This window comes from Burkholderia sp. BCC1640 (assembly GCF_902833125.1).
Classification (GTDB): domain Bacteria; phylum Pseudomonadota; class Gammaproteobacteria; order Burkholderiales; family Burkholderiaceae; genus Burkholderia; species Burkholderia diffusa.
The window spans coordinates 1-57,671 of the sequence record NZ_CADFEF010000037.1; the positions used below are offsets into that span (position 1 = coordinate 1).

Annotated in this window: 51 protein-coding genes (1 of these 51 running past the window's edge); 34 read left to right on the top strand and 17 right to left on the bottom strand. The window is 61.9% G+C overall.

Features of this window, described 5'->3' with window-relative positions; genetic code table 11:
* Nucleotides 1-177 precede the first annotated feature (177 nt).
* Nucleotides 178-402 carry a hypothetical protein gene (locus HWX25_RS28985; protein WP_175911885.1) on the top strand — a complete coding sequence of 75 codons (225 nt, stop codon included), beginning with the start codon at nt 178-180 and terminating at the stop codon, nt 400-402.
* A 671-nt stretch (nt 403-1,073) separates the two neighbouring features.
* Here the strand turns inward: HWX25_RS28985 and HWX25_RS28990 are convergent.
* From HWX25_RS28990 to HWX25_RS29045, 12 genes are all read right to left on the bottom strand, one after another.
* Nucleotides 1,074-1,628 (bottom strand): hypothetical protein, encoded by a 555-nt coding sequence (locus HWX25_RS28990; RefSeq protein ID WP_175911886.1) that lies wholly within the window; start codon nt 1,626-1,628, stop codon nt 1,074-1,076.
* On the bottom strand, nt 1,628-2,254 hold the full coding sequence (locus HWX25_RS28995; protein WP_175911888.1) for a uracil-DNA glycosylase: 627 nt from the start codon (nt 2,252-2,254) through the stop codon (nt 1,628-1,630). The genes HWX25_RS28990 and HWX25_RS28995 overlap by 1 nt, the downstream gene beginning before the upstream one ends.
* 5 nt (nt 2,255-2,259) lie before the next feature.
* Nucleotides 2,260-3,243: a DUF3644 domain-containing protein gene (locus tag HWX25_RS29000; RefSeq protein ID WP_175911889.1), complete on the bottom strand. Its 984-nt coding sequence runs from the start codon at nt 3,241-3,243 to the stop codon at nt 2,260-2,262.
* A gap of 68 nt (nt 3,244-3,311) precedes the next feature.
* Nucleotides 3,312-3,737, bottom strand: a complete 426-nt coding sequence (locus HWX25_RS29005) for a DUF3293 domain-containing protein (protein ID WP_244138807.1) — start codon at nt 3,735-3,737, stop codon at nt 3,312-3,314.
* 29 nt (nt 3,738-3,766) lie between these two features.
* A complete protein-coding gene (locus tag HWX25_RS29010; RefSeq protein WP_175911890.1) occupies nt 3,767-4,498 on the bottom strand; it encodes a SprT family zinc-dependent metalloprotease in 732 nt (243 codons plus the stop codon).
* Entirely contained in the window at nt 4,488-7,544 is a 3,057-nt protein-coding gene (locus HWX25_RS29015) for an HsdR family type I site-specific deoxyribonuclease (protein ID WP_175911891.1), read from the bottom strand. The genes HWX25_RS29010 and HWX25_RS29015 overlap by 11 nt, the downstream gene beginning before the upstream one ends.
* Nucleotides 7,541-8,821: a restriction endonuclease subunit S gene (locus HWX25_RS29020; protein WP_175911892.1), complete on the bottom strand. Its 1,281-nt coding sequence runs from the start codon at nt 8,819-8,821 to the stop codon at nt 7,541-7,543. The genes HWX25_RS29015 and HWX25_RS29020 overlap by 4 nt, the downstream gene beginning before the upstream one ends.
* The gene (locus HWX25_RS29025; RefSeq protein WP_244138808.1) at nt 8,812-11,262 is read right to left on the bottom strand and encodes a type I restriction-modification system subunit M; all 2,451 of its coding nucleotides are present in this window, start codon (nt 11,260-11,262) and stop codon (nt 8,812-8,814) included. Before HWX25_RS29025 ends, HWX25_RS29020 begins: the two co-directional genes overlap by 10 nt.
* Nucleotides 11,263-11,971: 709 nt before the next feature.
* Nucleotides 11,972-12,889 carry a hydrolase or metal-binding protein gene (locus tag HWX25_RS29030; protein WP_175911893.1) on the bottom strand — a complete coding sequence of 306 codons (918 nt, stop codon included), beginning with the start codon at nt 12,887-12,889 and terminating at the stop codon, nt 11,972-11,974.
* Between the two features lie 15 nt (nt 12,890-12,904).
* Nucleotides 12,905-13,903: a lambda-exonuclease family protein gene (locus HWX25_RS29035; RefSeq protein ID WP_175911894.1), complete on the bottom strand. Its 999-nt coding sequence runs from the start codon at nt 13,901-13,903 to the stop codon at nt 12,905-12,907.
* Between the two features lie 78 nt (nt 13,904-13,981).
* Nucleotides 13,982-14,947 (bottom strand): DUF932 domain-containing protein, encoded by a 966-nt coding sequence (locus tag HWX25_RS29040; protein ID WP_175911895.1) that lies wholly within the window; start codon nt 14,945-14,947, stop codon nt 13,982-13,984.
* Nucleotides 14,948-15,059: 112 nt separating this feature from the next.
* Nucleotides 15,060-15,206 carry a hypothetical protein gene (locus HWX25_RS29045; protein WP_155632064.1) on the bottom strand — a complete coding sequence of 49 codons (147 nt, stop codon included), beginning with the start codon at nt 15,204-15,206 and terminating at the stop codon, nt 15,060-15,062.
* 214 nt (nt 15,207-15,420) lie between these two features.
* On the opposite strand from HWX25_RS29045, the gene HWX25_RS29050 reads away from it, so the two are divergent.
* The gene (locus HWX25_RS29050) at nt 15,421-16,359 is read left to right on the top strand and encodes an AAA family ATPase (RefSeq protein WP_175911896.1); all 939 of its coding nucleotides are present in this window, start codon (nt 15,421-15,423) and stop codon (nt 16,357-16,359) included.
* The gene (locus tag HWX25_RS29055) at nt 16,352-16,792 is read left to right on the top strand and encodes a hypothetical protein (RefSeq protein ID WP_175911897.1); all 441 of its coding nucleotides are present in this window, start codon (nt 16,352-16,354) and stop codon (nt 16,790-16,792) included. The genes HWX25_RS29050 and HWX25_RS29055 overlap by 8 nt, the downstream gene beginning before the upstream one ends.
* Nucleotides 16,793-16,907: 115 nt before the next feature.
* Here HWX25_RS29055 and HWX25_RS29060 read toward each other — a convergent pair whose 3' ends face one another.
* Nucleotides 16,908-17,333, bottom strand: coding sequence for a transcriptional regulator (locus tag HWX25_RS29060; protein ID WP_175911899.1), 426 nt, complete (start codon nt 17,331-17,333; stop codon nt 16,908-16,910).
* A 1,168-nt stretch (nt 17,334-18,501) separates the two neighbouring features.
* Here HWX25_RS29060 and HWX25_RS29065 point away from each other — a divergent pair.
* Complete coding sequence (locus HWX25_RS29065) at nt 18,502-18,801, top strand: hypothetical protein (protein WP_175911901.1); 300 nt, start codon at nt 18,502-18,504, stop codon at nt 18,799-18,801.
* Nucleotides 18,802-19,014: 213 nt separating this feature from the next.
* Here the strand turns inward: HWX25_RS29065 and HWX25_RS29070 are convergent, their stop codons facing one another.
* A complete protein-coding gene (locus HWX25_RS29070; protein ID WP_175911903.1) occupies nt 19,015-20,622 on the bottom strand; it encodes a tyrosine-type recombinase/integrase in 1,608 nt (535 codons plus the stop codon).
* 285 nt (nt 20,623-20,907) lie between these two features.
* Between HWX25_RS29070 and dnaX the strand changes: the two genes are divergently transcribed.
* The 9 genes from dnaX to HWX25_RS29115 all read left to right on the top strand — a co-directional run bounded on the left by dnaX (nt 20,908) and on the right by HWX25_RS29115 (nt 30,240).
* Nucleotides 20,908-23,262 carry a DNA polymerase III subunit gamma/tau gene (gene dnaX, locus HWX25_RS29075; RefSeq protein ID WP_175911905.1) on the top strand — a complete coding sequence of 785 codons (2,355 nt, stop codon included), beginning with the start codon at nt 20,908-20,910 and terminating at the stop codon, nt 23,260-23,262.
* Between the two features lie 94 nt (nt 23,263-23,356).
* On the top strand, nt 23,357-23,683 hold the full coding sequence (locus tag HWX25_RS29080) for a YbaB/EbfC family nucleoid-associated protein (RefSeq protein WP_006755698.1): 327 nt from the start codon (nt 23,357-23,359) through the stop codon (nt 23,681-23,683).
* Nucleotides 23,684-23,714: 31 nt separating this feature from the next.
* Nucleotides 23,715-24,311 (top strand): recombination mediator RecR, encoded by a 597-nt coding sequence (gene recR, locus HWX25_RS29085; RefSeq protein ID WP_014896897.1) that lies wholly within the window; start codon nt 23,715-23,717, stop codon nt 24,309-24,311.
* 48 nt (nt 24,312-24,359) lie between these two features.
* Entirely contained in the window at nt 24,360-25,565 is a 1,206-nt protein-coding gene (locus tag HWX25_RS29090; RefSeq protein WP_175911906.1) for a CaiB/BaiF CoA-transferase family protein, read from the top strand.
* 223 nt (nt 25,566-25,788) lie between these two features.
* Nucleotides 25,789-26,550, top strand: coding sequence for a 5'/3'-nucleotidase SurE (gene surE / locus HWX25_RS29095; RefSeq protein WP_059817539.1), 762 nt, complete (start codon nt 25,789-25,791; stop codon nt 26,548-26,550).
* Nucleotides 26,547-27,476: a protein-L-isoaspartate(D-aspartate) O-methyltransferase gene (locus HWX25_RS29100; protein WP_175911908.1), complete on the top strand. Its 930-nt coding sequence runs from the start codon at nt 26,547-26,549 to the stop codon at nt 27,474-27,476. Before surE ends, HWX25_RS29100 begins: the two co-directional genes overlap by 4 nt.
* A gap of 5 nt (nt 27,477-27,481) precedes the next feature.
* Nucleotides 27,482-28,363, top strand: coding sequence for a peptidoglycan DD-metalloendopeptidase family protein (locus HWX25_RS29105; protein WP_175911910.1), 882 nt, complete (start codon nt 27,482-27,484; stop codon nt 28,361-28,363).
* An 11-nt stretch (nt 28,364-28,374) separates the two neighbouring features.
* Nucleotides 28,375-29,460, top strand: coding sequence for an RNA polymerase sigma factor RpoS (rpoS, locus tag HWX25_RS29110; RefSeq protein WP_059817533.1), 1,086 nt, complete (start codon nt 28,375-28,377; stop codon nt 29,458-29,460).
* Nucleotides 29,461-29,463: 3 nt separating this feature from the next.
* Entirely contained in the window at nt 29,464-30,240 is a 777-nt protein-coding gene (locus HWX25_RS29115; protein WP_175911912.1) for a 3'-5' exonuclease, read from the top strand.
* Nucleotides 30,241-30,267: 27 nt separating this feature from the next.
* On the opposite strand, the gene HWX25_RS29120 is transcribed toward HWX25_RS29115, so the two are convergent.
* Nucleotides 30,268-31,122, bottom strand: coding sequence for an endonuclease/exonuclease/phosphatase family protein (locus HWX25_RS29120; RefSeq protein WP_175911914.1), 855 nt, complete (start codon nt 31,120-31,122; stop codon nt 30,268-30,270).
* 209 nt (nt 31,123-31,331) lie between these two features.
* On the opposite strand from HWX25_RS29120, the gene rlmD reads away from it, so the two are divergent.
* Nucleotides 31,332-32,729, top strand: a complete 1,398-nt coding sequence (rlmD, locus tag HWX25_RS29125; RefSeq protein ID WP_082721843.1) for a 23S rRNA (uracil(1939)-C(5))-methyltransferase RlmD — start codon at nt 31,332-31,334, stop codon at nt 32,727-32,729.
* A 68-nt stretch (nt 32,730-32,797) separates the two neighbouring features.
* Here the strand turns inward: rlmD and HWX25_RS29130 are convergent, their stop codons facing one another.
* Nucleotides 32,798-33,496 carry a Bax inhibitor-1/YccA family protein gene (locus HWX25_RS29130; RefSeq protein WP_006761414.1) on the bottom strand — a complete coding sequence of 233 codons (699 nt, stop codon included), beginning with the start codon at nt 33,494-33,496 and terminating at the stop codon, nt 32,798-32,800.
* Nucleotides 33,497-33,746: 250 nt separating this feature from the next.
* On the opposite strand from HWX25_RS29130, the gene ndk reads away from it, so the two are divergent.
* The 17 genes from ndk to HWX25_RS29215 all read left to right on the top strand — a co-directional run bounded on the left by ndk (nt 33,747) and on the right by HWX25_RS29215 (nt 52,429).
* Nucleotides 33,747-34,172: a nucleoside-diphosphate kinase gene (gene ndk / locus HWX25_RS29135; protein WP_006478674.1), complete on the top strand. Its 426-nt coding sequence runs from the start codon at nt 33,747-33,749 to the stop codon at nt 34,170-34,172.
* Between the two features lie 55 nt (nt 34,173-34,227).
* On the top strand, nt 34,228-35,367 hold the full coding sequence (rlmN, locus tag HWX25_RS29140) for a 23S rRNA (adenine(2503)-C(2))-methyltransferase RlmN (RefSeq protein ID WP_175911916.1): 1,140 nt from the start codon (nt 34,228-34,230) through the stop codon (nt 35,365-35,367).
* A gap of 136 nt (nt 35,368-35,503) precedes the next feature.
* Nucleotides 35,504-36,529 (top strand): helix-turn-helix domain-containing protein, encoded by a 1,026-nt coding sequence (locus HWX25_RS29145; RefSeq protein WP_175911918.1) that lies wholly within the window; start codon nt 35,504-35,506, stop codon nt 36,527-36,529.
* Nucleotides 36,530-36,635: 106 nt separating this feature from the next.
* Entirely contained in the window at nt 36,636-37,940 is a 1,305-nt protein-coding gene (gene ispG / locus HWX25_RS29150) for a flavodoxin-dependent (E)-4-hydroxy-3-methylbut-2-enyl-diphosphate synthase (protein WP_027787235.1), read from the top strand.
* Nucleotides 37,941-37,961: 21 nt separating this feature from the next.
* Nucleotides 37,962-39,302 carry a histidine--tRNA ligase gene (gene hisS, locus HWX25_RS29155; protein WP_124903553.1) on the top strand — a complete coding sequence of 447 codons (1,341 nt, stop codon included), beginning with the start codon at nt 37,962-37,964 and terminating at the stop codon, nt 39,300-39,302.
* A gap of 55 nt (nt 39,303-39,357) precedes the next feature.
* Nucleotides 39,358-39,987: a tetratricopeptide repeat protein gene (locus HWX25_RS29160; protein ID WP_175911920.1), complete on the top strand. Its 630-nt coding sequence runs from the start codon at nt 39,358-39,360 to the stop codon at nt 39,985-39,987.
* 40 nt (nt 39,988-40,027) lie between these two features.
* On the top strand, nt 40,028-41,173 hold the full coding sequence (gene bamB, locus HWX25_RS29165) for an outer membrane protein assembly factor BamB (protein ID WP_059817524.1): 1,146 nt from the start codon (nt 40,028-40,030) through the stop codon (nt 41,171-41,173).
* 247 nt (nt 41,174-41,420) lie between these two features.
* On the top strand, nt 41,421-42,758 hold the full coding sequence (gene der / locus HWX25_RS29170) for a ribosome biogenesis GTPase Der (protein WP_044848985.1): 1,338 nt from the start codon (nt 41,421-41,423) through the stop codon (nt 42,756-42,758).
* Nucleotides 42,759-42,899: 141 nt separating this feature from the next.
* Nucleotides 42,900-43,139 carry an RNA chaperone Hfq gene (gene hfq, locus HWX25_RS29175; RefSeq protein WP_006399927.1) on the top strand — a complete coding sequence of 80 codons (240 nt, stop codon included), beginning with the start codon at nt 42,900-42,902 and terminating at the stop codon, nt 43,137-43,139.
* Nucleotides 43,140-43,211: 72 nt separating this feature from the next.
* Nucleotides 43,212-44,387, top strand: coding sequence for a GTPase HflX (hflX, locus tag HWX25_RS29180; RefSeq protein WP_174908897.1), 1,176 nt, complete (start codon nt 43,212-43,214; stop codon nt 44,385-44,387).
* A 47-nt stretch (nt 44,388-44,434) separates the two neighbouring features.
* Entirely contained in the window at nt 44,435-45,784 is a 1,350-nt protein-coding gene (gene hflK / locus HWX25_RS29185) for an FtsH protease activity modulator HflK (protein ID WP_175911923.1), read from the top strand.
* 15 nt (nt 45,785-45,799) lie between these two features.
* Entirely contained in the window at nt 45,800-46,699 is a 900-nt protein-coding gene (locus HWX25_RS29190; protein WP_175911925.1) for a protease modulator HflC, read from the top strand.
* A 36-nt stretch (nt 46,700-46,735) separates the two neighbouring features.
* A complete protein-coding gene (locus HWX25_RS29195) occupies nt 46,736-46,927 on the top strand; it encodes a DUF2065 domain-containing protein (protein WP_009687995.1) in 192 nt (63 codons plus the stop codon).
* A 101-nt stretch (nt 46,928-47,028) separates the two neighbouring features.
* On the top strand, nt 47,029-48,177 hold the full coding sequence (locus tag HWX25_RS29200; protein ID WP_059693226.1) for an ATP phosphoribosyltransferase regulatory subunit: 1,149 nt from the start codon (nt 47,029-47,031) through the stop codon (nt 48,175-48,177).
* Nucleotides 48,178-48,290: 113 nt separating this feature from the next.
* Nucleotides 48,291-49,637 carry an adenylosuccinate synthase gene (locus HWX25_RS29205; RefSeq protein ID WP_175911927.1) on the top strand — a complete coding sequence of 449 codons (1,347 nt, stop codon included), beginning with the start codon at nt 48,291-48,293 and terminating at the stop codon, nt 49,635-49,637.
* An 8-nt stretch (nt 49,638-49,645) separates the two neighbouring features.
* Nucleotides 49,646-50,242, top strand: a complete 597-nt coding sequence (locus tag HWX25_RS29210; RefSeq protein WP_059464415.1) for a phosphoribosyltransferase — start codon at nt 49,646-49,648, stop codon at nt 50,240-50,242.
* A 273-nt stretch (nt 50,243-50,515) separates the two neighbouring features.
* On the top strand, nt 50,516-52,429 hold the full coding sequence (locus tag HWX25_RS29215) for a potassium transporter Kup (RefSeq protein WP_059693222.1): 1,914 nt from the start codon (nt 50,516-50,518) through the stop codon (nt 52,427-52,429).
* Between the two features lie 113 nt (nt 52,430-52,542).
* On the opposite strand, the gene HWX25_RS29220 is transcribed toward HWX25_RS29215, so the two are convergent.
* Nucleotides 52,543-54,867: a Tex family protein gene (locus tag HWX25_RS29220; RefSeq protein ID WP_175911928.1), complete on the bottom strand. Its 2,325-nt coding sequence runs from the start codon at nt 54,865-54,867 to the stop codon at nt 52,543-52,545.
* A gap of 160 nt (nt 54,868-55,027) precedes the next feature.
* Here HWX25_RS29220 and HWX25_RS29225 point away from each other — a divergent pair, with 160 nt between their 5' ends.
* The 3 genes from HWX25_RS29225 to HWX25_RS29235 form a co-directional block, all read left to right on the top strand.
* The gene (locus tag HWX25_RS29225) at nt 55,028-55,780 is read left to right on the top strand and encodes a hypothetical protein (protein ID WP_175911930.1); all 753 of its coding nucleotides are present in this window, start codon (nt 55,028-55,030) and stop codon (nt 55,778-55,780) included.
* A 77-nt stretch (nt 55,781-55,857) separates the two neighbouring features.
* Complete coding sequence (locus tag HWX25_RS29230; RefSeq protein WP_006755091.1) at nt 55,858-56,073, top strand: YdcH family protein; 216 nt, start codon at nt 55,858-55,860, stop codon at nt 56,071-56,073.
* Between the two features lie 55 nt (nt 56,074-56,128).
* A protein-coding gene (locus HWX25_RS29235; RefSeq protein ID WP_059817509.1) for an ATP-dependent DNA helicase crosses the window boundary here: on the top strand, nt 56,129-57,671 show its 5' portion. Its footprint extends 701 nt past the window's final position; only the first 1,543 of its 2,244 coding nucleotides appear in the window; its start codon is at nt 56,129-56,131; its stop codon lies off the right edge, out of view.

Consider the following 57,671-nt stretch of genomic DNA (forward strand, 5'->3'; position numbering starts at 1 on the left):
TCATGGTCATCGGGATCATCCCCAAACACCCTGCCTGAAAAACTAGCAGGATAGGTTGATTGCCCGGCTCAGTTTTCAGTCGGCGCGATCCCTACAAGTGGCTCAATTTCCGGTCGGCGTAAACATACTGTTCCCAACCGTGCCGGATACTGCTGCGAGCCTGAGGGCGATGAGGGTATGTTCTACGTGCTGGCAGAGCCCTTTCGGAAGCAGGTTTGCGCAGGGTTGGACGCTAAGTTTGTTGTGGGCGTGTTGCGCAAGTACGGACTGCTCGAGCAGGATACTGTTGGGACCCGTCGGATACCGGGGCTGTCTGGTGGCCCCAAACGGGCCTACTGGATCAGCAGTCGAATCGTCGGCTTCGACCCGGAAGCGCAGGCGACGGGCACGCAGTCGACCTGATTAGATGGTGGCGTGACGGTCGTGACAGGGCCGTCATGGCCATTGCTCCTGCCAGAAGCCCAGACAGATGGCGTTGTGACGATGTGACGTTTGTGACGAGAAAAATTTTAATAATGCTAGCGAGAAACGACCCGATGATCAGCCGACGACGGCCCCAAGCGTAGTCCGTGGAACGGGTAGCGTCTTCATCAATGTCACAACCGTCACACCGTCACAATCCAAGCAGGGCAAGGGATGAGCGGAACCAATGACGTGGCGTAGATCGTCACGGCTGTTACATGGCCATTCACATGCTTCCGGTGATTGGCCAATCCTGCGATTACGCCATGCGGAACTTTCACAGCTCACTTGACCTGCCAGTCGGGTTCGAATACGACAGCGATCAATAAGTCGAATTCTTGCTTGTCCAGATCCCGGATCACGCCGAGTTGCATCAATGAGTTTGAGTGCGAAATCTTGCGGTCCTTTATCTGATACCTGACACCATCAACGTCCGTGGCATCGTATCCCTTCTCGGCACTCTTGTTTAGGTGTAGTCGGAGACGTTCGGTGACTAGCCATTCGGTGTAGTCACCGGTCGCGTTGTTCGATGAGAGCAATACGTCTCTGCGTCGAAGCTCGTCGAGGACGTCGCCATGTATCGCCAAAAGTCCATTATTTGGATCATTAGCCTATGGTCTAGGTGGCTCTGGTATCTGAATTCCTAATTTGATGTACAGATTGTTATTCAATAGAATTCGGATACCCTTATGTGCGATCTCAAGATCAACGTTCGTGTACCCGGTAGGAAATGCACTTGAGAGATGAGCTAGTCCTTTGTTGGCAAGTTCAAAAATAGACACCAGCGCTCGCTCCGCTTGGTCCTTAGGGCCATTATAGGTGTTTAATGCTATAGATGGCGGGACTTTCGTTAAAGCCACGCCATTAATTTCAAAGTGCTCGATGGCGATATCGTCTCGGCGACGATTTTTTGCCGCAACAAGCTTCCCTTTCTCGGAATTCAAGCCTAAAAATTCTAATAAAGATCTTGCGTGAATGAACCCAACTTCGATTAAGGGGTTTAAAAGTGCGTTCACGTTGCCTTGGAGGATTTGCTTCCCATCTACAAATACCTTCATCTCTTTTGGTGAACTGAGTTCGTTGTGTATATTGTAAGCCCACATCATACTGTCAATGGCCTGAAGTCGATAGGGAATCCATTTGTAGAGAATTTCGTTCTTGTTCATTAGCCGCCCTCATTATCGCCAGATTCGGCCGCTGCCGCCCACTGCTTCGGTATGAGATCCCACATCGCTCGGTTGGTGCTTCTGACCTTGGGCGACGGATGGGCTGATGTGAACACCTCGAACCGCAAAGATCGCATGAACTCCTCTGCCTTTCCTGCTTTGCGACCAACGAGAACGACGGTCCTTAGTCTAGGCAGCAGGCCAACGAGATTCTTCACCTCTTGCAATCCTTCCCTGCATTCCACAACGCTGACTTTAGTGGTACCGTTCCAGCCCGGCACAACGTTCCAGAGCACCGTCCGCCTTCTCTCGATGTTCGCTTCGACCATGAACTGAAACAGGGCTTCAGCCGTCGGGTCATCATTGTTGCGGGAGATAAATCCGGAGCCTTTTCGCTTACCCGTGCTCGACGTCATCGGTCCGGGCTTCTCGAGCAAAAAAAGCATATCCGCCTCAACTCCACCGTCGGCGGGGTCAAAGTCCTGGAATTCCCAAGTCGGATGCTTTGCCCGCAGCGACTCCACATACGCCGTCAGAGGTGTAATGTATGGTTGGTTGAGCATCGTACGGCGACGAGCAATCGCCTCAGGATGCTTGAACGATCTTGGAGTGTTGATGTAGTCCATCAAATCTACCGATAAAGGTGAGCGTTGCTATCGCAATGAACCTTCACTTGTTCAAGCCAAGCCTCATACCAGTACCATGCGGTCACCACCTGCACACCTAGGCCCTTTGCTGGATTCTTTGCGTCGGCACGTTTCCAGAGTTTTGTATGTTCATGCATGTTGAACGTTGGATAACCAGCTTCCTGCATCGCACTTACAATCTGCTTTGGTAGGTATTTGGGGCGCTCTGTCTCTTTTATAACCGCATATTGCGCATTGATCCCTTTGGCGAGTTCTGAGTCGGCTTTGATAAATTCAATTACCTGATCAGCCTGCCCCTTTCTGTTAGCGGTTTTTGTTACAAAAAGAACGCGATACGCAAAACGAGGGTCATTAAACTCTTCTTCAGATAGCTTAGCGTCGAATCCGGTGATAAACGCTAGAATATGAGCTGGCAATCCTTCAGTTTTTCCCAGTAGATCCACATGCTCCTTTGTCAAGGATGAAAATTGAAGACTGAATGCCAGATGCTTGTCGATCCCGTACTCGTCACCAAAAAGTTTTTTGATTAGATCGTTGTAGTTGAGGCAGCAAGCCTGAAAACGAGCGCTCAGAAATTCATCAAGCCGGCTCGTCATTTGATGTTCGATCTCGTGCCTAAGGCCTATCAGGAATCTTAAATTGTTTGAAGCATTCTTATCAACCGGTGAAGCTTTATCATTAAGACACCTCTCAAGCTCCCAGTATTTTATTGCCCCAGATGCGGTTCTATCGAACTTTCGACGGCCATTTTCAATTCTGTGGTGACGGTACTCGATTCTCTTTTTTCGGTAGTGGGCGTGTAAAAGATACGTCCAAGAGATAACCATCAAAACAATAAAGATCTCCGACTTGAACGTGATTGCCGGGTTGTTAAAGACCTGCACTGCCGCCAGGGCCGCCTCACGAGATTTCTTCAACAATTCATTTGAGACGGAACCGACAGATCGAACCCTCTTTATGGTTGCCATGTTTTATGTCGGAAGTAGGAAAGGAAATGTGACTCGGGCGTGCGCAGTGTGAACAGGCCGAAGACCTGTCACCGCAGCAACACCAACTCCGGCACTGCGTTTGCCCCAGACCATATGATGGCATTCTGCTCGTGCTGCATGCCAATCGCCTTCGCTTCCTCAAGCGAGATTCCTAGCACGAGAAAGCTCGGCTCAGCCCACTCGCTGGACGGGTGTCGACCGACACCAGGTAAAAAGCGTAGGCTCCGTGCTGTCAACTCGTCAGCCAGAGCCTTCTGGCGATTGGCGTTGGTCTCGTCATCGCATTTCCGGCTGTAAGGATTCCATGCGGTAACGAAAGCACTGGACTCGACGCCTGCTGCTTCGTGTAGTGCAGTAAGTGCATCGTTCTGCTGGCCCACAAGAAGCGTCATGGGCGTCTCGCCATCCACGCAGTAATGCGTTTCACGATAGGCTTGGATCGTGGCTGGATCGATGTTTGAAGTTGTGGTCACGGGCGCTCCCCGATTGTTCCCTGGTCTGTTCAATGGGTCCAGTCGTCATGTGCCAACGGCGCCCGATTCAATTCTTCACGATAGGTACGCCAGTGCGATAGGTGACGATCCATCAACGCCGTGAACCGGTCATTGTGGTGCCGCTCCACCAAGTGAACCATCTCGTGAACGAGCACGTATTCGAGGCACTGGGCTGGCTTCTTCGCTAGTTCAAGATTCAACCAAATGCGACCGGCACCGATGGTGCAACTGCCCCACTTGGTCTTCATCTTCTTGATGCCCCAATCGGCCACTTCGACGCCAAGCAGCGGCTGCCACTTCTCCAGCAGAGCGGGGACCATCGCCTTCAACTGTTCTCGGTACCAACGCTCGACTATTTTCAGACGTTGCTCGACGCCTGTTCCAGGCCTAACCTTGATCTCCATCGTGCGCATGTTACGCAAAACGACTGTCGAAGGACCGTCGTGATACACAACCCGGATTCGGTAACGGCGCCCCTGGAAAAAGTGACTTTCTCCGCTGACCATCTCTCGCTTCGATTGCCGAGGCTGCGCTTCAAACTTCTGCTGCTGCCGTCGGATCCAGCCCAGCTTTCCGATCACCGCCAGACGAACGGCATCGTCGCTCACCGAGAACGGAACGGCGACACGAACCCGGCCATGGGGCGGATACACCCCCAGATGCAGGTTCTTGATGTCCTTACGGACAACTTCGACCGACAGGCCGCTGACCTTGATTTGCCGATAAATCTCAGTATCCATGCTGACTCTTGACGAGGTCTAGAATTGCATCGACACGGGCATCGCCTTCTCCCAGAACGGACTTGATGGCGTTCCGGATTTTCCGGGTCTTCATCGTATTGCTGCGCCAGTCGTCCTGGCGTGCAACTAGAATCGCATGATCGACGTTCACCGCCAGATTTTCGTCTTTGTCAAGGTTGTCGTACAGGGCTTTCTGTTCGGCAGTTTTTAGCGAGGCAGGGTAAGTCGATCCAGACGTCGGGCTTTGTGCCTGCTTTGCCAGCTTGACGAGTTCGGCCAGGTATTCCTCGTACGCGAGTGCGTCAGTTTTCCGCTTCTCGATCAGGGCGTCCAGCAGTTCCGACATTTTCTCGTAGTACTTGGGATTTACGGGCTGTTCGTCAATGATCAGTTTCCGGACGTTGTTTTCGATGGTCTCCGCAACGGCATCCTTGTCCCCACGAATCCCCTTGGGCAGCGCATCTACCGCTCCCACGCCTCGCTCAACGATAAGCTGGATCAACGACATATCGTCGAACGCCGAAATGATCTCGCTGTCGTCGGCCCGGATGTACGTGTCGATCAGGTGCCGCATTGCAGGTTCGTACATCTTCAGGTCGATGTAGTCACCACTGGCAAGCTTGACCTCGTTGCGAACCTTCTCGAAATGGCTGGTTTCGTCCTTCAGGTTCTCAATTTCCGCAGCTGTGTAGCCTGCTTCCTCAAGGTCGCTAGCGATGGCGGCATAGGCCCGGATGAACGCTGCTGCAAACTTGTACAAAGCCAGACGCTTCGGTTCGTTCTCTTTCAACTGCCCAGCGTTACCGGAGTCCTTGGCGCAGAAATATCGAAGATATGCCGCTGTGTCTTTCGGGGTTTCGACGGGTTCGCAAAGCGCCTTAATAGCCTCACGGGCTTCTTCGAGGTCCTCACGAGCCTTGGTCAGTCGGTCCTCAAGCAGTCCAGCAACGTCGTCCTTGTCGTAGCCGTCGAGTGCGCCTGAGGTGTAGTCGTGAACTGCACTGCCGATGCTCTTGAACAGGTCCTTGTAGTCAATGATATAGCCATACTCTTTGTCGTCTCCGTCGAGTCGATTCACACGGCAGATTGCCTGGAACAAGCCGTGATCCCGCATCTGCTTGTCGATGTACAGGTACGTTGCGGAAGGTGCGTCAAAGCCGGTCAGCAGCTTGTCAACGACGATCAGCAGCTTCATCTGTCCCGGCTCGTCGATGAATTTTTTCTTGACATCCTTCTCAAATGCTTCCGGATCCTGACAGTTAAGCATCTTGTTGTAGATCTCATACTGGCTCAGTTTTTCGGTGAGACCTTCGGTGCTTTCGCCTTTGATGTCAGAAGTGGCTGGTCGATAGCTGGTGACGATCGCACACTTGCCTGCAAGGTCAGTCTTGCTGAACAGTTCGTAGTACTTGCACGCCTGATAGATGCTGCCCGATACGAGCATGGCGTTGCCGTAGCCGCTTATCAACCGGACCTTGGTTGCCATGTCGAGCAGAATATCGGCAACAATCTTTTCAAGCCGGGACTGGCTCGACAGAACCCGCTGCATGGTCCCCCATTTCTGCTTGAGCTGGGCCTTGGCAAGGTCCGTCAATTCTTTGGTCTTTGATTCGAACCACTGGTCGATCTTCTTCTGAGACGTGATGTGCTGGTCGACGTCACGTGCTTCATAGCGGAGATCGAGAACCACGCCATCTCGAACCGCTTCGTCAAATTTGTAGGTATGGATGTACCGTCCAAAGACTTCAAGGCTCGTGGCCTTGTCTGCCTTGAGAAGGGGCGTGCCCGTGAAGCCGATGAACATTGCATTCGGCAGAATGGCCTTCATCGCCTTGTGCAGCTCGCCGGATTGGGTACGGTGGCACTCGTCAACGAAAACGTAGACGTCGCCCTTGGCCCGGAAGTCGGGCGGGAGCGCTCGCTTCATCTCCTCGACGTACCCAGAAACGTCGCCGAATTCCTCGCTATCCTCCTTGCCGCCGAACTTGTGGATCAGCGAACAGAGCAGCCAGGGTGTCGTAGCGTTGAGCTTGGCAATCAGATCGGCGCCGCTTTTCGTGCGATAGATCTCCTCGTTGACGCCCTTGAAGACTTTCTCGATCTGTTCATCTAACTCGGTCCGGTCGGTGATGATGAGGACACGGGCATCCTTCACGTTCTCCCGAATCCACTTGGTAAGCCAGACCATCGTGAGGCTCTTGCCCGAGCCCTGCGTGTGCCAGATGATGCCGCCTTCCCGCCGCTTTACGTGGTCTTGCGCCGCTTTCACCCCGAAATACTGGTTCTGGCGGCAAAGCTTCTTCGTGCCTGCGTCGTAGACGATGAAATCGTGGATCAGTTCAAGGAAGCGGACCTTGCTACAGACCTGGGTAAGATGACGGTCGAGCAAGTTGTCGATCGGGCTTTCTTCCTTCCAGGTGAGGTAATACTTCTCCGGCGTCTCGATCGTTCCGTATCGCAGGCCTTCAGTGTCGTTTCCAGCCATGACGAACTGCATCGTCGAGAAGAAGTGCTGGATGAAGACCTTTTTCTGGTTGTCGAGGTTTTGCCGGATGCCTTCGGAGACTGAGACGGTCGAGCGCTTCAGTTCGAGCACACCGAGAGCGATGCCGTTCACGTACAGAACGATGTCTGGACGCTTCGTGTTGGCCTTCGCATCGGCGCCGCTGACGGTCACTTCCTCGGCAATGGCGAAATCATTGCTGAGAGGCTTCTTCCAGTTGATGAGCCAGACGGTCTGTACCTGTTCGCCGATTTCCGGCTTGACCTGGACCCCATAGCGAAGCAATTCGTACACGGCCTTGTTGCGGTCGTAGATGCTCTTGCTTTGGTCGCCGGCGGCCTTGTCAAGAAGGTGTATAGCTCGGGAGATGAGGGCGTCGTCGTAGCCCTGTTGTTTCAGGAAACCTTCGAGCAAGCCATGGTCAACATTCCGGTTGCCGACACGGTCGATCCAATTCCCCAGGTACTCATACCCCAGCGAGTCCCGGAACAACTTGACGACACGCTCTTGCGTCTTCTTCTCGATTTGGCCGACGGTGCTCATACGAGTCGAATTCTCCCGGTCAACAATTCTTGCATCATGCCTTGCTTGAGGGCACGGGTCTTTTCTCGTTTTTGTTCAAGTGCTGTAATGTCAGCGTCCATGTCCGAAAGGACGGCTGCGATGGCTTTTTGCTCATGAAGTTCAGGATTTACGACCGAGAGATTCTCAAAGGTCTTCTTGGAAACTATGGGTGTAGCCGTGATTCCTGCATTGGCAAGTAGATACTGTTTGGCCGTTGAGAACAGGTAGTACAGAAACGTCGAATCATGATTAGCATTGGGAATGATCGCATTGATTTGCTGATTACAACTCCCCTCGGTTTTCAGAATCGCAACTTTGCCTACACTGGCAATGCAAGTTACCAACACGGATCCAGGCGGAAGAATCCGTATTGCTTCTAGTCCATCTCTCGTTAGCAGTCGGTCCGACGTGTACATGTCGCGCTCGGTCGAAATGTCAGTCGGGGTAATCCACGGATAAGAGCCGTTCCAATACTCCCTCCGTGTAGTCGAGGGTGTGCCACCGGTAACAACCTCACCGAGTTCTTCAACTTTAGATATGTTCCAATCCCCCGGAATCACTCCCACCTCGGTCTGTCTGTACTCTGACTTCAATTCGCCAAACCCCGGCAAACGTTGCTGACCCGTGAGCAACTGCTGCATCGTGGCCTGCTTGATGTCACGCTTTTTGGCGATGAGCTGATCCAGCGATGAGATCAGTGCATCGACGTCCGAGAGGGCAATGGAAATTGCGATTTGCTCATCCTTCGGTGGAACGATGAAACGCAGCTGTAGAAGATCCCGGGTGTATATTGCCGCAACGCTAGTCGTGCCAGTTGCAAGCGCTCTGAGCGCAGAAACCGATCTTTTACTGTTGAATGCATAGTTGGCGTAGGCATTGGACGAAATTTCAGACTCTTTGAACTCTAGTCGCATCAAGTTCGAGTTGTAATATGCTACCGGGAGCTCGTTCCGCCAAATTGCAACCTTTCCCACCAGGTCCAGCGTGTTCCTGGTGTTAAAGAGAACATCTCCATAGAAAAGCCTATCGATTGGACCCGGGGTAACACCCCGGTCGATATACTCAACCTTTCCTATATCGATGTAACCTCTTGCTAGATTTCCCATCTTTATCAGTGGGTAACTCGATTCTCTGTCGGTGCTCGGGTAGTTACCGCCAAGCCGACCACGCTCCATTAGGGTACCGAGATGCTTGACGTGCCAATCTTCCGGGATCGCTCCCACCTCGGTCCGCTTGTACCCCGGCTTCAGTTCCATGCGAACCCCATCTTCTTCAGGTGTTCATCAACACGAGCAGCAAGGACTTCAACCTCAGCAGTAAGCTTTGGCAGCGGCGTTGCGTAACGGTCGGCCAGTTCCTTGATACGACCCGTCAATGCCTGAGACACACGATCAAGCTCGGTCTGGACGTCTGCGGCGAGTGTAGCTAGCCACTTATCGTCGACAACCAAGGTCTTGGTATCCACTGCGGTCAGCTTGCCGTACTGCGCCGCTACCTTGGCATCGAGAGCCTTCTGGGCGTCCTTTACCTTCTTGTTCGCCGCAGCTTCCTGCTCGATCAGTTCGAGGTATTCGTTCAGAATCTTGCGTTCGTCGGCTGCGTCAGCGTCTTTCTTGATTTCCGCCAAACGGGCCTTGACGCTTACCTTCGTGAGTTTGCCCTTCTCAGTCTTGGCTTCGGCCAGCAGGCCTTCGTCACCGCCGTGCTCTTCGTCGAGTTCTTCCATCTGGCGGGAGATAGCGTCACGCTCAGCTTCGAGCTGTTCGATGGCCTTCGTATCGTCGGCGAAGTATCGAGCCACGATAAGCGAAGACGGGATCAAGTCCGTGTTTGGCTTGCCGTCAGCCAGCGCAGTCCAGCCGTCATGAACCAGCATGTATACATCGTCCTGCATGGTGTCCGCCCAGTAGCTCATCAGATGCTGGTACACGTCGTAGGCATCGAGAAGCGGTACGGTCTTGAACGTGTCGAGCAGGCTTTCCGAGATTGTCTCGACCAATGCCTTCGGATGGCCTCCGATGGAGATGCCCGTGAGACGTGGAAAGCTCTCTGTCTTCCATTGTGCGAAGCACGAGTTGACCGTTTCCTTGAATGCAGAGAACTCGGAATGTCCAAAGATAGTTGCCTTGACATCGCCTGACGCAACCTTCAACTGACTGTATCCCGACCGTCCAGCGGGTTCGAATAGGACATTCCGAACGCCGGGCAGTACCGCCCAATAGCGACCGAGGTCGTCAATGTCGTGATCCGGAATGCCGCCGAGCAAGTGGGCGGCGATGTCCTGCAAGTCTTCCGGCTCGGTACTGTCGATGTAGCGAGGAATGTTCAGGTTGAAGTCGTTGTCGCCAATTTCCGAAACGGGCACAAGCCGAGAGAACTTTGGAATCTCAGCCTGCTTGTTGAAGGCGTCGACGATCTTGTGAATGTCTTGGGCACGTAGGCGGTTCTTGTTGCCATCCTTCACGAACCCCTTGCTGGAGTCGATCATGAAAACACCCTTGCGGGCGGCAGCGTGTTCCTTGTCGAGGACGATGATGCAGGCAGGAATGCCCGTACCATAGAACAGGTTCGCCGGAAGCCCGATGATGCCCTTGATGTAGCCCTGCTGCACGATACGCTTCCGGATGACGCCTTCCGCACCGCCACGGAACAAAACTCCGTGTGGAAGAATGATCGCCCCCTTCCCGGTGCTCTTCAACGATGTCAGGATGTGCAGCAGGAATGCGTAGTCGCCGTTCTTCTCAGGCGGAATGCCGAACTCAAACCGGCCAAATTCATCGTTCGCCGGGTCGAAGCCGTTACTCCACGCTTTCGTCGAAAAGGGCGGATTGGCGACCACAAAATCAAACGTCTTGAGCAGCCCGTTCGGATGCTTGAAGTGCGGGCTGGACAGCGAGTTGTCCTTCCAGACTTCGGCGGTTGGGCAATCGTGCAGGATCATGTTCATCTTCGCCAAAGCTGACGTGGCGTTGTCCATTTCCTGCCCGTAGATCGTCAGGTCTATGTGCGCCGTGCCTTTCGCTTCGTCGTGTGCCTTGATGAGCAGCGATCCCGATCCGCACGTCGGGTCATAGATTGTTTGATCGGCGCTTTTGGCGCTACCAATGCCGATCACCTTTGCCATGATCCGGGAGACTTCCGCTGGCGTATAGAACTGGCCTTTGGCCTTGCCCGATTCGGTAGCAAAGTGCCGCATCAGGTACTCATATGCGTCACCGAGTATGTCGTCGCCTTCGGCACGATTCGACCGAAAGTCGAGGTCGGCGTTGTCGAAGATGGACACGAGGTTGGAGAGGCGATCGACCATCTCCTTGCCTTTGCCGAGCTTTTCCGGGTCATTGAAGTCTGCGACATCGATGACACCCTTGAGATCGTTTGCCTCGGCAAGCTTGCTGATGATTTTGTTGAGCTTGTCGCCAATTTCCTTGTCGCCCTTCAGGGCGATCATGTCGGAAAAACTGCCACCAGTCGGGACGTCGAGCAGAGCGTCGGGCTGACCGGAGTACTTGTCGGAGACGTACTTGACAAACAGCAGAACCAGCACATAGTCCTTGTACTGGGAGGCGTCCATGCCGCCCCGAAGTTCGTCGCAGCCCTTCCAGAGGGAACTGTATAGCTCGGATTTCTTGATTGCCATAGATTCGTATTGACAGATGCGGCGAAAAATGTTGAGGCTGCAGCCAGTCAGGAACTGCATACCGGATTCGTTCGGGCAATTTTACAGGTGTCGTTGGCGATAGAGCGGCGATTCGTCAGACAGCACGGCGGGTGTGCTTCGGGCGGCAGAGATCTGGGCAGGGCGTGACAGGCGTGACGTCTGCATGACAAGTCGTTTCGGCTGGAAACCAGCTCCAGACAAGGGGTGTGGCAATGTGACGGATGTGACAGAGAAAAAAATACCAACGTAGGGCCGGCTCGGGATACGGCTGCCGTCGTGCCTCCGTTCAATTCTGAACCCGATTCAATGCTGGTTTCTGGGCACGTCACATCCGTCACAGCGTCACAATGCTCGCTGCAAAAGGGGCGCTTGTGTCACGGAGCGGAATGGGCGGTGTCACGGACGTCACAGGAAGGGGCGAGTGGAGCAGCAAGCTACGAGCTCAAGTGACCGCCGTCGCCCACGAATTTTAAAAACTGGTGGGCGATCGGATATAGGAAAGCCACACCGTTGCTTCGTTTCCGGCGTCGAGCATTTCCTAATATATAGTAGAGAGTGATTCTGGCGACCCGCCGACGCCTTGGCCGGGGGGCAATGGAAGCTAAAAAAAGCCCCCGCCGCCGAAGCAGGAGCAAACGAGCGCCTCAGCGCCCGAGAATGCAGCAAAGCAGCTTATGTCCAAGCCACAGCCAGACCAAGCCGACGCCGATCAGCAGAAACGGCGCAACGGTGAGGAACAGGATCGCATTCAGGAAGACCATTGCGCACCTCCCGCCACCTTCGCAGCCTTCCGTTCGAGATTGTCCTTCAGGCTGGCGGGAACGGAACCGTTGTCGGACTCTGCGCTGGCGTCGCCGTGATTGCCGACCTCAGGATAGAACTCCTCGACTACCGCAGGAACGTCCTCCCCTGATTCTTCGAAAGCGCCGTTTCCGAACCCAGCCCGAGCAGCGTCATCGAGCGCAGCCTGGTCGAAACCTGAAGCTTTGCGCTGACCGTCCAGTTCCCGAGCACGAGCGATCGCTTCTTCAAGCGTGAAGCCTGACTGCACAACGATGTCGACGTAGTAGATGGCCGAACGATAGCTTTGCGTCGTCGATTTCCCTCGCAGCTTCAATTCGAGCGGAATCGTCGCCAGCAGCCCACCCGAAACAGCATTGAAGTACTGGAGCCTCGCCGTCAAGCTTCGAATCGAGTTGAACGAAGTAGTTCTGAAGATGAAGGAACCCAGCTCGTCCTCATCGCCGATCACGACGTTCAACCGACCATATGGCTTGCAGCCGCCTTTGCTGTATTGGCAAGCATCGGGGGAGGGACACGGCAACATTTCGACGCCTTCGTTCGTGACTCGCTTGCAAGTCTCGCCGTTGCCAACGCAAATCGGACGCCCAGTCTCACGGTCAAACAAGCTGTATTCGGCACGCAGACTCAATTCTGGGTCATTGAAAAGTACACGAACGGGGATTGAGCGAAGTTTCCCGCCACCTCCAGCTTTGCGCAAGGCTTCGTCGAACGGGTGCAAAACCCACCCGTCACGATTCTGAATCTGCGTTGTGATCGTGAACTGGTCGTCTTTCTCTGGCAATCGCTTGCCGTTTTTCTCGACCACACGTCCAATCGAGATCCGCCCAACGACGGGCGGCGTTATTGCAAGACCTTTCAACATGGTTGCCTCCCTGGGCTAGACTGAGACGAGGAAACGGCGGGAACCGGGCTTGGTGATGGTGTACTGCGATGCAATTTCCGGGTGATGGGCCAAAAGTTCCTTCAGGTCGATGCCCGAACTGTCCTTGCTGCGTTTCCACGAAACCTCGCCCGTCTCGAAGATGGCCCGTGATGCCTCGCCCATTGACTGCTGGATGCGTTGCTTGAGCTGACATTCGACTTCTTCCCGAGTCTCGATTTCGGCACGGACGATCACGAGATTGGCAAACGTCGCTGATAGATTTCGGTCGTCGGAGAAGTCGACCGTGCTTCCGGCGTCTCTCGGAAACAGGCAACGCAGAGCACGATCAGCCGAGTCGGAGCCATCGGCAGGCGGTGGAGTGTCGCTTTCCACGAACTGCCAAAAGCGAGCTTCGAGTTCGATCAGCTTTTCGATGAGTTCGTCGTCTCGGTCGATGCGATGCACGTCGAGCTGCTGGCCGCACACGAGTACGGCGACGTGAGCAGCCGGCTTTCCGGTCACGGCGAGTTGGTGCTGGACTTGCAACTGGACGTATTCCGGAACACCGTCCCGCCAGAGCTTCGCCCCGTTAATGCCAGCGGTCTTGCATTCGAGAATCTGAACGTCGGCGCCGGTCACTTCCCGGTCAAGGTTGGCCAACATGAAGTTGACGCTCGGATGCCGAAGAACTGCGTTCACCTTCCGAACACGATTACCGGTTTGTTGGCTATAAGCTGCAGCGACGATGGGTTCGAGTAGCGCCCCCCAAAAGACTGGATGGGTGGTGTCCTTCGGATCGGGCTTTTCGAGGTCGACATCACGGCCAGTCTTTTCGAGCCACAACTCCAGTTGCGACTTGTAGGGGTTGAGGCCAACGGCAGCAGCAGCATCCGAACCGCCGATCCCGGATTTCCTCACCGTCAACCAGTCTTCACGGTCGAGGCCTTTGGTGTCGACGAGTCGAAGCGCTGGCTTGTTCTTCGTGGGCTTGTCAGCCCGTATCGCAATGCTCATGTTTCGCTCCTTCAATGAAAGAAGCCCGGCGAATCGAAGTTCAAACCGGGCTGCGGAACTGCTGGGGGAGTTGAGGAATCAGGCGACGAGATGCAACGCTTCATCCCAGGCCTTCTGCTTGATCGTTGCTCCCGCACCGAACCAGGCGGCGTCGAGTCTGTGGTCTTCGCTTCGGGCTCGGCGTTGATGGTCAACGAATTCCGTTACAGCATTGACAAGCCCCCAAGCGGTTCCCGAAGCCGAGGCGAGGTCGGAGCCTTTCCCACGACCAGAGAACAACTCCGCTGCAACCTTGACGGCTCGTTCGTTCGTCGCAGTTACGGGGCCGTCCTTGGCAGAGCCACCGGGATAGGCGAGAACTCGGCGGAAATACTCGTGGGCAGTCTCCTGCTTGACCTTCCGCTCGGCCAAGGCCTTCATGCGATAGATGAACTCGTCCCAGTGTGAAACTGCAATGCCCAACTGGCGTTTGACGGCTTGGCCGTCGAATTGGCTTCGATGCGGGACCTTGACTGCTCCTGCATTGTCGCCGAGCGCTATGGCCAACGTGTTATTGCAGACGACACGCACACTCGTGAACTGCGCCGTCGTTGCCAGCGTCCCGTCGCACGCCGTCGCAAGCAGGAGATAGCCGTTGATTTCATCCCGGCCTTTGAGCGATACCGACTGCCCCGTGCGAGCCAAGGCCCAGAGCTTCTTGCCGCCTTTCAAGACGCCAGCGGTTTCCAGCTCGAATCCGCCGACTTCGGTGAGATCCTTATAGAAGGACAAAACCTCGTTTGGCTGCACAACGTGATACCGATTCGAAACAACCGAGAGCGGCTCTTTCGTATCGCTCCGATACAAGACCTTCTGCTCGGGAAAGGCATGGATTGAGCCCAGCCCGCCGCTGCCAGCGACAAAACGGACCTCGGCCTCTTCTATGCTCCAGTCCATGCCGGCCAGCTTGGCCCAGACTTCAAGCGGTTGTTTCGGAGCGAGGTGGTTGCCGAGTCGATGCCACGGTACTTCACCGACATAGGCCATCGTTTGAACGAGATGCATGAGAACTCCTGTAAATGGACGAGCACATCCAGCCCGGACGAAGCCGGGCCGATCATGCGGTAAACGGTGGAAAGAGTCCCGCCAGAACAGCGAGACGAACGATCAGACGGGGTCAGCAGCAAGCGAAGTCCGGATCGTAGTCGGAACCATCACCCGGGCGGCGAAGGTTGCCCATCAGGCGTTCCTTCAGATAGGCGGCGACTGCGCTTACAGCTTCGATCAAGACAACGAGGAGGAAACTTACAACGGCGTTTTTCATGGAAACTCCTTGGTTTGTGGAGGCTGGTTGCCTCCTGTATGGCTCTTATACCAAGGGCGAGGGGTGAAATCTAAATTGAACGAGTCGTCGGCATTGACGGCGCATGGCGCTGTTGCATATGCTTATCAAGCGAGAAATTGGTTGCCTGTCTCGTCCCTTGATCTGCTGCGGGGGCTAGTGTCATAAACAATATTACAAGCATCGAGAGGATTCTATGGAAACGGTTGCAGTTATTAATTACAAAGGCGGCGTTGGAAAAACGACGGTCACCGCAAATTTGGCCGCCGAACTTGCTTGGCGAGGAAAGAATGTGTTGGTTCTTGACACCGATGCACAGGCCAGTCTGACATTCTCATTTGTTACCCCAGATTATTGGGACGCTGAGCTCGAAAAGACGCACACGATTAAGTCATGGTTCGATGCCATCAGCGAAGGAAAAGCGCCCCCTTCTTTGAGCGACTTCGTTTACACGCCGCCCCAGGTTAATGGCAGGGTCGGCCGAAATGGCGGGAGCTTGGACATTATCTGCTCCCATCTTGGGTTGCTTAATGTTGATTTGGAGTTGGCCACTCTGCTCGGTGGCGCAAATCTTGCGCAATCGAAGAGGAATTACCTAAAAGTTCACGGGCAACTGAGGCGTGCCATGAATCAGCTTGCCGACGAATCAAATTATGATATCGTTCTCCTTGATTGTCCGCCCAATTTTAATATAGTGACTAAGAATGCAATTGTCGCATCCGAGAAAATATTGATTCCCGCAAAGCCGGATTATCTGTCAACTCTTGGAATTGATTACCTTCATCGAAGCGTGAATGGGCTTGTTAAGGAGTTCAATGAATACTCCCGGCTTGAAAATGATGAGGAGTCGATCTCACCTGAAATTATGGGTGTTGTATTTACAATGATTCAGTATATGAATGAACAACCCATCGCTGCGCAGCGCCAATTCATGGCGACTGTAAAGCGGGAGGGAATTCCTGTATTCGAGAATTTTTTTAGGGAGAATAAATCTATTTTTGCTGATGCGCCACAGCAACTGATTCCGGTTGTGCTTAATCAATACAATTCTCAGACTCATAGTCAGGTTGTAAGTGAGATTGAGAATTTTGTTGACGAATTCGAGTCGACCCTGGAGGTTGCTGAAGATGAGTAAGGGAAAGTTTGTCGATATTTCCGCTCTAGATAAAATATTTCGGGCTATAAGGGCTCTGAGCGAAAGTGATCTTCAAAAGCTTGGGGATTCAAATTTCGATGTTCAAATAAAATTTTCCCGCAGGCGCATCGACGATGCTCCGCAGGTCTCGACATTTCCGCTGGAAATGGTTGCGGCGAAGCTTACTGCGTTTGACGATCGAAGAGAGGCTCAAATTTATTTGCGCTCTGTTGCGGAAACAAAAAAGGATCTTGAGCGGGTTGCGCGTCATTTTGAGATGGTCATTTCCAAACAGGATACCGTCGACGTTCTTGCAGATCGGATTATCGAAACTACGGTAGGCGCCCGTCTTAGATCTCGTGCTATCCAAGGTACTGCAGCTTCAGAGAGCATCGCCGATCAATCACCGGAAAAAAAGACTGAATCGAGTTAAGTAGGTTTAATCAAATGCCCATGGCGGGTACCTTGTCTCGACCAAAGGCCCGCCGTGATAAAGCGGTACTGCGCTGATATGGCCGCCTAAGTGACCGTAGGAACGGCGGCAACTCTTACTCCTTCCACACCTCGCCGTCGAGGCTGAACTGTTCTATCACCCCTTCAACAAGCTGACGCCGGTAGGCGGACAGGCTCCGGAGGCGTCGCAGCAATTCCAACTCTTCGACCGTTGGCTGGATCACTTCGGCAGTCGGCTTTGCGCTTTTCGCAGGCCGGCTACGCTTCATGTCCGTGACGCCGAAACGCAGCCACTGCTCGGATACGTCGAGCCAGTCCGCCAGCGTTTTAATCTTGTCGACGGTCGGGCGAGCGGAACCCGTCAGCCATTTCTGTGCTGCCTGAGGCGTGATCGGCTCGCCATGCTGGCGCAGATTGAACTGGGTAGCAAGTTCCGACGCCGTCTCGATACGTTTCGAGCTGCGCTTGAGGGCTTGCTTCAGTCGGGCGGCGAACGCCTTTTTCTCGTCCAGTGTCGGCATCCCGCAAGCATCGGATAATCGTCGCCTGTCGTGATAACCAAATGGTTGTACGTGAAAACTGAATAGTTTAGGCTTGTGCCTCGGGGTTCAACTATGCACAAGGAGCCAGTGGTGTCAAACAAGAACGGAATAATGAACAGTGGGGCGGCAGGTACTGCCGTCGGGGCCACTCTGAGGCAGCGTCGTACGAGGCAAAGCGCATGCACGAATGGACGGGTAAAATTGGCGGTGGTATCGCTGTTGCTTTCAATCTTTGCTTCGCCGACCATTGCACTTGCGGACAGAATACAGGGATTCGACCGCTTCAAATTTGGCATGACCCTTGAGGAAGTTAGGACCGTCGGACCCGGCTGTTGGGCAATGCAGCCGAATGGCCCAAACTCTGTTTCGGCACTTTGTAAAGGGATAAGCACTCCAGCGGGCGGACCAGAGTTTTTCTTTGATTCAACGTCGAAGCTTCTGAGTGGGATTCGGATCGATGTGGTTGGGCCAGCGACGGAGGGGGATGCCAGAGACCTAATTCGATCCCTGAGTCGGAAATACAAATCAACTTACCAAATCAGTGACGGTGACATTCCGTCTTTTTTCTCAAATCGTCAGGGTGATATCGCTGTACTTGGCGCTTGGGAGGATTATGGTGTGATTTCGTTTGCGTATCGATACGGAACGAGTCGACAGTACGTCGGAATTTATATGATGTACTATTCAGATGCAGCTGCTGACCGTATGCGCCAAAGGCTGGCTCCAATTATCGGTGCTCGAAGCGGAAGTGGGATTGATACATCCAAGTATTAAATTGAATCGGTGGGCACCGTAGCGTGCCCCTTGCCTCATCGTGACGGCTGTGACATAGCGGAAAGATGACCGTGACGGTGAAAACCTATACGACACGGCGGTTGTGACGATGTGACGGATGTGACGTGATGGGTTCGCAGGATCAGAGAACCGGCTCCGATACCGATAGGCGAGCCAGCAGTCTTGGCAGCACCGACAGACGGTTGAGCTATATATATTTGTTCGTCACAAACGTCACATTGTCACAACCCAGTAATGGCGGGATTTTTCGGCTTGCCTCAGCCGTCACGCAATCGTCACGCTGTCATAAATCGTCACCCCAGAGCCACACCCCCTCATCGCCCGCCTTGGCGATAGGCTCAGCAGTCGATAATTGAACAAAATTCAATCTTGCTGGGAATCTCGAACTAAAATATTTTTAGATAAGAACATATCAAGAAATTATCTTGATGTTGACAACAAAATCGAGGAAAAAATGTTCAATTCTGAAAACTATGTTCGTACTGCCGTTGACCGAATTGGTGGTCCAACTCGGGCAAGCAATCTCGTTGGTGCGAGCAATGCCACGATTCATGCCTGGATCAAGAATGGCCGCATTACAAATATCGACAAGGCTCGGATCATTGCAAAAGCGGCAGGAATGGAAGTCCAGATGCTGCGGGGGACGAGATGACCTTATCCCGAGTGCCACGACTCAAGGCACAGAATCGTATCCGGAAGGCGGTGGCCGAATACACCGAGGGCGAGGTGACGCTCGCAGGGCAGGAATATGACAGTGGAAACATGCATACGCTGAGCCAGCGGGAAATCAACGACGGAGTAATCGCTTTCCTTCTCCAATGCAATATTGCTGCTGGCTCAGCGGGGGACATTGATCTTTATGGGCTCATTGCGACGTATCTGAGGAATCCAGCGATCCGGCGCAAACTGAATCAGGTGGTCGGTGACAGGGGCGCTGTAGGATCTTTGGGTAATCAAGTCGGTTCAATGCGTCCAACATAGCCGGAAGGGTTGCCGCTGCCGTGTAAATTCGACGGCCACTTGAACCTTGAGCTGCGTGGCCTGTAATCGAATCAGCGGTGTTTTCGCTCACGTCCTTAGCTGCCAGTGAAGAACGCATCCAGTGGCGAAACTTGTGCGTGCCGGCCAGTCGTCCAAGGGGGAGACGGAGCTCTTTGCGCAATTTTGCGAACCACCGGGTATAGGTTTCCGCTGGGGTATGCACCCGCCCGTGTAGGCTTGGCATTGCGTGGCCAGTTTTGCCCATCGTCTCGGTTAGCCAGTCGGAGAACCACGGATCGCACCTCAGGTGATCGGCCAACGGAACGTATCGTTCGCTCTCGGCTGTCTTGACAGTGCCAGCTTCGGCGGTGATGTGTATCGCCAAAACGCCATTGATTGCGACGAAATCTTCGCATCGGAGTTGGGCGATCTCTCCGACACGAGCTCCGGTATGTAGCAGGAGCAGCAGGATCGCCCGAGCATCATTGGGCTCTACGGCAACCCACTGGTACGATTCGTCCATCTGTTCAGAAAACAACGAACAACCAAACAAGATAGCCAGTTCTCTGTCGTTCCACGGCGTGCGTTGCTTGGCTCCGAGGCTTGTGTCGAAAGTAAGGTCCATCGGATTTCGGTCCAGCAAGTCTTCTCGCACGGCAACATTCACCAAGGCAGTGATTGCTGCGGCGACATTGCCTGCAGTTTTGCGTCCAATGCCGCTATCTTCGTCTAGCAGGGATGCAACGAATTTGGAGCCAGTCGCTTTCGAGATCTGATCAAGCGGAACCATTCCTACTGCTGCTTCGAAGCGCCTGAGGGCCCGCTCAGTGACGCCTTTTGCATCATTTCCCGGTGCGTTCCAGCGGACCCAATGCGGGACGACGTCTCGAAGGGTCATCGTGACCTTTGCCGGAGCTTGGGCACGGCGGGGGGCAACTGGAGTCTTGGTCTGAATCGTTGCGTTGAGAGGTTCTATGGCTTCATTCGAGCCATCCTGCGGCCTTTCCTGCCATACGGCAACGACCGAACGGGCAATCTGGTTCATGCATGCCAAGCCTTCCTGAGAATTCCAGTCGGCCCGGATGCCCCAAGATTCTGCAATTCGTTCGGCATAGTCTCGGGCGATGTCCAAATTTCCACCCTTTAGCAAGGCCCAGTTGACAACTCGATTTCCAGCATCGGCTTGGGCGGCGAGCGACTGCGCCTCTTCGGCAAACCGCTTGGCGAGAGCGGGGAGTATCGGCACGAACGGAAGAGGGGCGGACGCCGCTCTCAACGCTGCAAACTGGTCCCGATACTCTGCGATGATTTTGTAAGATTTCGTAACTGCTTCGTCCCTGTTTCTCGTCTTGAGCGAGGCTCGATAAGCATCGGTCGGCAGCTTACCGTTAGGTAACCGAGGCCATAGGTGGCGGATGTCGTCCGGAAGGCCGACACGGATGTAAAAAATGGAACCACGCAGGCTGACTCCAGTAGGCAGGCGGGCGCTCATTGGCTATTCTCCATGAACTGGGGCAGTAGCGATTGACACACCAAATTGACACACTCCGGGGAGCAGCCTCGCCTTAATCGGCGCCAGCAACCTGGTCAGGTCGGGAACGAAGCAGCCACAATCGTTTTCCGCCAGTGCCGAGGGTCGGGCTCGTCACCTTTCCTCTCGCCCCGTTCGCCGGGCGTTTTTTATTTCTGCGTCATTCTCCGTTTTACCTGCGTGTTGCCCGTTTCCCGCACCGCTTCGCGTGTCGGCGCAACGCAGCGTTACTGATACAATTTCCCGATGACCTATCAAGTTCTCGCACGCAAGTGGCGTCCGAAGGATTTCGCTTCGCTCGTCGGCCAGGAGCACGTCGTCAGGGCGCTCACGCACGCGCTCGACGGCGGGCGTCTCCATCACGCCTATCTGTTTACCGGAACCCGCGGCGTCGGCAAGACGACGCTGTCGCGGATCTTCGCGAAGGCGCTCAACTGCGAAACCGGCGTCACGTCGCAGCCGTGCGGTGTGTGCCGCGCGTGCCGCGAGATCGACGAAGGCCGCTTCGTCGATTACGTCGAAATGGACGCGGCGAGCAACCGCGGTGTCGACGAAATGGCCGCGCTGCTCGAGCGCGCGGTGTACGCGCCCGTCGATGCGCGCTTCAAGGTCTACATGATCGACGAAGTGCACATGCTGACGAACCACGCGTTCAACGCGATGCTGAAGACGCTCGAGGAGCCGCCGCCGCACGTCAAGTTCATCCTCGCGACGACCGATCCGCAGAAAATTCCCGTCACCGTGCTGTCGCGCTGCCTGCAGTTCAACCTGAAGCAGATGCCGGCCGGGCACATCGTGTCGCATCTCGAACGGATCCTCGGCGAAGAGCGCATCTCGTTCGAGCAGCAGGCGCTGCGCCTGCTCGCGCGTGCCGCGCAGGGCAGCATGCGCGATGCGCTGTCGCTGACCGATCAGGCGATCGCCTATTCGGCGAACGAAGTGACCGAATCGGCCGTGTCGGGCATGCTCGGCGCACTCGACCAGACCTACATGGTGCGCCTGCTCGATGCGCTCGCGGCCGGCAACGGCCCGGAGATTCTCGCGATCGCCGACGAGATGTCGCTGCGCAGCCTGTCCTTTTCCACCGCGCTGCAGGATCTTGCGAGCCTGCTGCATCGGATCGCATGGGCGCAGTTCGCGCCGGGCTCGGTCCTCGACGAATGGCCGGAAGCGGCCGAACTGCGCCGCTTCGCGGAGACGCTGAGCCCCGAGCAGGTTCAACTGTTCTATCAGATCGCGACGGTCGGGCGCGCGGAGCTCGGCCTCGCGCCGGACGAATACGCCGGCTTCACGATGACGTTGCTGCGAATGCTCGCGTTCGAGCCGGCCGTCGGCGCCGGCAGTGCGCCGGGCGGTCAGCCGGCCGTGCCGCGTGCCGTATCCGCGCCCGCGGTATCCGCGCCCGTGTCGCGTGTGGCTGCTGCCGCGTCGGCGGCGCCCAAGCTGTCTTCGGTACCGGCAGCCGCCGCGGATGCGGCACGCCCGCAAGCGGCCGCTCCGGTCGCGCCTGCTGCGCGTCCGTCGCCGGCCCGGTCCGACGATGCCGTGACTTCGCCTGCCGTGAAGCCTGTTTCGACGCCGGCAGCGGCCGCGGCGCCGGTCTCGCCGCAGCCGGAAGCGAACGCGGCACCGCAAGCGGCGCCGACGAGCGATGCGTTGCCCGCTGTCCGCAACGAACCCGAATTGCCTGCTGCCGCCAAGCGCAACGACGAACCGGGGCCGGCCGCCGAACAGGCGCCGCGTGCTGTGCCGGCCGAGTCCACCGCGCGCCCGTCGGCCCGCGGGGGTGCGGCTGCCGCACTCGACGTGCTGCGCAATGCCGGCATGCGCGTGTCGTCCGAACGCTCGCGGACGGGCGGCGCGTCGAAACCGGCACCGGCCCAGCCGGCCCCGGAGAAACCGGCGGCATCGCGACCGGCCGTGCAGGTGCCGACGCCGCGCGCGGCGGCACGCGCGCCGCAGCCGGCCGACACGCGTCAGGCCCCGCCGCCGTGGGAAGACATTCCGCCGGACGAATACGTGCCGCTCAGCGCCGATGAGATGTTCGGCGGTGCGGCGGACGACGGCTTCGTGCCGGTGTTCGACAGCGGCCCCGATGACGTGCGCATTGCGCCGAAGCAGGCGGAGGCCCGTCCGTCCGCGCCGGTCGACACGCGCCCGCTGCCACCCGCGATCGCGCTCGATCCGGTCGGCTTCGACGGTGAATGGCCGGCGCTGGCCGCACGGCTGCCGCTGAAGGGCGTCGCATATCAGCTCGCGTTCAACAGCGAGCTGACGGCCGTCGACGCGACGACGTTGAAACTGTCCGTGCCGGTGCCGCAGTATGCGGACGCCGCCCAGGTGGCGAAGCTGAAGGCCGCCCTGGCCGACGCGCTCGGCAAGCCTGTCGAGGTCGCGGTCGAGGTCGGGCCCGCACGGCGCACCGCGGCGGCGCTGGATGCGGCTGCGCGTGCGGCACGCCAGCGCGAGGCCGAGCAGGACATCCATGGCGATCCGTTCGTCCAGCAGCTCGTGCGTGACTTCGGCGCGCGTATCGTCGAAGGCTCGGTGCGGCCGCTCGCCGATTCGGCGCCGGACGGCACGCCCCCGACGCTGCATTGAACGAATCGCACCGCGACAGGCACAATCACGCCCGCACACATTGACCGGCACGCGCCGCGTGCCGGTTTTCACACGATCAAGAAGGAGTATTCCCATGTTGAAAGGCAACCTCGCCGGACTGATGAAGCAAGCGCAGCAAATGCAGGAAAACATGAAGAAGATGCAGGAGCAGCTTGCGCAGATCGAAGTCGAAGGGCAGTCGGGTGCCGGCCTCGTCAAGGTGACGATGACCTGCCGCAACGAAGTGCGTCGCGTGGCGATCGACCCGAGCCTGCTCGCGGACGACAAGGACATGCTCGAGGATCTGGTCGCGGCCGCGTTCAACGATGCCGTGCGCAAGGCCGAGGCGACGTCGCAGGAAAAGATGAGCGGCATGACGTCGGGCCTGCCGCTGCCCCCGGGCTTCAAGCTGCCGTTCTGAGCGCAGCGTCCGTTCAGCTTTCAGCCGCCGTATGAAACAGCCGTCCGCCCTGTCCGCGCTCGTCGAAGCGTTGCGCGTATTGCCCGGCGTCGGGCCGAAATCCGCGCAGCGCATGGCGTACCACCTGATGCAGCACGATCGGGAGGGCGCGGAGCGGCTCGGCCGGTCGCTGCTGTTCGCGACCGAGCACCTGCAGCACTGCGAGAAGTGCAATACGTTCACGGAAGCGCAGATCTGCGAGGTGTGCAGCGACGAGGAGCGTGATCCGACGCTGCTGTGTGTCGTCGAGACGCCGGCCGATCAGATCATGCTCGAGCAGACGATGACGTATCGCGGGCTGTATTTCGTGCTGATGGGGCGGCTGAGCCCGCTCGACGGGATCGGCCCGAAGGAAATCCATTTCGACCGCCTCGTGCGGCGCGCGTCCGACGGGATCGTCAAGGAAGTCGTGCTCGCGACCAACTTCACGAACGAGGGCGAAGCCACCGCGCACTACCTCGGCCAGACGCTGAAGGCGCGCGGGCTCGCGGTCACGCGCCTCGCGCGCGGCGTGCCGGTGGGCGGCGAGCTCGAATACGTCGACGCGGGCACGATCGCCCGCGCGATGCTCGACCGCCGCACGATGTAAGCCGGGCGCCGCTGGCCGGCGGCGCCGTTCCTCATGTCAGGGAGACACATGAGCACCAGCCAGGGCCCCCTCGCGGGCGTCAAAGTGCTCGAATTCGGGACGCTGATCGCGGGGCCGTTCGCGTCGCGCCTCTTTGCTGAATTCGGCGCGGAAGTGATCAAGATCGAGGATCCGAACGGCGGCGACCCGCTGCGCAAGTGGCGCAAGCTGCATCCGGAGCAGGGCGGCACGTCGTTGTGGTGGTCGGTCCAGGCACGCAACAAGAAATCGGTCACCCTCAACCTGAAATCCGATGCCGGCAAGACGATCGCGCGGCAGCTCGCGCGCGAGGCCGACATCGTGATCGAAAACTTCCGCCCGGGCCTGCTCGAAAAGCTCGGGCTCGGCTACGACGTGCTGTCGACCGACAACCCCGGTCTCGTGATGGTGCGCCTGTCCGGCTACGGGCAGACGGGCCCGTACCGCGACCGGCCCGGTTTTGGCGCGATCGCCGAATCGATGGGCGGGTTGCGCCACATCACCGGCTATCCGGACCTGCCGCCGCCGCGCATCGGCATCTCGATCGGCGATTCGATCGCCGCGCTGCACGGCGTGATCGGCGCGCTGATGGCACTTCATCACCGCAAGGTGAACGGCGGCGCAGGGCAGGTGGTCGACGTTGCGCTGTATGAAGCGGTGTTCAACATGATGGAAAGCGTGGTGCCCGAGTACGGCGTTTACGGGATGGTGCGCGAGCGCACCGGTGCGTCGCTGCCGGGCATCGTGCCGTCGAACACCTACGCGTGCCGCGACGGCAGCATCGTGATCGGCGGCAACAGCGACCCGATCTTCAAGCGACTGATGAAGGCGATCGAACGCGACGATCTCGCCGACGATCCGGCGCTTGCACGGAACGACGGACGCGTGCCGCGCACGCAGGAGATCGACGATGCGATCGCCGCGTGGCTCGCGCCGCGCACGATCGACGAGGCGCTCGTCGTGCTCAACGCGGCCGACGTGCCGGCCGGGCGTATCTACAGCGCCGCCGACATGTTCACCGATCCGCAGTTCGTCGCGCGGCAGATGATCCAGCGTTTCAAGCTGGCCGACGGCACCGACATTCCGCTGCCGAACATCACGCCGAAGCTGTCCGACACGCCGGGCGAAACGCGCTGGCTCGGGCCCGAACTCGGCGAGCATACGGACGAGGTGCTGCGCGGGCTCGGCTACGACGCACAGGCGATCGCCGCGCTGCGCGAGGCCGGCGCGATCTGAGTGCCCCAAGGCCGGGCGATTCGCGTCGGGCCTCCGCGAGGGCAGCCTCTCCCGACGGGCACCCTTCGGGGCGGAAAACGCTAGGCGGCATAACGTTGTCTCGCGCCTGCGGAACGCCGCCGCGCAATGCGCCGCCGCACCGCGCACGCACCGTGGACGCGGGCCCGTCCGCAGCCGCCTGACTGTCGCTCTCGCGCCATCTTTCCTCGGTTACAATCGCCGGATGCGAATCCTACTCAGCAACGACGACGGCTATCTCGCCCCCGGTCTCGCCGCGCTCAGCGACGCGCTGCAGCCGCTTGCCGACCTCACGGTGATCGCGCCCGAGCAGAACTGCAGCGGCGCATCGAATTCCCTCACGCTGTCGCGACCGCTGTCGGTGCAGCGCGCGACGAATACGGGTTTCTTCTACGTGAACGGCACGCCGACCGATTCGGTGCACGTCGCGTTGACGGGGATGGCCGACGCGAGGCCCGACCTCGTCGTGTCCGGGATCAACAACGGCCAGAACATGGGCGAAGACACGCTCTATTCAGGGACAGTTGCGGCCGCCACCGAAGGCATCATGTTCGGCGTGCCGGCCATCGCGTTTTCGCTGGCCGAGAAGGGCTGGGCGCATCTGACGGACGCGGCGCGCGTCGCCGCGGAAATCGTCGAACACTATCTCGCGCATCCGCTGCCCGGTCAGCCGCTGCTGAACGTCAATATTCCGAATCTGCCGTACGACGAACTGAAAGGCTGGCAGGTCACGCGCCTCGGCAAGCGTCACCCGTCGCAGCCGGTGATTCGCCAGACCGACCCGCGCGGCGAGCCGGTCTACTGGATCGGTGCCGCAGGTGCGGCGCTGGACGCGAGCGAAGGCACCGATTTCCACGCCGTCGCAAACGGTTTCGTATCGATCACGCCGCTGCAGCTCGATCTCACGCATACGCAAATGCTGCCTGCGACGCGCGAATGGGTGCGCGCAGGAGGGCGGGCTTCATGAGCGGCGAGCGCGCGAAGCGGTTTCCGCTCGCGCTCGAAGATCTCAAGCGAGCGCCACGCAAATCGGAAGGCCGGGCCGGCGAACGCCATGCGGCGGGCGCGGTGCCGAAGGCCGTCGACAAGTCCGCCGCCGTGCTGAAGCCGGTGGCGGGGAAGACGGGCGTCGCCCGCCCGGTGCACGGCACGACCGCCGCGAAGCCGGCGACCGCGCCGAAACCGACCGTGCCGAAGCCCGCGATGCCCAAGCCGGCTGCGCCGAGCGTCGCGCCGGCCGGTGCGTTCGCGCTGACGTCGGAACGTGTGCGCGAGCGCATGGTCGAACGCCTGCGCGCGAACGGCGTGACCGATGCGCGCGTGCTGGATGCGATGGCCGCGGTACCGCGCCACATGTTCGTGGATCCGGGGCTCGCGACGCAGGCCTATGAGGATGCCGCGCTACCGATCGGCCACCAGCAAACGATTTCAAAGCCGTCGGTCGTCGCGCGCATGATCGAGCTCGCGATGGCCGGCCGCACGCTCGAGCGCGTCCTCGAGATCGGCACCGGTTGCGGCTACCAGGCCGCGGTGCTGAGTCACGTGGCGCGCGACGTGTATTCGATTGAACGCATCAAGCCGCTCTACGAGCGCGCGAAGCTGAACCTGCGGCCGCTGCGCGTGCCGAACATCCGTCTGCATTACGGCGACGGGCGTGTCGGCCTGCCGGCTGCGGGCCCGTTCGACGCGATCGTGATCGCGGCGGCGGGGCTCGACGTGCCGCAGGCGCTGCTCGAGCAACTCGCGATCGGCGGGCGGCTCGTCGCGCCGGTCGGCGCGCAGAGCGGGCAGCCCCAGGTGCTCACGCTCGTCGAGCGCGTCGCGCACGCGCAATGGCGGGAGTCGCGGCTTGATCGCGTTTTCTTTGTCCCTTTAAAATCCGGAGTGATTTGAAACCGATGAGTATGTTGCGCGCGATGCAAAACAACCGAACCAGGGAACCGCTCACGTTCGCCCAGCGCGCGATCTGTGTGGCTGCGTTCTCCACGCTACTGGCCGCCTGTGCGACGCGGCTCGACAACGCGCCCGTCGTCGACCGCTCCGGAACGCTCGGCACGACCGCCGCCGCGCAGCCGGCGGTGCCGCTCGGCCCGCCGCCGCCCGGCTTCTACCGTGTGAAACCGGGCGATACGCTGTACCGGATCGCACTCGAAAACGGGCAGAATTATCGCGACATCGCCACGTGGAACAACCTGGCGAACCCGAACCAGATCGAAGTCGACCAATTGCTGCGCGTCGCGCCGCCGGGCGGTGCCGCGGTTGCCGGCTCGCCGGCTGCTGCGCCGATCGCCGGCGCTGCCGTCGCGACCGCACCGCTCAGCAGCGGTCCCGCGACGCCGGCCGCGGGCTCGTCGTCCGCGAGCACGCCGCCGGCTGCCGCCGCATCGAGCGATACGGCCGCAGCGCCCAGCGGCCCCGTGACGTTTGCATGGCCCGTGCGCGGCCCGGTGCTGAACGGTTTCGACGACGCGAAGAACAAGGGCGTCAATATCGGCGGCACGTCCGGCGAGGCCGTGAAGGCGGCGGCCGACGGCCGCGTCGTCTACTCGGGCAACGGCCTGCGTGGTTACGGCAACCTCATTATCATCAAGCACGATGCAACTTACCTCACAGCGTATGCACACAATCGCGCTTTGATGGTAAAAGAGGGGGACGCGGTGACGAAGGGGCAAAAGATCGCCGAGATGGGTAACAGCGATGCCGACCGCGTGATGCTGCATTTCGAGGTTCGCCGGCAGGGTAAACCTGTCGATCCGCTGAAGTATTTGCCGCCTCAATAACCGAGACGACCATGCCGAAATCGAAGCGCCACGAGCCGCAAGCCGAGTCTGAGAAGATCAGTCGTGCCACGCAAGCATCGGCGGAGCGAGCTGGCGCTTCGACGGACGACGAAGACGACGTCGCGGAAAACGAACGTGATCTCGAGGCGCGCGACGCCGAAGCGGACGGCGACGACGAGCGCGAGGGCCGTGCGGAAGCCGCGCCCGACGTCGACGATTTCCGCGCATTGCTGCAGGCCGAACTCACGGCCGACACGATCCAGCATTACCTGAATCGCATCAGCGTGAAGCCGCTCCTGACCGTCGAGGAGGAGCAGCGCTATTCGCGTCTTGCGAAGGCTGGCGAATTCGAGGCGCGGCAGGTGATGATCGAGCGCAACCTGCGTCTCGTTGTCAGCATCGCGAAGGGTTACCTGAACCGCGGCGTGCCGTTGCTCGACCTGATCGAGGAAGGCAACCTCGGCCTGATGCACGCGATCGAGAAATTCGACCCGACGCGCGGCTTTCGTTTCTCGACCTACGCGACGTGGTGGATCCGCCAGAGCATCGAACGGGCGATCATGAACCAGGCTCGCACCGTTCGCCTGCCCGTGCACGTGATCCGCGAACTGAACCAGGTGCTGCGTGCGAAACGCCACCTCGAAAAGAATTCGATGTCGACGGGCGAGGCGGCTGAGCGCCGCGAAGCCAGCATCGACGACATCGCCTATCTCACCGGCAAGACCGCCGAGGAAGTCACCGACATCCTCGCGCTCAACGAGCACACCGCGTCGCTCGACGCACCGCTCGATCTCGATCCCGCGAGCAGCCTGCTCGACCTGCTGCCCGACGACCAGAGCCAGTCGCCCGACGCCGAGGTGCAGCACCGCGAACTCGAGACGCTCACGCGCGCGTGGCTGTCGCGGCTGTCCGACAAGCATCGGCACGTGATCGAGCGCCGCTTCGGCCTGAACCACATCGAACCGGCCACGCTCGAGGAGCTGGCCGACGAGATGGGGCTCACGCGCGAGCGCGTGCGGCAGATCCAGCAGGAAGCGCTGGTGCGCCTCAAGCGGTTCTTTGCCTCCAACGGCGTGCGCAAGGACGCCGTTCTGTAACCGATGACTCCGATTCTCGTTTTTGACATCGAGACCATTCCCGATGTCGACGGCATTCGCCGTCTGGAAGACCTGCCCGCGACGCTCGACGATGCCGCGGTGGCCGAACATGCATTCGCCGCGCGTCGCGAGAAGACCGGCAGCGATTTCCTGCCGCATCACCTGCAGCGCATCGCGGCGATTTCCTGCGTGTTCCGCGACAACAACGGTTTTCGCGTGCGCTCGCTGGGCACGCCCCAGGACAACGAGGCGACGCTGGTCCAGTCGTTCTACCGCGTGATCGAGAAATACACGCCGCAGCTCGTGTCGTGGAACGGCGGCGGCTTCGATCTGCCGGTGCTCCATTACCGTGCGCTCGTGCACGGGATCCCCGCGACGCGCTACTGGGATCTGGGCGAGGATGACCGCGACTTCAAGTGGAACAACTACATCTCGCGCTATCACTCGCGACACACCGATCTGATGGACGTGCTCGCGATGTATCAGGCGCGCGCGAACGCGCCGCTCGACGCGCTCGCGAAGCTGTGCGGTTTTCCGGGCAAGCTCGGGATGGACGGCAGCCAAGTGTGGCCCGCGTTCCAGGACGGCCGGATCGAGGAAATCCGCAACTATTGCGAAACCGACGTCGTCAATACTTACCTGCTGTATTGCCGGTTCCAGCTGATGCGCGGCGGCCTGACGCCGAGCGAATATGCTGACGAGATCCTGCTCGTGAAGAACGCGCTGGCACAGGAGCCCGCGTCGCATTGGACCGAATACCTAGCCGGTTTCGACGTGTGATGCGGGCGGCTCGCGCCGCGGCAGCGATCAATCGAGTTCGAGCACGACCGGTTGATGATCCGACGCGCGCAGGTCACCGTTGATCTCGCAGCGCGTGACGCGTGGCAGCAGCGTATCGGTCACGAACACGAAATCACATGCGAGCGGTCCTTCCGACCATTGTGCCGTGTCATAGACGCCGGCAGTCGGTGGCGGCGTGCAGCCCGGGTGGCGGGCAATCCACGCATCGACGAACGGCGGCGCGTCGGCGATCGGCGCCAGCATGCGCCGGTACGCATCGCTGTCGAACGCGCTGTTGAAATCGCCGCAGATGATCGCGTCGCGCGGCTGGCCGGTCGCGCTGAACGGCCCCGTCGCATTTTCTGCCGGCGCGGGCCGGTCCGCGTGGCCGCAGGCCTCGCGATGCCTATCACGCAACGCATCGACCTGCGTGAGTCGCTGGCGTGCCGAATAGAATTCGAGGTGCGTCGTGACGACCCGCAGCGGGCCCGACCGGGTCACCAGCTCGACGTCCAGCGCGACACGCGGCATTGACGGCGCGCCCGCGTCGGCCGGCCACGGCAGCAGGTGGCGCAGCACGCGCCGGACGGGTAGCCGGGACGCGATCGCATTGCCGAACTGGCGGCGCGGCGCGCCGGGTTCGAGCGCCGGCAAGTCGGCGCCGATCGCGTCGACGATCGTATAGCCGGGCAGCAACGCCGCCAGCTCGGCGAACTGGTCGGGGCCTGGCCGGCCGGGCAGGGCGCCGAAGCCGCGCGTCACTTCCTGCAGACAGAACACGTCGAAGTCGACGAGCCCGCGGGCGGCGGCGATGGTGCGGGGGAGGTCGACGACGCCGTCCGCGTCCCGACCCCATTGAACGTTCCAGTCGATCAGTCGCATGGTCGAGTCTCCTGAGTCTTCCGCGCGCAGAACCTGTGCCGCTCGTGGCCTGGGGCGAGACGCGGCGCATGCGGGCCGCCGGCAGACCGTTCCTGCATGACGCGGCGCGGTAGACGCATCCATCTCGACGCTTGCGCCACGAAAGCAGGCGATGCGGGCTTTCGTCGTCTACAATCTCGCCTTCTTCAACGTTTTGTCAGGAAAAGCTGGTGTCCGAAGCCGTCCCCACTTCTGCGCGCAAATCGAAAAATGCGCCCGTCGCGCCCGGGCCTGCCCCGGTTCTCGAGATCGAATCGCTCGACATGGAAGCGCGCGGTGTCGGCCGCACGACGACCGAAGACGGCTCGCCGGGCAAGGTCATCTTCGTCGAGGGCGCGTTGCCCGGCGAGCGCGTGACCTATTCGAGCTATCGTCGCAAGCCGAGCTACGAGCAGGCGACCGTTGTCGATATTCTGCGCCCGAGCGTGCTGCGCACGCAGCCGAAGTGCAAATTCTTCGGCACCTGCGGCGGCTGCTCGATGCAGCACCTCGACATGCGTGCGCAGGTGGCGATCAAGCAGCGCGTGCTCGAGGACAACCTGTGGCACCTGTCGAAGCTGCGCGCCGAGACGGTGTTCGCGCCGATCCACGGTCCGTCGTGGGGCTACCGCTACCGTGCGCGCCTGACCGTGCGCAACGTCGCGAAGAAGGGCGGCGTGCTGGTCGGATTCCATGAAAAGAAGAGCAGCTATGTCGCCGACATGACGAGTTGCGAAGTGTTGCCGCCGCACGTGTCGGCGATGCTCGTGCCGCTGCGTCGGCTGGTGGAGGGACTGTCGATCCGTGACCGGATGCCGCAGATCGAGCTCGCGGTCGGTTCGCAAGTCACGGCGCTGGTGCTGCGCGTGCTGGAGCCGATCAATGCGGATGACGAAGCGCTGCTGCGCGCGTTCGCGGATGAGCACAAGGTGCAGTTCTGGCTTCAGCCGAAGGGCCCGGACACGGTCACGCCGTTCTATCCGCTCGACGTGCCGCTCGACTACACGCTGCCGGAGTTCGGTATCCGCATGCCGTTCAAGCCGACCGACTTCACGCAGGTCAACCATCAGATCAACCGCGTGCTGGTGGGCCGCGCACTGCGCCTGCTTGCGCCGTCGCGCGACGATCGCGTGCTCGACCTGTTCTGCGGGATCGGCAACTTCACGCTGCCGCTGGCGCGGCTGTCGCGCGAGGTGATGGGCATCGAAGGCAGCGAGACGCTGACGACGCGTGCGCTGGCGAATGCGCGCGAGAACGGTGTCGACGGCCACACGACGTTCGCGTGCCGGAACCTGTTCGAGGTCACGGGCGACGACCTCCGTGCGCTCGGCGCGTTCGACAAGTTCCTGATCGATCCGCCGCGCGAAGGCGCTCTCGCGGTGTCGAAGGCGCTGGCCGAAATCGCGCAGAGCGGCGAAGGCCCGCTGCCGAAGCGCATCGTCTACGTGTCTTGCAACCCGTCGACGCTCGCGCGCGACGCGGGCCTGCTCGTGCACGAGGCCGGCTATCGGCTGAAGGGTGCCGGGGTCGTGAACATGTTCCCGAATACGTCGCACGTCGAATCGATCGCGCTGTTCGAGCGCGATTGAGCGGGCGGGCGGCGGACGTAAAAAAACCGGCCTCGAGGGCCGGTTTTTTTTATGGTGTACAGCGACCGTCAGTTGCGGTTACCGCCGAAGATGCCCAGCAGCGCGAGCAGGTTCGTGAACACGTTGTACAGATCGAGGTAGATCGCAAGCGTAGCCGAGATGTAGTTCGTCTCGCCACCGTTCACGACGCGCTGGACGTCGAACAGCATGTAGGCCGAGAAGATCGCGATCGCGAGCACGGACACGGTGAGCATCAGCGCCGGCAGTTGCAGGAAGATGTTCGCGACCGAGGCAAGCAGGATCACGATCACGCCCATGAACAGCCACTTGCCGAGCCCCGAGAAGTCACGCTTGCTGACCGTGGCGATCGTCGCCATCGCGGCGAAGATGATGCCGGTGCCGCCGAACGCGAGCATGATCAGCGACGGGCCGTTCGAGAAGCCGAGGATGAAGCTCAGCAGGCGCGACAGCATCAGGCCCATGAAGAACGTGAAGCCGAGCAGCACGAACACGCCGGCCGCGCTGTTTTTCGTCCGCTCGATCGCGAACATGAAGCCGAACGCGATCGCGAAGAACGCGAGCAGGCTCATCATCGGGCTCGTGGCCGCGAACAGCGAGAAGCCCGTCGCGACGCCGACCCATGCGCCCAGCACCGTCGGCACCATCGACAGCGCGAGCAGCCAGTACGTGTTCCGCAGCACGCGATTGCGAACCTCCGCGGTGCTGACGGAGCCGCCGCGGCCGAAATTGTACGGATAGTCGTTCATGGTTTCTCCTAACATTGAACGCGTGGGCGTCCCGGGCCGGTTCGGCGCACGCGGTGTGCGGCGCAGCAAACCGGAGCAGCTATGGCTAAGATACGTTCCGCGCCGCGAGGTTTCAATGGCCGGGCGGCGCAAAAACATATGGATTCTGAACCTTTCACTCGTGTAAGGGTTCAATCGCAATGATACACGGGATCGTGCTACAATAGCGGATTCATTTGAACCTGTAACTTCTTAATTTCTTGGAGTTTTTATGGCAATCGAGCGCACCCTGTCGATCATCAAGCCGGATGCGGTGGCAAAGAACGTGATCGGCCAGATCTACAGCCGTTTCGAAGGCGCCGGCCTGAAGATCGTCGCATCGCGCATGGCACACCTGTCGCGTGCGGACGCAGAGAAGTTCTACGCAGTTCACGCAGCACGTCCGTTCTTCAAGGATCTCGTCGATTTCATGATCTCGGGCCCGGTGATGATCCAGGTTCTGGAAGGTGAAGGCGCGATCCTGAAGAACCGCGACCTGATGGGCGCGACGGATCCGAAGAAGGCGGAAAAGGGCACGATCCGCGCCGACTTCGCCGACAGCATCGACGCGAACGCCGTGCACGGCTCGGACGCTGCCGAAACGGCTGCGGTCGAAATCGCGTTCTTCTTCCCGGAAATGAACGTCTACTCGCGCTAAGCCCTGGCTGGCAATAAGTAGGCAGGATTCAGCGCACGCGGCAAGGCAGCACATCATGACGAGCGAAACTTCCGTCAATCTTCTCGACTTCGATGCCGAGGGTCTTGTCGCGTACTGCGGCAGCCTCGGCGAGAAGCCGTTCCGCGCCAAGCAGTTGCAGCGCTGGATCCATCAGTACAACGCCGGCGATTTCGACGGCATGACCGACCTCGCGAAGTCCCTGAGAGAAAAGCTCAAGGGCCGCGCGTCGATCGTGATGCCCGATATCGTCAGCGATCACGTTTCCACCGACGGCACGCGCAAGTGGCTGATCGACGTCGGAAACGGCAATGCGGTCGAAACCGTTTTCATCCCGGAAGAGGCGCGCGGCACGCTGTGTGTGTCGTCGCAGGCCGGGTGTGCGGTCAACTGCCGCTTCTGCTCGACGGGCAAGCAGGGTTTCTCCCGCAATCTGTCGACAGCCGAAATCATCGGCCAGCTCCGGATGGCTGAATTTGCACTGCGTGCGTCGCTTGGTCGCGCGCCCGGTCCGAACGGCAAGGCCGAACGGGTCGTCACCAACGTGGTGATGATGGGCATGGGCGAGCCGCTGCTGAACTACAGCGCGGTCGTGCCCGCGATGCGGCTGATGCTCGACGACAACGCTTACGGCCTGTCGCGCCGCCGCGTCACGTTGTCGACGTCCGGCGTGGTGCCGATGATGGACCGCCTCGGCGCCGAACTGCCGGTCGCGCTCGCCGTTTCGCTGCACGCGCCGAACGACGCGCTGCGCGACGAGCTGGTGCCGCTCAACAAGAAGCATCCGCTTCGCGAGCTGATGGCCGCGTGCCAGCGTTATCTGAAAGTTGCGCCACGCGACTTCATTACTTTCGAATACTGCATGCTCGACGGCGTCAACGACACCGAAGCGCATGCGCGCGAACTGCTGGCCGTCACGCGCGACGTGCCCTGCAAGTTCAATCTGATCCCGTTCAATCCGTTTCCGGAATCGGGCCTCATCCGCTCGAAGCCGGAGCAGATCAAGCGTTTCGCACAGGTCCTCATCGACGCGGGTGTCGTCACGACCGTGCGCAAGACGCGCGGCGACGACATTGACGCCGCGTGCGGCCAGCTGGCCGGCGCCGTGAAGGATCGCACGCGACTGGCGGAGCGAACGGGCGCAGCAGCAAAAATCATCGAAGTTCGGGCGGTTTGACGGGGATGCCCGAACCTTTTGGCGGTACAACACGCGAATAGCGATCGGTCGCGGCGCCTCGGCGCCGCGCATGATATGGACGGTTGCGGGGGCCGGCGGCGCCCGCCAGTGAAGAAGAATCGACGCGAGGACAAGGATGAGTGAGCCGCAGCCGACAAACGGCGCAGAGACGAATGCCGCGAAGCCGGCGCAGGCAGGGCTTGAAACGCTGGCAGCCGTCGGCAGCCGGCTGGCGCAGCTCCGGGAAGCCAAGGGTTGGACGGTCGACGACGTGTCGGCGCGGCTCAAGGTCGCCCCGCAGAAGCTGCGTGCGCTCGAGGCAGGCGACATCAGCCATTTGCCCGGCGTGACGTTCGCGCTCGGCGTCGTGCGCAGCTACGCGAAAATGCTTGGCGTCGATCCCGAGCCGTTTGCACAGGCATTGCGCCGCGAGCGGGGCGTGCCGGAGGTCGATCTGTCGATGCCTGCGTCGTCGGGGACGGATCTGCCGCGTGGTCGCGTGTCGATTCCGCTCGGCGGCTCTTCGCGCCATCATCCGTGGCTGTGGGGAACGGCGATCGTTGTCGTCGCGGTGATCGCGGTGCTCATGTGGCACACTGGCGGCGATTCGTCGAGCTGGCTCGCGCGCTTCAAGGGCGGCGGCGACACCGAACATGCGTCGGCGGCGAGCGCGCCGGCGGCGTCTTCCGCCGAAGAGGCAGCCGCGGGCGGCGCGTCGACGGCAGTCGGCAACGACGTCCCGGCCCAGGTTGCAGCATCCGCCGCGGCACCGCAGGTCGTTGCGTCGGCTGCTCCGGTTGCTTCAGCACCGGCGCCGACGGCCGTCGTGCCTGCGTCGCAACCGATCGTCGCGACGGCAGCGGCGAGCAGCGCGGCCGTGCCGGTGCAGCCCGCGAGCGTCGTGGTGGCGGCAGGCCAGTCGATGGTCGAACTGAAGGTCAAGCAGGATTGCTGGTTCAGCGTGCGTGACAAGAGCGGCAAGGAGCTGTTCTCGGCGCTGGTGCGGGCCGGCGAGACGAAGCAGGTTGCCGGCGACGGGCCGTTCAAGGTGACGATCGGCAACAAGGCAGGTCTTGATACGGTCGCGTTCGACGGAAAACCTGTCGATCCGGCGAAATATTCGGCAGCGCGGGGTAACGTGGCGCGGTTCACGCTGCCCTGACGTCAAGCGCCGTGACGCAGGTCTGTCCTGGACAGGCCGCGAGGGCACGGCGCTTTTTCAATTCATGCGCCGCCTCGCGGCGCATTCCGCGTAAATGGATCTATCGATGCAATCCGAAGCTCAATCCCCACGCAGCAGTCAGATTTGTTCAACCGAGCCGGTGTTCGGCGGGCATCAGCCGCGTCGCGTGTCGCATGCGGTGGATGTTCGTTGGGGCGGGCAGCTCGTGACGATCGGCGGCGATGCGCCGGTGCGCGTGCAGTCGATGACGAATACCGACACGGCCGACGCAATCGGCACGGCGATCCAGATCAAGGAGCTTGCGAACGCGGGCTCCGAACTGGTGCGCATCACGGTCAATACGCCGGAGGCCGCGGCCGCCGTGCCGGCGATTCGCGAACAGCTCGACCGGATGGGCGTGACCGTCCCGCTCGTCGGGGATTTCCACTACAACGGCCACCTGCTGCTGCGCGACTATCCGGGCTGCGCGGAGTCGCTGTCGAAGTACCGGATCAACCCGGGTAACGTCGGTCAGGGCGCGAAGCGCGACACGCAGTTCGCGCAGATGATCGAAGCCGCGGCGAAGTACGACAAGCCGGTGCGGATCGGCGTGAACTGGGGCAGCCTCGACCAGGATCTGCTCGCGCGCATGATGGACGAGAACGGTGCGCGTTCGCAGCCATGGGATGCGCAGAGCGTGATGTACGAAGCGCTGATCCAGTCGGCGATCGGCTCGGCCGAGCGCGCGGTCGAGCTGGGTCTCGGCCGCGACCGCATCGTGCTGTCGTGCAAGGTCAGCGGCGTGCAGGACCTGATCGCCGTGTACCGTGAGCTCGGCCGCCGCTGCGGCTTCGCGCTGCACCTCGGTCTGACCGAAGCCGGCATGGGCTCGAAGGGCATCGTCGCTTCGACGGCCGCGCTCGGCGTGCTGCTGCAGGAAGGGATCGGCGACACGATCCGCATTTCGCTGACGCCGGAGCCGGGCGCGTCGCGCACGGGCGAAGTGATCGTCGGCCAGGAAATCCTGCAGACGATGGGCCTGCGCTCGTTCGCGCCGATGGTGATCGCGTGCCCGGGCTGCGGCCGCACGACGAGCACGCTGTTCCAGGAACTCGCGATGCAGATCCAGACCTATCTGCGCGAGCAGATGCCGGTCTGGCGCAAGGAATATCCGGGTGTCGAGAAGATGAACGTCGCGGTGATGGGCTGCATCGTCAACGGCCCGGGCGAGTCGAAGCACGCGAACATCGGCATCAGCCTGCCGGGTTCGGGCGAAAACCCGGCCGCGCCCGTCTTCATCGACGGCGAGAAGGTCAAGACGCTGCGCGGTGAGCGGATCGCCGAGGAATTCCAGCAGATCGTCAGCGACTATGTCGCACGCAATTACGGCCGCACCGAGGCCCTGAACTAAATTCGTCCACACACACGAACGATGACTGAACAGAAACGCAAGATCGAGAAGCTCACCGGCGTCAAGGGCATGAACGACATCCTCCCGCAGGATGCCGGCCTCTGGGAGTTCTTCGAAGCTACCGTGAAATCGCTGCTGCGCGCGTACGGCTATCAGAACATCCGCACGCCGATCGTCGAACATACGCAGCTCTTCACGCGCGGCATCGGCGAAGTCACGGACATCGTCGAGAAGGAGATGTACAGCTTCACCGACGCGCTGAACGGCGAGAACCTGACGATGCGCCCGGAAAACACCGCGGCCGTCGTGCGCGCGTCGATCGAGCACAACATGCTGTATGACGGCCCGAAGCGCCTGTGGTACATCGGCCCGATGTTCCGTCACGAGCGTCCGCAGCGCGGCCGCTACCGCCAGTTCCACCAGGTCGGCGTCGAGGCGCTCGGCTTCGCTGGCCCGGATGCAGATGCCGAGATCATCATGATGTGCCAGCGCCTGTGGGACGACCTCGGCCTGACCGGCATCAAGCTCGAGATCAATTCGCTCGGCCTCGCCGAAGAGCGTGCCGCGCACCGCGTCGAACTGATCAAGTATCTCGAGCAGTTCGCCGATGTCCTGGACGAGGACGCGAAGCGTCGCCTGTATACGAACCCGTTGCGCGTGCTCGACACGAAGAACCCCGCGCTGCAGGAAATCGCGCAGAACGCGCCGAAGCTGATCGACTTCCTGGGCGACGAGTCGCGTGCCCACTTCGAAGGGCTGCAGCGCCTGCTGCTCGCGAACAACATCCCGTTCAAGATCAACCCGCGTCTCGTGCGCGGCCTCGACTACTACAATCTGACCGTGTTCGAGTGGGTGACCGACAAGCTCGGCGCGCAGGGCACGGTCGCGGCCGGCGGCCGCTACGATCCGCTGATCGAGCAGCTCGGCGGCAAGCCGACCGCCGCGTGCGGCTGGGCGATGGGCATCGAGCGCATTCTCGAGCTGCTGAAGGAAGAGGATCTCGCGCCCGAGCAGGAGGGTGTCGACGTGTACATGGTGCACCAGGGCGAGACGGCGCGCGAACAGGCGTTCATCGCGGCCGAGCGTCTGCGCGATACGGGCCTCGACGTGATTTTCCACTGCAGCGCCGATGGCGGCCCGGCAAGCTTCAAGTCGCAGATGAAGCGGGCCGATGCGAGCGGTGCCGCGTTCGCGGTGATCTTCGGCGAAGAAGAGGTCGCGAACGGCACGGTCGGCGTGAAAGCGTTGCGCGGTGCGGGCGAGGACGGGGAAAAGAACGTTCAGCAGACCGTACCGGTCGAAAGCTTGACCGAATTCCTAATCAATGCGATGGTTGCATCCGCCGAAGACGGCGACGACTGATCGCGCTGGCATTCGCTCGACAAGAAAAGCCTGAAAAGGAAGGAATCGCTCGCCGATGAGTTATCACGACGAACAAGAATCGATTGAAAGTCTCAAGGCGTGGTGGGCCCGCTGGGGCAACCTCACCACGTGGATCGTGCTCGCGGCGCTGGTCGTCGCGGCCGGTTTCAACGGCTGGAATTACTGGCAGCGCCGTCAGGCCGCCGAGGCTTCCGGGTTGTACGAGCAGGTGCAGAAGGCCGCCGCCGCGAATGACAAGGCGACGATGGCCCGCGCGGCCGCCGACATGGAAAGCAAGTTCGGCAGCACGCCGTATGCGCAGATGACCGCACTGTCGGCGGCGAAGACGTTGTACGCATCCGGCGACGCCGCCGGCGCGAAGGCGCAGCTGCAATGGGCCGTCGATCACGCCAAGGACGACGAGTACAAGCAGATCGCGAAACTGCGTCTCGCATCGCTGCTGCTCGACGAGAAGGCGTACGATGCGGGCCTCGCGCTGCTGTCCGGCACGCCGGTCGATGCATTCAAGGGCCTCGTGGCCGATCGCCGTGGCGATCTGCTTGCGGCGCAAGGCAAGACCGACGATGCGCGCGCCGCATACAAGCTCGCGCTCGCCGGCCTGTCGCAGGACGACCAGTCCGCGCGTCAGCTCGTGCAGTTCAAGCTCGATGCGCTCGGCGGCTGATCCCGGCCCCCTCAACCTCTTAACTCTGCTTCGCTAACCGATGAATTTGCTGAAACGTTACGCTGTGCCCGTAGCCTGCGCGGCGGCTGTCCTGGCATTGGCGGCCTGCTCGTCGTCGAAGGACGCGCGCCGCGTGCCGACGCCGCTCACCGAGTTCAAGCCCGTCATGGACGTGCAACAGGTCTGGAAGGCGAGCGTCGGCAAGGGCGGGCGCTATCTGTTCTCGCCGGTGGCCGTTGGCGACGCCGTCTACGCGGCGGGCGAGAACGGTTCGGTCGAGAAGATCGACGCGAAGACGGGCCAGACGCTGTGGCGCGCGAAGGTCGGTTCGGACCTGTCGGCCGGGGTCGGCAGTGATGGCAACCTGACCGCGGTTGGTGCGTTGAAGGGCGGCGTGTTCGTGCTGGGCCCCGACGGCAAGCAGCTGTGGAAGACGAGCGTGCAGGGCGAGATCTTCTCGCCGCCGCTGGTCGGCAACGGTCTCGTGATCGTGCGCACGATCGACGGCCAAGTGATCGCGTTCAACGCGCAGACGGGCGAACAGAAGTGGAACTACCGCAACCGCGCGGTGCCGCTGAACCTGCGCGTGTCGGCCGGCATGACGTTCGCGGGCGATGCGGCCGTGCTGGCGGGCTTCCCCGGCGGCGGTCTCGTCGCGATCAACCTGCAGACGGGCGAGCCGTTCTGGCAGACGCCCGTGTCGTTCCCGAAGGGTGTGACCGAAGTGGAGCGCATCAACGACGTCAGCGGTCCGCCGACGCTCGTGGGTGCCGAAGCGTGCGCGGTCACGTTCCAGGGCCAGCTCGGCTGCTTCGACGCGAACTCGGGCCGTCCGCTGTGGGAAAAGGCGTTCTCGAGCCGCAGCGGTCTCGCGCAGGATGATTCGGTCGTCGCCGGCGGCGACGACTGGTCGGTCGTGACGGCTTACGACGCGGCGAGCGGCAATCAGCTCTGGCGTAACGACAAGCTGAAGAGCCGCGACGTCGGCGTGCCCTACCTGCTTGGTCATGCGGTCGTGGTGGGCGACTACCAGGGCTTCGTGCACTTCCTGTCGCGCGAGGACGGCAGTTTCATCGCCCGAATGAAGACCGACGGCAGCGCGATTACCGCGGCGCCGGTCCTGGCGGGCAATACGCTCGTCGTGCAGACGAAGGACGGCGGCCTGTACGGGTTCCGTCCGCGCTGACGCGCACGTAACAGGCGCGAACGCGGCGCGGCGGGCTCGTCCCGCGCGCCGCGGTCGCGCGACATGAAGGCGGCCGGTGTCCCCGGCCGCTCGGTATTTGAAAGGCAGTTCGAAACGAAAGACGACGGCGCGCAACGCGCGCCCGGCGCGCGCATCCGGCGCGGCGCGAATTCGTGATATTTTCATTCAGCGCAGCCGCCCGCAGCAGCGGGCCTCCCGCTGCTGCGCATCACCGTAGAAAACACAGATGAAACCGGTCATTGCCCTCGTTGGGCGCCCCAATGTGGGGAAATCCACGCTGTTCAACCGGCTCACGCGTTCGCGCGATGCGCTGGTCGCCGACTTGCCGGGCCTGACGCGCGATCGCCATTATGGCGAAGGGCGGGTCGGCGCACGGCCGTATCTGGTCGTCGATACCGGCGGCTTCGAGCCCGTCGCGAAGGACGGCATCCTGCACGAGATGGCACGTCAGACGCGGCAGGCCGTCGAGGAAGCCGACGTCGTCGTGTTCATCGTCGACGGCCGTAACGGCCTCGCGCCGCAGGACAAGTCGATCGCCGACTACCTGCGCAAGACCGGCCGGCCGATCTTCCTGGTCGTCAACAAGGCCGAGGGGATGAAGTACACGGCGGTCGCGACGGACTTCTACGAGCTCGGGCTCGGCGATCCGCGCGCGATCTCGGCCGCGCACGGCGACGGCGTGACCGACATGATCAACGAGGCGCTGGAAGTCGCATACGCGGGCCAGCCCGAGGAAGCGGACGAGGACGATCCGTCGCGCGGCATCAAGATCGCGATCGTCGGCCGGCCGAACGTCGGCAAGTCGACGCTCGTGAACGCGCTGATCGGCGAGGACCGCGTGATCGCGTTCGACATGCCGGGCACGACGCGCGATTCGATCTACGTCGACTTCGAACGCAACGGCAAGAAATATACGTTGATCGACACAGCGGGCCTGCGACGCCGCGGCAAGGTGTTCGAGGCGATCGAGAAATTCTCGGTCGTGAAGACGCTGCAATCGATCTCGGACGCGAACGTCGTCATTCTTCTGCTGGATGCGCAGCAGGACATTTCCGACCAGGACGCGCACATCGCCGGCTTCGTCGTCGAACAAGGCCGCGCGCTCGTGATCGGCGTCAACAAGTGGGACGGTCTCGACGATCACGCACGCGATCGCGCGAAAGCGGATTTGACCCGCAAGCTGAAATTCCTCGACTTCGCGAAATCGCACTACATTTCGGCCGCGAAGAAGACCGGCATCGGCGCGCTGATGCGCTCGGTCGACGACGCGTACGCGGCGGCGATGGCGAAACTGCCGACGCCGAAGCTCACGCGCGCGCTGATCGAGGCGGTCGAGTTCCAGCAGCCGCGGCGTCGCGGTCCGGTGCGTCCGAAGCTGCGCTACGCGCACCAGGGCGGCCAGAATCCGCCGCTGATCGTCATCCACGGCAACGCGCTCGACGCCGTGACGGAAACCTACAAGCGTTACCTCGAAAACCGATTCCGCGAAACTTTCTCACTGACCGGGACTCCATTGCGCATAGAGTTCCGTTCGTCGAACAACCCGTACGCGGACAAGGGCTGAAGCATGTCCTGGAAGGGATAGGCCGCATGGCCTACGCCCGGGCGGGGCATGCAAAATCGGCTATAGTGTAGCGATTGGCGCCGGATCTCTTTTTCTTCGTCGCCAATCCAGATCAACCTGCAAAAAAAGATGGAGTACGCCATGAGCAACAAAGGGCAATTGTTACAAGACCCGTTTTTGAACGCACTGCGCAAAGAGCACGTTCCCGTTTCGATCTATCTCGTCAACGGCATCAAGCTGCAAGGGAACATTGAATCGTTCGACCAGTACGTCGTGTTGCTCCGTAATACGGTGACCCAGATGGTCTACAAGCACGCCATCTCGACGGTCGTGCCGGCGCGCCCGGTGAATTTCCACCCGGACGCGGAAGCCTCGTCCTAACCCATCGCAGCGGCCGGCGTCCGGTCGCCGCGAGCGACCGATGCCAGCCGCCTTATCTTGACACCCGATAATTTGATCAACGCAGCGCTCGTCGGCATCGACTTCGGCAAGACCGATTTCGAAGCCAGTCTCGAAGAACTCAGTCTTCTCGCTTCCAGTGCGGGGGCCCGTCCCGCCGTCACCCTCACGGGTCGTCGCGCCAGTCCCGATGCCAAGATGTTCATCGGCAGCGGCAAAGCCGAAGAATTGCGGCTTGCCTGCGACGCGCACAACGTCGAAATCGTCATCTTCAACCACGCACTGGCACCGGCCCAGCAACGCAATCTGGAGCAGGCGCTTAACAGGCGGGTGGTCGATCGCACGAGCCTCATCCTCGATATCTTCGCGCAGCGTGCCCGCAGTCATGAAGGCAAGCTGCAGGTCGAGCTCGCGCAGCTGCAATACCTGTCGACCCGCCTGATTCGCGCGTGGACTCACCTGGAGCGGCAAAAGGGCGGTATTGGCCTGCGCGGCCCCGGGGAAACCCAGCTCGAAACCGACCGCCGGTTGATCGGCGAGCGCATCAAGATGCTGAAGTCGCGGCTCGACCGGTTGCGCAGGCAGCACAGCACGCAGCGTCGTCAGCGCGCGCGCAGCGGCACGATGTCGGTGTCGCTCGTCGGCTATACGAACGCGGGCAAGTCGACGCTGTTCAATGCGCTGACGAAAGCGCAGGCCTATGCGGCCGACCAGCTGTTCGCCACGCTCGATACGACGTCGCGGCGCGTGTACCTCGGCGACGAGGCGGGTCAAATTGTCGTATCGGATACGGTCGGGTTCATTCGCGAACTGCCTCACCAATTGGTTGCCGCGTTTCGCGCGACCCTCGAGGAAACGATCCATGCGGATCTGCTGCTGCACGTCGTCGACGCGTCGAGCGCGGTGCGGCTCGAACAGATCGAGCAGGTGAACGGCGTGCTGCACGAGATCGGTGCGGACACGATCCGACAGGTGCTGGTGTTCAACAAGATCGACGCCGTGCCCGAACTGGCGGCCCGCGGCGACGCGGTCGAGCGGGACGAGTATGGTAATATTTCGCGCGTCTTTTTGAGCGCACGCACCGGTCAGGGTCTTGATGCGTTGCGTGCCGCCATCGCCGAGATCGCCTCCGCGGAACACCTTTCCGGCGCGACGTTACCCAACGGCGCGCTCGACGGCGCACCCGCTGAACCACACGAAGACCACACGATTTCCGAACACGGGCGCTAACCGGTCCCGGCCGGTTCGCCGGCGTCTAATCTGGTGAACAAACTCTGGTGAACGAATACAACGAGCGGAGTACCTGGCGGCGGATGCGCGCCTTGCTGTCGATCAACGATCCCCGCTGGGGGCGCGGCGACGGCAAGGGCAACGACGGATCCCGTCCGCGTGCGAATGAATCGAAGCGTCCGCCCGGTGGCGACGGTGACGGTCCGCCCGATCTCGACGAGATGTGGCGCAACTTCAACCGGCGTCTGAGCGGCCTGTTCGGCGGCAAGGGCGGCAACGGCTTCCGGCCCGACAATGGCCGGGCCGCGCGCGTCGGCGTCGGCATCGTGATCGGCGTGCTGGTCGCAGTCTACGCGGGCAGCGGGCTGTTTGTCGTGCAGGACGGCCAGACGGGCGTCGTGCTGCAGTTCGGCAAGCTGTCCGGCACGGTTGGCCAGGGCGTGCACTGGCGCGCACCGTATCCGTTCGCGTCGCACGAGATCGTCGACACGTCGCAGGTCCGTTCGATCGAGATCGGCCGCAACAACGTCGTGCGTCTCGCGAACGTGAAGGAAGCGGCGATGCTGACGCGCGACGCCGACATCGTCGACGTGCGTTTCATCGTCCAGTATCGGATTCGTTCGGCAACCGACTACCTGTTCCGCAGCGTCGATCCGGAGCGCAGTGTGTCGCAGGCCGCCCAGGCCGCGGTGCGCGCGATCGTCGGCACGCGCAGCGCGGCCGACATGCTGAACCAGGATCGCGATGCACTGCGCGAGCAATTGTCCGCCGCGATCCAGCGCGATCTCGATCGCTACCAGTCGGGCCTCGAGATCACGGCCGTCACGATGCAGAGCGTCGCGGCGCCCGAGCAGACGCAGGCCGCGTACGCCGAAGTCGCGAAGGCGCGCGAAGATCGCGAGGCCGCGAAGCGTGCTGCGCAGGCCTATGCGAACGACCTGCTGCCGAAGGCGCAGGGCAATGCCGCGAAACTCGCCGACGAAGCGAAGGCGTATGCCGATCGCGTGGTCACGGAGGCAGAGGGCGACGCCGACCGGTTCAAGCAGGTCTATGCACAGTATTCGAAGGCGCCCGCGGTGATCCGCGAGCGGATGTACCTCGAGACGATGCAGGAAATCTATTCGAACGCGACGAAAGTGTTCGTCGGCAACAAGGGTGGCAACAGCGTCGTGTATCTGCCGCTCGACAAGCTTGTCGAGCAGGGGCGACAAGATGCCGCGAATGCCGCGACGCCTGCCGGTGCATCCGCGCCCGTCGCAGCGTCGGCCCCGGCCGCCGCTGTGTCGAGCGCACCCGCGAGCGCGGCTTCGGGCGCAGCAGCGCCCGCACCGGGCAGCGACGTGCTGCGGTCGCGCGAAGCGTTCCGCAGCCGCTCGCGTGAAGACGATACGAAGTAACGGAGAGCGCAGAACATGAACCGAATCATTGCGCTCGTCGTCGCAATCGTGATCGCCGCCTTCGCGGCGTCGTCGACCGTTCTGACCGTCGACCCGCGCCACACTGCCGTGCTGTCGGGCCGCGACGGCGCGCAACCCGAACTCGCGGGCCCCGGCATCCATTTCAAGCTGCCGCCGCCGCTGCAAACGGCGACGCTGATCGACACGCGCCTGCAATCGCTCGAGTCGTCGGATCCGCTGCAACTGGCGACCGAAGACAAGCACGACCTGCTCGTCGCGTATGCGGTCAAGTACCGGATCAGCGATCCGATGAAGTATTTCACGGCGACGGGCGGCGATCCGGCGGCCGCCACCGAGCGTCTGGCCGGCGCGCTGAAGAGCGCACTCGGCGACGCGTTCGGCAAGCGCGCGCTCGACGACGCGCTCGGCGGCCAGCGCGACATCGCCAATGCGGCGCGCGAGGCGGTGCGCGCGAAGGCGTCGGGCTTCGGCGTCGACGTGGTCGACGTGCAGTTGACGCGCGTCGACTTGCCGGCTGCGCAGACGGATGCCGTCTATCAGCGGATGATTGCCGCGCTGCGCGACCAGGCCGCACGGGTGCGCGCGGATGGCGCCGCCGATGTCGAGCAGATCAAGGCCGACGCGGAACGCGAACAGCAGGCGGTGCTCGCAAATGCGTACAAGTCTGCGCAGACGATCAAGGGCGAGGGCGACGCGAAGGCCGCGTCGATCGCCGCCGATGCGTTCGGCCGCGATCCGCAGTTCTACCAGTTCTACGCGAGCCTGCAGGCTTACCGGAATACCTTCAAGCGCAACGACATCATCGTCGTCGACCCCGACAGCGAGTTTTTCCGTTTCATGCGCAGCCCGACGGGCGGTGCCGCACCGGCGGCACCCGCTCCCCGCAAACACTGACCTTGGGGCGCCGCGTCGAGCGGCGCCGTCGCTCGCATGGATTTGGCTGGCTCGTTGTTGCTCGCGGTAGCACTGATGCTGATCATCGAGGGGGCGTTCCCCTTCGTGTTTCCCGTCGCCTGGCGCGACACGTTTCGTAGAATAGCGGAGCGGCCGCCGCATCATATCCGGATCGGCGGGCTCATCGTGATGGCGCTCGGGCTCGTCCTGCTGCTGCTGGCCACCTGATCCGGGCGGCGCACCCGCCGTTCGTTCCGCCCGATTTCCGATTTCCGATTCATCTCGCGGCGCGCGTGTCGCGCCCTGTTTCCTGTCGTAGGACCGTAACGATGTCGACCTGGTTACTTCCCGAGAATATCGCCGACGTACTGCCGTCGGAAGCGCGCAAGATCGAGGAGCTGCGCCGCAGGCTGCTCGATCGCTTCCGTTCGTACGGCTACGAAATGGTGATGCCGCCGCTGCTCGAATATCTCGAGTCGCTGCTGACGAGCGGCGGCGCCGACCTGCGCTTGCGTACTTTCAAGCTGGTCGATCAGCTGTCGGGCCGCACGCTCGGCCTGCGCGCGGACATCACGCCGCAGGTTGCGCGTATCGACGCGCACCTGCTGAACCGCCAGGGCGTGACGCGTCTCTGTTATGCGGGCCACGTGATGCATACGCGTCCGCGCGGCCTGCATGCGACGCGCGAGCAGATCCAGATCGGCGCCGAAATCTACGGACATGCCGGACTGGAAGCCGATCTCGAGATCCAGCAGCTGATGCTCGACGCGCTGCACCTCGCGGGGCTGTCGCGGATCCGTCTGGATCTGTGCCACGCGGGCGTGCTCGCGGCGCTGCTCGCACGCGACGCGCAGGCCGCCGAGCGCGGCGAGGCGCTGTACGACGCGCTGTCGGGCAAGGACGTGCCGCTGCTTAACGAACTCACCGACGATCTCGGCGCCGATACGCGCGCGGCGCTGCGGACGCTGCCGCATCTGTACGGCGACGCGAGCGTGCTCGACGAGGCACGTGCACGCCTGCCGGTGCTGCCCGAGATCACGCGCGCGCTCGACGATCTCGCGCAGCTCGCGGCGCAGGCGAAGGGTGTCGAGGTGGCGATCGATCTCGCCGACCTGCGTGGCTACGCGTACCACAGCGGCGCGATGTTCACGGCGTACATCGACGGCGTGCCGAACGCGATCGCGCGCGGCGGCCGTTACGACCACGTGGGCCAGGCCTACGGTCGCGCCCGCCCGGCGACGGGCTTCTCGCTCGACCTGCGCGAGCTTGCGCGGATTTCGCCGATCGAGGCGCGCGGTACCGCGATTCTCGCGCCGTGGGCACAGGACGACGCGCTGAGCGCGGCCGTTGCGGCGCTGCGCGATGCGGGCGAGGTCGTGATCCAGGCGTTGCCGGGGCACGACCACGTGCTCGACGAGTTCGCCTGCGACCGTTCGCTTGTCGAGCGTAATGGCGCATGGGTGGTCGAACCCCGTTAAACAGGCGTTCGCGGGCCGTCGTTCGACGTGCATATCGTTGAAGCGAAACGGAAAAATTCGGAATCGCCCGCGAACATAGGTAGAATACGTTTTTAACCAGCTAACGAATCAACATGTCTGCCAGCGCAGTGAACGTGACTCCCGGGCGCAATGTCGTCGTCGTGGGAACGCAATGGGGTGATGAAGGCAAGGGCAAGATCGTCGACTGGCTGACGGACCACGCTCAGGGCGTCGTGCGTTTCCAGGGCGGTCACAACGCCGGCCACACCCTCATCATCGGCGGCAAGAAAACCATCTTGCGCCTCATTCCGTCGGGCATCATGCGTGAAGGCGTCGCCTGCTACATCGGCAACGGCGTCGTCCTGTCCCCCGAGGCACTGTTCAAAGAAATCGGCGAGCTGGAAGAGGCCGGCGTGAACGTGCGCGATCGCCTGTTCATCTCCGAAGCCACGACGCTGATCCTGCCGTACCACATCGCAATCGACCAGGCGCGCGAAGCGCGCAAGGGCGCCGGCAAGATCGGTACGACCGGCCGCGGCATCGGCCCCGCGTACGAAGACAAGGTCGGCCGCCGCGCGCTGCGCGTGCAGGACCTGTTCGACGCGAAGACCTTCGCCGACCGCCTGCGCGAAAATCTCGATTTCCACAACTTCGTGCTGACCCAGTACCTGGGTGGCGCGGCCGTCGATTTCCAGGCCACGCTCGACACGATGCTCGGCTATGCCGATCGCCTGAAGCCGATGGTGGCCGACGTGTCGCGCCGCCTGTACGACGCGAACAACGCCGGTCAGAACCTGCTGTTCGAAGGCGCGCAAGGCACGCTGCTTGACATCGACCACGGCACCTATCCGTTCGTCACGTCGAGCAACTGCGTCGCGGGTGCGGCATCGGCCGGCGCCGGCGTCGGTCCGCAGAAGCTGAACTACATCCTCGGCATCACGAAGGCGTACTGCACGCGTGTCGGCTCGGGCCCGTTCCCGAGCGAGTTGTACGACGCGGACAATCCGCAACGCCAAGACCAGATCGGCGTTACGCTGGCGAACGTCGGCAAGGAATTCGGCTCGGTCACCGGCCGTCCGCGCCGCACCGGCTGGCTCGACGCAGCGGCACTGCGCCGCTCGATCCAGATCAACGGCGTGTCGGGCCTGTGCATGACGAAGCTCGATGTGCTCGACGGCCTCGATGAAGTCAAGCTGTGCGTCGGCTACAAGATCGACGGCAAGGACGTGGACATCCTGCCGCGCGGTGCGGCCGACGTCGCGCGCTGCGAGCCCGTGTACGAAACGTTCGCCGGCTGGAAGGAAAGCACCGTGGGCATCAAGACGTGGGACGCGCTGCCGGCGAATGCTCAGGCATACCTGAGCCGTGTCCAGGAAGTGGCCGGCGTGCCGGTCGACATGGTTTCGACGGGGCCGGATCGCGACGAGACGATCCTGCTTCGCCATCCGTTCAAGGTGTAATTCTCAGCATGACGCAGCAAATCACGATGACGGCGGCAGACTTGATGACCGATCCGCGCAACGACGACAAGAACCTGTGGGTAGGCTGGGACGAATACCATCGTCTGATCGAGCTGCTTGCGCTCCAGGTGCATGCATCGGGCTGGAAGTTCGACCAGATCCTGTGCCTCGCGCGCGGCGGTCTGCGCGTTGGCGATCAACTTTCGCGCATCTACGACGTCCCGCTCGCGATCCTCGCGACGAGTTCGTATCGCGAAGCGGCCGGCACCGAGCAGGGCGAGCTCGACATCGCGCAGTACATCACGATGACACGTGGCAACCTCGAGGGCAACGTGCTGCTGGTCGACGATCTCGTCGATTCGGGCGTTACGCTCGCGCGCGTGCAGGAGCACCTGAAGGAGCGCTATCCGGCGGTCAAGGCCGTGCGCTCGGCGGTGCTCTGGTACAAGGGTTGCTCGAAGGTCAAGCCTGACTATCACACGCAGTATCTGCCGACGAATCCGTGGATTCATCAGCCGTTCGAAGAGTGGGACACGGTTCGTCCTCACAATCTCGAGGCGTGGATCAAGCGCGGTCGCGCGCAGCGCGACGGCTCGGGCGCGTAAGCGGCCGGTCGATCGAAGGAAAGCCTTGTACGGCGCCGCTTGCGGCGCCGTTTTTTATTGCGGCGGCGGGCCAGTGGGCGCCACAATCGGTGTTCGCGGTAGGCAGACGGCGCGTCCCCGGCTATGATGGCAGCCCTGCCACAGCTTGCGCGGGATTGCATGCGCGGCGTGGATCACGTGGCTTCAGGGCAACAGGGCAGGACGGTTTTTCAGGGGGGCGCGAGTAGAATAGCGCTCGTTTTGTCCGAACCGGACCCGATTATTAAGCTTCATATGAACGACACGATCCAGGCGACCGACGCAGCCCATGCGCATTCGACGCACCAACACTCGATGCGGGCGCTTGCGATAGCGGCCATCGGCGTCGTGTTCGGCGATATCGGCACGAGCCCGCTGTATTCGCTGAAGGAGGCATTCAGCCCCGCACACGGCATTCCGCTCACCGAAGGTTCGATTCTCGGGGTGATCTCGCTGCTGTTCTGGGCGATCATCCTGGTGGTCGGCATCAAGTATTTGCTGTTCGTGATGCGGGCCGACAACAACGGCGAGGGCGGCGTGCTCGCGCTGATGGCGCTGTCGCTGCGGCCGCTCGACTCGAAAACCCGCGTCGCGGGCGCGCTGATGGCGCTCGGGATCTTCGGCGCGTGCATGTTCTACGGCGACGCCGTGATCACGCCGGCGATTTCCGTGATGTCGGCGGTCGAAGGTCTGGAGATCGCGACGCCGCACCTGTCCCATCTCGTGATGCCGATCACGATCGTGATTCTGATCGCGCTGTTCTGGATCCAGCGTCACGGTACCGCGATGGTCGGCAAGCTGTTCGGGCCGATCATGGTGCTGTGGTTCATCGCGATCGCGGCGCTCGGCGTGTATCACATCGTGCGCGTGCCGGGCATCATCGCGGCGATCAACCCGTATTACGCGGCGTCGTTCATGTCGGAGCATGTGCTGCAGGCCTATGTCGTGCTCGGTTCGGTCGTGCTGGTGCTGACCGGCGCGGAGGCGCTCTACGCGGACATGGGCCACTTCGGTGCGAAGCCGATTCGCCTCGCCGCATACGGGCTCGTGATGCCGTCGCTCGTGCTGAACTACTTCGGCCAGGGCGCGCTGCTGATCCAGAACCCGAAGGCGATCGAGAACCCGTTCTTCCTGCTGGCGCCGGAATGGGCGCTGCTGCCGCTCGTCGTGCTGTCGACGGTTGCGACCGTGATTGCTTCGCAGGCTGTGATTTCGGGCGCGTATTCGCTGACGTCGCAGGCGATCCAGCTCGGCTACGTGCCGCGCATGAAGGTGCTGCATACGTCCGAATTGGCGATCGGCCAGATCTACGTGCCGGTCGTGAACTGGCTGCTGCTGTTCGTGATCCTCTGCATCGTGATCGGCTTCAAGAGCTCCGACAACCTCGCCGCAGCATACGGTATCGCGGTGACGGCGACGATGGTGATCACGACCGTGCTCGCGGCCGTCGTGATGGTGAAGGTGTGGAAGTGGAACAGGCTGCTCGTCGGCGCGATCATCGCGGTGTTCCTTGCGGTCGACCTGGGCTTTTTCGGCGCGAACCTGCTCAAGGTCGCGCAGGGCGGCTGGCTGCCGCTCGGCATCGGCGCGCTGTTGTTCTTCCTGCTGATGACCTGGTACACGGGCCGCCACATCGTCAAGGAGCGTACGGCTGCCGACGGTATCCCGCTCGAGCCGTTCCTGCAGGGGCTGCTCGCGCATCCGCCGCACCGTGTGTCGGGCACCGCGATCTACCTGACCGGTAACGACAAGCTCGTCCCCGTCAGCCTGCTGCACAACCTGAAGCACAACAAGGTGCTGCACGAGCGGACCATTTTCCTGACGTTCGTCACGCGCGACATCCCGTATGTGCGCGACGACAAGCGCCTGAGTGCGCGCGACGCGGGCGGCGGTCTGTACATCGTCAAGGCCGAATACGGCTTCAACGAGACGCCGGACGTGAAGGCCGTGCTCGAGGAATTCGGCCGCACGCACGACATGACGTTCGAACTGATGGACACGTCGTTTTTCCTCGCGCGCGAAACGGTCGTACCGACGCATCTGCCCGGCATGTCGATCTGGCGCGAACGTGTGTTCGCATGGATGCATCAGAACGCGGCGAAGCCCACCGACTTCTTCTCGATCCCGGCGAACCGCGTGGTCGAGCTCGGCACCAAGATCGAAATCTGACCCGCACGCGGGCCGCATATGCGGCCCATGCCGGTCCGGCCGTGCTTGCCGAGGCCATGAAAAAGCCCGCCTTCCGGCGGGCTTTTTTTCGTGCGTCGACAGCCTTCGCGTGCTCAGCGCTTCAGCTTCGCGAACGCCGCGGCCATCGCGCCGGCCGGTTCGGGCTCGCGCGAACGCTGGGGACGGGCCGCGCCGCGGCCGGCATTGCCGCGATCCTGGCCGCCGCGCGGCGCCAGGCCCGGTGTGGCCGCTTCGTCGTCCAGGCGCATCGTCAGCGAAATGCGCTGACGCTTCACGTCGACGTCGAGCACCTTGACCTTGACGACCTGGCCGGCCTTCACGGCTTCGTGCGGATCCTTGATGAACTTCGTCGACATCGCGGACACGTGGACGAGGCCGTCCTGGTGCACGCCGACATCCACGAATGCGCCGAACGCCGCGACGTTCGTCACGACACCTTCAAGCAGCATGCCCGGCATCAGGTCGGACACCTTTTCGACGCCGTCACGGAACGTTGCGGTCTTGAATTCGGGGCGCGGGTCACGACCCGGTTTTTCGAGTTCGGACAGGATGTCGCGCACGGTCGGCAGGCCGAAACGTTCGTCGACGAATTCGGCGGGCGACAGGCCGGACAGCGCATCGCGGCTGCCGAGCACGTCGTCGATCCGCTTGCTGATCTTCGCGAGGATCCGTTCGACGACCGGATAAGCCTCCGGGTGGACCGACGAGCGATCGAGCGGATTCTCGCCGCCGTTGATGCGCAGGAAGCCGGCTGCCTGCTCGAAGGTCTTGTCGCCGAGGCGCGGCACCTTGCGCAGATGATCGCGAGACGGGAACGGCCCGTTCGCGTCGCGGTAGTCGACGATGTTGCGCGCGAGCGTGGCGTTCAGGCCAGAGACACGCGCGAGCAGCGCGACCGACGCGGTGTTCGCGTCGACGCCGACCGCGTTCACGCAATCCTCGACCACCGCATCGAGCGAGCGGGCGAGTTCGCGCTGGTTCACGTCGTGCTGGTACTGGCCGACGCCGATCGCCTTCGGCTCGATCTTCACGAGCTCGGCGAGCGGGTCCTGCAGGCGGCGGGCGATCGACACGGCGCCGCGCAGCGACACGTCGAGCTCCGGGAATTCCTTCGCGGCCAGCTCGGACGCCGAGTAGACCGACGCGCCGGCTTCCGACACGACGATCTTCTGTAGCCGCAGTTCCGGATGCTTCGAGATCAGCTCGCTCGCGAGCTTGTCGGTTTCACGGGACGCGGTGCCGTTGCCGATGCTGATCAGCTCGGCCTGCGTCTGCGCGGCGATGCGCGCGAGCTTCGCGAGCGAGCCGTCCCAGTCGCGGCGCGGCTCGTGCGGGTAGATCGTATCGGTCGCGAGCAGCTTGCCGGTGCGGTCGACCACGGCAACCTTCACGCCCGTGCGCAGGCCGGGGTCGAGACCGATCACGGCCTTCGGGCCGGCCGGCGCGGCCAGCAGCAGGTCCTTCAGGTTGCGGGCGAACACGCGGATCGCTTCGGCTTCCGCCGTTTCGCGCAGTTGCGTGAGCAGCTCGTTCTCGATGTGCGGCTGCACCTTCACGCGCCAGCACCAGCGGCACACGTCCGACAGCCACTTGTCCGCCGGGCGGCTCTGGTTCGTGATCCCGAAATGGCGCGCGATCATCGCTTCGCCGGGATGCGGGACTTGCGCGTCGAGTTCCTCGCCGAGCCCGAGCTTGACGGTCAGCACGCCGGCATTGCGACCGCGGAACAGAGCCAGCGCGCGGTGCGACGGGACCGTCCGGATCGTTTCCGCGTAGTCGTAGTAATCGCGGAACTTCTCGCCTTCCTCGTTTTCCTTGCCTTCGACGACCGCAGAGGATACGACGCCCTGGCTGTGCAGGTAGTCGCGCAGCTTGCCGAGCAGTTCGGCCGTTTCGCCGAATTGTTCGGACAGGATGTCGCGCGCGCCGTCGAGCGCGGCCTTCACGTCGGCGACGCCCTTGTCGGCATCGACGTACGCGGCGGCTTCCGTTTGTGGGTCGAGCAGCGGATTCGCGAGCAGCGCCTGCGCGAGCGGCTCGAGGCCGGCTTCGCGCGCGATCTGCGCGCGCGTGCGGCGCTTCGGCTTGTACGGCAGATAAAGGTCTTCGAGCACCTGTTTGCTGTCGGCCGCGTCGATCGCGACGCGCAGTTCGTCGGTCAGCTTGCCCTGTTCGTCGATGCTCGACAGGATCGCCGCGCGGCGGTCCTCGAGCTCGCGCAGATACAGGAGACGTTCCTCGAGCTGGCGCAGCTGCGTGTCGTCCAGGTTGCCGGTCACTTCCTTGCGGTACCGGGCAATGAACGGAACGGTCGAGCCTTCGTCGAGGAGTTGCACTGCCGCCGCGACCTGGCGCGGCTGGACGGACAGTTCGGTGGCGATGCGCTGTACGATCTTGAGTGCTACGGTTTCCGTCATGTCGTGGATGATCTGCCTGCTGAAATCGCGGCGCGGGCCGGCAGGCCGCGCGGCGCGGGCTGCTAGACGGGCCCGCCGGACCAGATGCCGCGGGTGAGTGAAGCGGGGCATTTTGCCATAAATGGCGGAGCGTCCAGCCGGGGGTGATAGAATTTGACACATGTCCCGCAGCTTTCCTACGACGTTGCCAACTTCCCGCATTTCTCTCGTCGCGCTCGGCGCAGCGCTTGCCGCGGCTTTGTCCGCCGGGTCTACCGTCGCGTACGCACAGGCATCGGGCGCAACCGCGCCGGACGCCGCAGTGGCCGCGCCCGTCGCCCCCTCCGCCACGCAGGATTTTGACGCCCGTCAAAAAGTGCTCAATCAACGTTCCGCGGAAAACGATTATCGTTATGCCGTGGCGGAGCACGATTGCTACAGCAAGTTCTTTGTCAATCATTGTCTCGGCAATGCGCGCGACCGGATGCGCGAGGAGCGGGCGAGCATCCGTCAGGAGCAGCTCGCGCTCGACGACGAGCAGCGCGCGGTGCGGGCGCAGCAGCGCGACCAGCAGCAGGCGTTGAAGCAGGCGCAGAATGCGGCGGAAGCGCCGCAGCGCGCGGCGAACGATGCGGCGAACGCGGCTGCGTTCCGCGACAAGCAGGAGCAGAATGCACTGAAGCAGGCGCAGCGCGGCGCCGAGGCGCCGCAGCGCGCCGCGAACAAGCAGGCATACGACCAGAAGCAGGCAGACTTCCAGCGCAAGCTCGACCAGGCGCGCCAGCAGGGCGCGCAGAAGGCGCAAGAGCGGGCGGACAACGCCGCGCGCTACGAGCAGAAGCAGAAGGAAGCTGCGCAGCACAAGGCCGATGTCGAGCGGCGTCAGCAGGAAGCGGCCGACAAGGCCAAGCAGCAGCAACAGCAGGGGCAGTAACGTGTTGGATTGATCCGGAGTCAGTCTCGTGCGTGCCGGCACGCCAGTCGGCGCGCTGCTTCGATGAGGAGGCGCATATGCAAAACCGTCCCACGGAACAGCAGCAGGAATTGCACAACCGTTTGGCTGCATTGCAGGAGCAGCACCAGCAGCTCGCTCGAGAGATCGAGCTGAAGGAAGGACACTCCGACATCGACGACATCACGCTGCACCGGCTGAAGAAGGAAAAGCTGGCGGCCAAGGACAAAATCATTTTGCTGCAATCGCAGCTGGAACCGGATAAGCGCGCCTGAGCGCGGCCTGGCAAGCGCCGGCGCCGCTCGGGCGCTGGACACAGGAACGCTTGCCTTGAATTCACCGCTTGAAGCCAACCCCGATGCCCGGCGTGACGCGTCGTCCGCCGGGCGCGTTCGTGCGCCCGAAGGCACCTTCGAGCTGAGCCGCAAGCGCGTCGACGAACTCGACACGATCTTCGGCGACGGCGGATTGCTCGCACGCGCGCTCGACGGCTATCACCCGCGTCAATCGCAGATCGAGATGGCGCGCGCGGTCGCGTCCGCGATGGAGGCGTCCGCGCGCCGGATGCCCGAGCCGGAAATCTTCGAGACCCGCAAGCGGCCGGCACGCCGCCTCGGCGAAGGCGACAAGGCGGCCGAATCCGCCGCGGAGGGGGCTGCGGTCGAAGCCGACGGCGACGCCGGCGACAACACGCTGATCGTCGAGGCCGGCACCGGTACCGGCAAGACCTATGCGTATCTGGTGCCCGCGATGCTATGGGGTGGCAAGGTGATCGTGTCGACCGGCACGAAGCACCTGCAGGACCAGCTGTTCCAGCGCGACATCCCGACGGTGCGCAACGCGCTCGCGGTGCCGGTAACGGTCGCGATGCTCAAGGGCCGCTCGAACTACCTGTGCCATTACTACCTGCAGCGCACGGCCGACAACGGCCGCCTGCCGTCGCGCCAGGACACCGCGTATCTGCAGGAAATCGTCCGGTTCGCCAAGGTCACGAAGAGCGGCGACAAGGCCGAGCTCGCGAGCGTGCCGGAGACGGCACCCGTGTGGTCGATGGTCACGTCGACGCGCGACAACTGCCTCGGCCAGGAGTGCCCGCATTACAAGGAGTGCTTCGTGATGCAGGCGCGCCGCGAGGCGCAGCAGGCGGACGTCGTCGTCGTCAACCATCACCTGTTCTTCGCGGACATCATGCTGCGCGACACCGGGATGGCCGAACTGCTGCCGAACGCGAACACGGTGATCTTCGACGAAGCGCACCAGCTGCCGGAGACGGCCACGCTGTTCTTCGGCGAGACGCTGTCGACCACGCAGATCCTCGAACTCGCGCGCGACACGGTCGCCGAAGGCCTGAGCCATGCGCGCGATGCGGTCGAGTGGGTGAAGCTCGGCGGCGATCTCGAACGTGCGGCGCGCGACCTGCGTCTCGCGTTCGCGAACGACCAGATCGTGCGCATGTCGCTCGCGCAACTGGGCGACGATCACCCGATGTTCGGCGCGCTCGACGCGCTCGAAGTGGCGCTCGATGCGCTTGCCTCGGCGCTCGCGAGCCAGGCCGAGCGGGCGGAGTCGCTCGGTGCGTGCCTGCGGCGCGCACGCGAGCTGCAGGACCTGCTCGCGGGCTGGGTCGCGCCCGGTGCGGCGGAAGCGGCCGCGAAGGCCGATGCCGCGGTCGCCGGCGACAAGGCGGCCACCGACGACCCGAACGAGAAGGTGCGCTGGGTCGAAGTGTTCGCACATACCGTCCAGCTGCACGAGACGCCGCTGTCGGTTGCGCCGATTTTCGCGAAGCAGCGTGCCGGCGTGCCCCGCGCGTGGGTGTTCACGTCGGCGACGCTGTCGGTGCGCGGCGACTTCACGCACTACGCGGCCCAGA

Coding starts and splice junctions, on each gene's coding strand:
- HWX25_RS28985 (WP_175911885.1), top strand. CDS start 178: ATGTTCTACGTGCTGGCAGAGCCCTTTCGGAAGCAGGTTTGCGCAGGG.
- HWX25_RS28990 (WP_175911886.1), bottom strand. CDS start 1,628: ATGAACAAGAACGAAATTCTCTACAAATGGATTCCCTATCGACTTCAG.
- HWX25_RS28995 (WP_175911888.1), bottom strand. CDS start 2,254: ATGGACTACATCAACACTCCAAGATCGTTCAAGCATCCTGAGGCGATT.
- HWX25_RS29000 (WP_175911889.1), bottom strand. CDS start 3,243: ATGGCAACCATAAAGAGGGTTCGATCTGTCGGTTCCGTCTCAAATGAA.
- HWX25_RS29010 (WP_175911890.1), bottom strand. CDS start 4,498: ATGGATACTGAGATTTATCGGCAAATCAAGGTCAGCGGCCTGTCGGTC.
- HWX25_RS29015 (WP_175911891.1), bottom strand. CDS start 7,544: ATGAGCACCGTCGGCCAAATCGAGAAGAAGACGCAAGAGCGTGTCGTC.
- HWX25_RS29020 (WP_175911892.1), bottom strand. CDS start 8,821: ATGGAACTGAAGCCGGGGTACAAGCGGACCGAGGTGGGAGCGATCCCG.
- HWX25_RS29025 (WP_244138808.1), bottom strand. CDS start 11,262: ATGCAGTTCCTGACTGGCTGCAGCCTCAACATTTTTCGCCGCATCTGT.
- HWX25_RS29030 (WP_175911893.1), bottom strand. CDS start 12,889: ATGTTGAAAGGTCTTGCAATAACGCCGCCCGTCGTTGGGCGGATCTCG.
- HWX25_RS29035 (WP_175911894.1), bottom strand. CDS start 13,903: ATGAGCATTGCGATACGGGCTGACAAGCCCACGAAGAACAAGCCAGCG.
- HWX25_RS29040 (WP_175911895.1), bottom strand. CDS start 14,947: ATGCATCTCGTTCAAACGATGGCCTATGTCGGTGAAGTACCGTGGCAT.
- HWX25_RS29045 (WP_155632064.1), bottom strand. CDS start 15,206: ATGAAAAACGCCGTTGTAAGTTTCCTCCTCGTTGTCTTGATCGAAGCT.
- HWX25_RS29050 (WP_175911896.1), top strand. CDS start 15,421: ATGGAAACGGTTGCAGTTATTAATTACAAAGGCGGCGTTGGAAAAACG.
- HWX25_RS29055 (WP_175911897.1), top strand. CDS start 16,352: ATGAGTAAGGGAAAGTTTGTCGATATTTCCGCTCTAGATAAAATATTT.
- HWX25_RS29060 (WP_175911899.1), bottom strand. CDS start 17,333: ATGCCGACACTGGACGAGAAAAAGGCGTTCGCCGCCCGACTGAAGCAA.
- HWX25_RS29070 (WP_175911903.1), bottom strand. CDS start 20,622: ATGAGCGCCCGCCTGCCTACTGGAGTCAGCCTGCGTGGTTCCATTTTT.
- dnaX (WP_175911905.1), top strand. CDS start 20,908: ATGACCTATCAAGTTCTCGCACGCAAGTGGCGTCCGAAGGATTTCGCT.
- HWX25_RS29080 (WP_006755698.1), top strand. CDS start 23,357: ATGTTGAAAGGCAACCTCGCCGGACTGATGAAGCAAGCGCAGCAAATG.
- recR (WP_014896897.1), top strand. CDS start 23,715: ATGAAACAGCCGTCCGCCCTGTCCGCGCTCGTCGAAGCGTTGCGCGTA.
- HWX25_RS29090 (WP_175911906.1), top strand. CDS start 24,360: ATGAGCACCAGCCAGGGCCCCCTCGCGGGCGTCAAAGTGCTCGAATTC.
- surE (WP_059817539.1), top strand. CDS start 25,789: ATGCGAATCCTACTCAGCAACGACGACGGCTATCTCGCCCCCGGTCTC.
- HWX25_RS29100 (WP_175911908.1), top strand. CDS start 26,547: ATGAGCGGCGAGCGCGCGAAGCGGTTTCCGCTCGCGCTCGAAGATCTC.
- HWX25_RS29105 (WP_175911910.1), top strand. CDS start 27,482: ATGAGTATGTTGCGCGCGATGCAAAACAACCGAACCAGGGAACCGCTC.
- rpoS (WP_059817533.1), top strand. CDS start 28,375: ATGCCGAAATCGAAGCGCCACGAGCCGCAAGCCGAGTCTGAGAAGATC.
- HWX25_RS29115 (WP_175911912.1), top strand. CDS start 29,464: ATGACTCCGATTCTCGTTTTTGACATCGAGACCATTCCCGATGTCGAC.
- HWX25_RS29120 (WP_175911914.1), bottom strand. CDS start 31,122: ATGCGACTGATCGACTGGAACGTTCAATGGGGTCGGGACGCGGACGGC.
- HWX25_RS29130 (WP_006761414.1), bottom strand. CDS start 33,496: ATGAACGACTATCCGTACAATTTCGGCCGCGGCGGCTCCGTCAGCACC.
- ndk (WP_006478674.1), top strand. CDS start 33,747: ATGGCAATCGAGCGCACCCTGTCGATCATCAAGCCGGATGCGGTGGCA.
- rlmN (WP_175911916.1), top strand. CDS start 34,228: ATGACGAGCGAAACTTCCGTCAATCTTCTCGACTTCGATGCCGAGGGT.
- HWX25_RS29145 (WP_175911918.1), top strand. CDS start 35,504: ATGAGTGAGCCGCAGCCGACAAACGGCGCAGAGACGAATGCCGCGAAG.
- ispG (WP_027787235.1), top strand. CDS start 36,636: ATGCAATCCGAAGCTCAATCCCCACGCAGCAGTCAGATTTGTTCAACC.
- hisS (WP_124903553.1), top strand. CDS start 37,962: ATGACTGAACAGAAACGCAAGATCGAGAAGCTCACCGGCGTCAAGGGC.
- HWX25_RS29160 (WP_175911920.1), top strand. CDS start 39,358: ATGAGTTATCACGACGAACAAGAATCGATTGAAAGTCTCAAGGCGTGG.
- bamB (WP_059817524.1), top strand. CDS start 40,028: ATGAATTTGCTGAAACGTTACGCTGTGCCCGTAGCCTGCGCGGCGGCT.
- der (WP_044848985.1), top strand. CDS start 41,421: ATGAAACCGGTCATTGCCCTCGTTGGGCGCCCCAATGTGGGGAAATCC.
- hfq (WP_006399927.1), top strand. CDS start 42,900: ATGAGCAACAAAGGGCAATTGTTACAAGACCCGTTTTTGAACGCACTG.
- HWX25_RS29190 (WP_175911925.1), top strand. CDS start 45,800: ATGAACCGAATCATTGCGCTCGTCGTCGCAATCGTGATCGCCGCCTTC.
- HWX25_RS29195 (WP_009687995.1), top strand. CDS start 46,736: ATGGATTTGGCTGGCTCGTTGTTGCTCGCGGTAGCACTGATGCTGATC.
- HWX25_RS29200 (WP_059693226.1), top strand. CDS start 47,029: ATGTCGACCTGGTTACTTCCCGAGAATATCGCCGACGTACTGCCGTCG.
- HWX25_RS29205 (WP_175911927.1), top strand. CDS start 48,291: ATGTCTGCCAGCGCAGTGAACGTGACTCCCGGGCGCAATGTCGTCGTC.
- HWX25_RS29210 (WP_059464415.1), top strand. CDS start 49,646: ATGACGCAGCAAATCACGATGACGGCGGCAGACTTGATGACCGATCCG.
- HWX25_RS29215 (WP_059693222.1), top strand. CDS start 50,516: ATGAACGACACGATCCAGGCGACCGACGCAGCCCATGCGCATTCGACG.
- HWX25_RS29220 (WP_175911928.1), bottom strand. CDS start 54,867: ATGACGGAAACCGTAGCACTCAAGATCGTACAGCGCATCGCCACCGAA.
- HWX25_RS29225 (WP_175911930.1), top strand. CDS start 55,028: ATGTCCCGCAGCTTTCCTACGACGTTGCCAACTTCCCGCATTTCTCTC.
- HWX25_RS29230 (WP_006755091.1), top strand. CDS start 55,858: ATGCAAAACCGTCCCACGGAACAGCAGCAGGAATTGCACAACCGTTTG.